The 56,212-nt window shown below is 70.3% G+C and carries 57 protein-coding genes (2 of these 57 cut by a window edge); 30 read left to right on the top strand and 27 right to left on the bottom strand.

The genetic code is table 11. The annotated features are described in order from the left end of the window. A protein-coding gene (locus DMP23_RS06405; protein WP_037809496.1) for a hypothetical protein crosses the window boundary here: on the bottom strand, positions 1-42 show its beginning. Its footprint begins 480 nt before the window's first position; the window shows 42 of its 522 coding nt (coding positions 1-42); its start codon is at positions 40-42; its stop codon lies beyond the left edge, outside the window. Positions 43-174: 132 nt separating this feature from the next. Between DMP23_RS06405 and DMP23_RS06400 the strand changes: the two genes are divergently transcribed. Both DMP23_RS06400 and DMP23_RS06395 read left to right on the top strand, forming a co-directional pair. After that, positions 175-795 carry a TetR/AcrR family transcriptional regulator gene (locus DMP23_RS06400; RefSeq protein WP_037809498.1) on the top strand — a complete coding sequence of 207 codons (621 nt, stop codon included), beginning with the start codon at positions 175-177 and terminating at the stop codon, positions 793-795. Between the two features lie 25 nt (positions 796-820). Then, positions 821-1,756, top strand: a complete 936-nt coding sequence (locus DMP23_RS06395) for an LLM class F420-dependent oxidoreductase (protein ID WP_043827651.1) — start codon at positions 821-823, stop codon at positions 1,754-1,756. A gap of 46 nt (positions 1,757-1,802) precedes the next feature. On the opposite strand, the gene lipB is transcribed toward DMP23_RS06395, so the two are convergent. The 7 genes from lipB to lpdA form a co-directional block, all read right to left on the bottom strand. Further along, positions 1,803-2,546, bottom strand: coding sequence for a lipoyl(octanoyl) transferase LipB (gene lipB, locus DMP23_RS06390; protein ID WP_037809504.1), 744 nt, complete (start codon positions 2,544-2,546; stop codon positions 1,803-1,805). Next, positions 2,543-3,172 (bottom strand): phosphatase PAP2 family protein, encoded by a 630-nt coding sequence (locus tag DMP23_RS06385; protein ID WP_337820434.1) that lies wholly within the window; start codon positions 3,170-3,172, stop codon positions 2,543-2,545. The genes lipB and DMP23_RS06385 overlap by 4 nt, the downstream gene beginning before the upstream one ends. Next, a complete protein-coding gene (locus DMP23_RS06380; protein ID WP_337820433.1) occupies positions 3,169-4,047 on the bottom strand; it encodes a TIGR01777 family oxidoreductase in 879 nt (292 codons plus the stop codon). The genes DMP23_RS06385 and DMP23_RS06380 overlap by 4 nt, the downstream gene beginning before the upstream one ends. Positions 4,048-4,062: 15 nt before the next feature. Next, positions 4,063-4,548: an ArsR/SmtB family transcription factor gene (locus tag DMP23_RS06375; protein ID WP_037809509.1), complete on the bottom strand. Its 486-nt coding sequence runs from the start codon at positions 4,546-4,548 to the stop codon at positions 4,063-4,065. A gap of 5 nt (positions 4,549-4,553) precedes the next feature. Beyond that, a complete protein-coding gene (locus DMP23_RS06370) occupies positions 4,554-5,654 on the bottom strand; it encodes a serine hydrolase (RefSeq protein ID WP_337820432.1) in 1,101 nt (366 codons plus the stop codon). 114 nt (positions 5,655-5,768) lie between these two features. Then, positions 5,769-7,556 carry a 2-oxoglutarate dehydrogenase, E2 component, dihydrolipoamide succinyltransferase gene (gene sucB / locus DMP23_RS06365; protein WP_337820431.1) on the bottom strand — a complete coding sequence of 596 codons (1,788 nt, stop codon included), beginning with the start codon at positions 7,554-7,556 and terminating at the stop codon, positions 5,769-5,771. Between the two features lie 55 nt (positions 7,557-7,611). Beyond that, positions 7,612-8,985 carry a dihydrolipoyl dehydrogenase gene (gene lpdA / locus DMP23_RS06360; protein ID WP_337820430.1) on the bottom strand — a complete coding sequence of 458 codons (1,374 nt, stop codon included), beginning with the start codon at positions 8,983-8,985 and terminating at the stop codon, positions 7,612-7,614. 193 nt (positions 8,986-9,178) lie between these two features. Here lpdA and DMP23_RS06355 point away from each other — a divergent pair, with 193 nt between their 5' ends. Further along, on the top strand, positions 9,179-9,526 hold the full coding sequence (locus DMP23_RS06355; protein WP_043827645.1) for a hypothetical protein: 348 nt from the start codon (positions 9,179-9,181) through the stop codon (positions 9,524-9,526). Positions 9,527-10,028: 502 nt separating this feature from the next. Here the strand turns inward: DMP23_RS06355 and DMP23_RS06350 are convergent. Then, positions 10,029-11,012 (bottom strand): SMI1/KNR4 family protein, encoded by a 984-nt coding sequence (locus DMP23_RS06350; protein ID WP_337820429.1) that lies wholly within the window; start codon positions 11,010-11,012, stop codon positions 10,029-10,031. A gap of 85 nt (positions 11,013-11,097) precedes the next feature. Further along, positions 11,098-12,600 carry a leucyl aminopeptidase gene (locus tag DMP23_RS06345; RefSeq protein WP_337820428.1) on the bottom strand — a complete coding sequence of 501 codons (1,503 nt, stop codon included), beginning with the start codon at positions 12,598-12,600 and terminating at the stop codon, positions 11,098-11,100. Positions 12,601-12,702: 102 nt separating this feature from the next. Between DMP23_RS06345 and DMP23_RS06340 the strand changes: the two genes are divergently transcribed. Both DMP23_RS06340 and DMP23_RS06335 read left to right on the top strand, forming a co-directional pair. Next, on the top strand, positions 12,703-13,560 hold the full coding sequence (locus tag DMP23_RS06340) for a sulfatase (protein WP_337820427.1): 858 nt from the start codon (positions 12,703-12,705) through the stop codon (positions 13,558-13,560). Further along, positions 13,553-14,179, top strand: coding sequence for a DUF402 domain-containing protein (locus DMP23_RS06335; RefSeq protein ID WP_337820426.1), 627 nt, complete (start codon positions 13,553-13,555; stop codon positions 14,177-14,179). Before DMP23_RS06340 ends, DMP23_RS06335 begins: the two co-directional genes overlap by 8 nt. Before the next feature lie 10 nt (positions 14,180-14,189). Here DMP23_RS06335 and DMP23_RS06330 read toward each other — a convergent pair whose 3' ends face one another. After that, positions 14,190-14,486, bottom strand: a complete 297-nt coding sequence (locus DMP23_RS06330) for a hypothetical protein (protein WP_337820425.1) — start codon at positions 14,484-14,486, stop codon at positions 14,190-14,192. Between the two features lie 96 nt (positions 14,487-14,582). Between DMP23_RS06330 and DMP23_RS06325 the strand changes: the two genes are divergently transcribed. Further along, positions 14,583-15,686, top strand: coding sequence for a branched-chain amino acid aminotransferase (locus tag DMP23_RS06325; RefSeq protein ID WP_037809520.1), 1,104 nt, complete (start codon positions 14,583-14,585; stop codon positions 15,684-15,686). Between the two features lie 66 nt (positions 15,687-15,752). Here the strand turns inward: DMP23_RS06325 and cobT are convergent, their stop codons facing one another. Continuing rightward, positions 15,753-16,823 carry a nicotinate-nucleotide--dimethylbenzimidazole phosphoribosyltransferase gene (cobT, locus tag DMP23_RS06320; protein ID WP_037809521.1) on the bottom strand — a complete coding sequence of 357 codons (1,071 nt, stop codon included), beginning with the start codon at positions 16,821-16,823 and terminating at the stop codon, positions 15,753-15,755. Positions 16,824-16,902: 79 nt separating this feature from the next. On the opposite strand from cobT, the gene DMP23_RS06315 reads away from it, so the two are divergent. Beyond that, positions 16,903-17,595 carry an IspD/TarI family cytidylyltransferase gene (locus DMP23_RS06315; protein ID WP_134733545.1) on the top strand — a complete coding sequence of 231 codons (693 nt, stop codon included), beginning with the start codon at positions 16,903-16,905 and terminating at the stop codon, positions 17,593-17,595. Here DMP23_RS06315 and DMP23_RS06310 read toward each other — a convergent pair whose 3' ends face one another. Then, positions 17,596-18,585, bottom strand: coding sequence for an aldo/keto reductase family protein (locus DMP23_RS06310; protein WP_037809525.1), 990 nt, complete (start codon positions 18,583-18,585; stop codon positions 17,596-17,598). A gap of 54 nt (positions 18,586-18,639) precedes the next feature. Then, positions 18,640-19,299: a DUF3043 domain-containing protein gene (locus DMP23_RS06305; RefSeq protein ID WP_337820424.1), complete on the bottom strand. Its 660-nt coding sequence runs from the start codon at positions 19,297-19,299 to the stop codon at positions 18,640-18,642. Between the two features lie 143 nt (positions 19,300-19,442). Here DMP23_RS06305 and DMP23_RS06300 point away from each other — a divergent pair, with 143 nt between their 5' ends. Then, a complete protein-coding gene (locus DMP23_RS06300; RefSeq protein ID WP_037809530.1) occupies positions 19,443-19,820 on the top strand; it encodes a HesB/IscA family protein in 378 nt (125 codons plus the stop codon). A gap of 73 nt (positions 19,821-19,893) precedes the next feature. On the opposite strand, the gene DMP23_RS06295 is transcribed toward DMP23_RS06300, so the two are convergent. Next, positions 19,894-20,079: a hypothetical protein gene (locus DMP23_RS06295; protein WP_037810040.1), complete on the bottom strand. Its 186-nt coding sequence runs from the start codon at positions 20,077-20,079 to the stop codon at positions 19,894-19,896. 155 nt (positions 20,080-20,234) lie between these two features. On the opposite strand from DMP23_RS06295, the gene DMP23_RS06290 reads away from it, so the two are divergent. Continuing rightward, positions 20,235-21,224 (top strand): carbohydrate kinase family protein, encoded by a 990-nt coding sequence (locus DMP23_RS06290; protein WP_037809531.1) that lies wholly within the window; start codon positions 20,235-20,237, stop codon positions 21,222-21,224. Positions 21,225-21,536: 312 nt separating this feature from the next. Here the strand turns inward: DMP23_RS06290 and asnB are convergent, their stop codons facing one another. Further along, the gene (gene asnB / locus DMP23_RS06285) at positions 21,537-23,471 is read right to left on the bottom strand and encodes an asparagine synthase (glutamine-hydrolyzing) (protein WP_337820423.1); all 1,935 of its coding nucleotides are present in this window, start codon (positions 23,469-23,471) and stop codon (positions 21,537-21,539) included. A gap of 212 nt (positions 23,472-23,683) precedes the next feature. On the opposite strand from asnB, the gene ctaC reads away from it, so the two are divergent. Both ctaC and DMP23_RS06275 read left to right on the top strand, forming a co-directional pair. Further along, on the top strand, positions 23,684-24,631 hold the full coding sequence (ctaC, locus tag DMP23_RS06280; protein WP_051728682.1) for an aa3-type cytochrome oxidase subunit II: 948 nt from the start codon (positions 23,684-23,686) through the stop codon (positions 24,629-24,631). A 32-nt stretch (positions 24,632-24,663) separates the two neighbouring features. After that, a complete protein-coding gene (locus DMP23_RS06275; protein ID WP_337820422.1) occupies positions 24,664-25,092 on the top strand; it encodes a cytochrome c oxidase subunit 4 in 429 nt (142 codons plus the stop codon). An 11-nt stretch (positions 25,093-25,103) separates the two neighbouring features. Here DMP23_RS06275 and DMP23_RS06270 read toward each other — a convergent pair whose 3' ends face one another. Then, positions 25,104-26,012 carry a DMT family transporter gene (locus DMP23_RS06270; RefSeq protein WP_336159222.1) on the bottom strand — a complete coding sequence of 303 codons (909 nt, stop codon included), beginning with the start codon at positions 26,010-26,012 and terminating at the stop codon, positions 25,104-25,106. Positions 26,013-26,095: 83 nt separating this feature from the next. On the opposite strand from DMP23_RS06270, the gene DMP23_RS06265 reads away from it, so the two are divergent. Next, a complete protein-coding gene (locus DMP23_RS06265) occupies positions 26,096-27,055 on the top strand; it encodes a GlxA family transcriptional regulator (RefSeq protein WP_337820421.1) in 960 nt (319 codons plus the stop codon). A gap of 159 nt (positions 27,056-27,214) precedes the next feature. On the opposite strand, the gene trpD is transcribed toward DMP23_RS06265, so the two are convergent. The 3 genes from trpD to DMP23_RS06250 all read right to left on the bottom strand — a co-directional run bounded on the left by trpD (position 27,215) and on the right by DMP23_RS06250 (position 29,164). Next, on the bottom strand, positions 27,215-28,258 hold the full coding sequence (gene trpD / locus DMP23_RS06260) for an anthranilate phosphoribosyltransferase (protein WP_205673406.1): 1,044 nt from the start codon (positions 28,256-28,258) through the stop codon (positions 27,215-27,217). Between the two features lie 5 nt (positions 28,259-28,263). After that, a complete protein-coding gene (locus DMP23_RS06255; RefSeq protein WP_009074814.1) occupies positions 28,264-28,677 on the bottom strand; it encodes a hypothetical protein in 414 nt (137 codons plus the stop codon). Positions 28,678-28,738: 61 nt separating this feature from the next. After that, positions 28,739-29,164, bottom strand: coding sequence for a ribonuclease E inhibitor RraB (locus DMP23_RS06250; RefSeq protein ID WP_037809537.1), 426 nt, complete (start codon positions 29,162-29,164; stop codon positions 28,739-28,741). A gap of 107 nt (positions 29,165-29,271) precedes the next feature. Here DMP23_RS06250 and ctaE point away from each other — a divergent pair, with 107 nt between their 5' ends. Genes ctaE through qcrB form a run of 4 tightly spaced genes read left to right on the top strand, consistent with a single transcriptional unit; the run spans position 29,272 to position 33,575 of the window. Next, the gene (gene ctaE, locus DMP23_RS06245) at positions 29,272-29,898 is read left to right on the top strand and encodes an aa3-type cytochrome oxidase subunit III (protein WP_009074819.1); all 627 of its coding nucleotides are present in this window, start codon (positions 29,272-29,274) and stop codon (positions 29,896-29,898) included. A gap of 55 nt (positions 29,899-29,953) precedes the next feature. Next, positions 29,954-30,772, top strand: a complete 819-nt coding sequence (qcrC, locus tag DMP23_RS06240; RefSeq protein WP_037809539.1) for a cytochrome bc1 complex diheme cytochrome c subunit — start codon at positions 29,954-29,956, stop codon at positions 30,770-30,772. After that, positions 30,769-31,920, top strand: coding sequence for a cytochrome bc1 complex Rieske iron-sulfur subunit (qcrA, locus tag DMP23_RS06235; protein WP_037809545.1), 1,152 nt, complete (start codon positions 30,769-30,771; stop codon positions 31,918-31,920). The genes qcrC and qcrA overlap by 4 nt, the downstream gene beginning before the upstream one ends. Then, complete coding sequence (gene qcrB, locus DMP23_RS06230) at positions 31,917-33,575, top strand: cytochrome bc1 complex cytochrome b subunit (protein WP_337820420.1); 1,659 nt, start codon at positions 31,917-31,919, stop codon at positions 33,573-33,575. Before qcrA ends, qcrB begins: the two co-directional genes overlap by 4 nt. Before the next feature lie 58 nt (positions 33,576-33,633). Here qcrB and DMP23_RS06225 read toward each other — a convergent pair whose 3' ends face one another. The 4 genes from DMP23_RS06225 to DMP23_RS06210 form a co-directional block, all read right to left on the bottom strand. After that, positions 33,634-34,086, bottom strand: coding sequence for a GNAT family N-acetyltransferase (locus DMP23_RS06225; RefSeq protein WP_037809548.1), 453 nt, complete (start codon positions 34,084-34,086; stop codon positions 33,634-33,636). 29 nt (positions 34,087-34,115) lie between these two features. Further along, positions 34,116-34,568, bottom strand: a complete 453-nt coding sequence (locus DMP23_RS06220; RefSeq protein WP_337820419.1) for a GNAT family N-acetyltransferase — start codon at positions 34,566-34,568, stop codon at positions 34,116-34,118. A 33-nt stretch (positions 34,569-34,601) separates the two neighbouring features. Then, the gene (locus tag DMP23_RS06215; RefSeq protein WP_009074830.1) at positions 34,602-34,886 is read right to left on the bottom strand and encodes an Lrp/AsnC family transcriptional regulator; all 285 of its coding nucleotides are present in this window, start codon (positions 34,884-34,886) and stop codon (positions 34,602-34,604) included. Positions 34,887-34,968: 82 nt separating this feature from the next. Beyond that, a complete protein-coding gene (locus DMP23_RS06210) occupies positions 34,969-36,687 on the bottom strand; it encodes a DEDD exonuclease domain-containing protein (protein ID WP_337820418.1) in 1,719 nt (572 codons plus the stop codon). A gap of 120 nt (positions 36,688-36,807) precedes the next feature. On the opposite strand from DMP23_RS06210, the gene DMP23_RS06205 reads away from it, so the two are divergent. From DMP23_RS06205 to DMP23_RS06185, 5 genes are all read left to right on the top strand, one after another. Beyond that, entirely contained in the window at positions 36,808-38,205 is a 1,398-nt protein-coding gene (locus DMP23_RS06205) for an NYN domain-containing protein (protein ID WP_037809553.1), read from the top strand. 867 nt (positions 38,206-39,072) lie between these two features. Further along, the gene (locus tag DMP23_RS06200; RefSeq protein ID WP_037358162.1) at positions 39,073-39,294 is read left to right on the top strand and encodes a hypothetical protein; all 222 of its coding nucleotides are present in this window, start codon (positions 39,073-39,075) and stop codon (positions 39,292-39,294) included. A 429-nt stretch (positions 39,295-39,723) separates the two neighbouring features. After that, the gene (locus DMP23_RS06195) at positions 39,724-40,785 is read left to right on the top strand and encodes a C40 family peptidase (protein WP_037809557.1); all 1,062 of its coding nucleotides are present in this window, start codon (positions 39,724-39,726) and stop codon (positions 40,783-40,785) included. Between the two features lie 91 nt (positions 40,786-40,876). Beyond that, positions 40,877-41,527 carry an alpha/beta hydrolase gene (locus tag DMP23_RS06190; RefSeq protein WP_336159219.1) on the top strand — a complete coding sequence of 217 codons (651 nt, stop codon included), beginning with the start codon at positions 40,877-40,879 and terminating at the stop codon, positions 41,525-41,527. Between the two features lie 67 nt (positions 41,528-41,594). Beyond that, positions 41,595-42,752: a glycosyltransferase family 4 protein gene (locus tag DMP23_RS06185; protein WP_200864282.1), complete on the top strand. Its 1,158-nt coding sequence runs from the start codon at positions 41,595-41,597 to the stop codon at positions 42,750-42,752. Between the two features lie 7 nt (positions 42,753-42,759). On the opposite strand, the gene DMP23_RS06180 is transcribed toward DMP23_RS06185, so the two are convergent. Next, positions 42,760-43,374 (bottom strand): uridine kinase, encoded by a 615-nt coding sequence (locus DMP23_RS06180; protein ID WP_037810047.1) that lies wholly within the window; start codon positions 43,372-43,374, stop codon positions 42,760-42,762. A gap of 53 nt (positions 43,375-43,427) precedes the next feature. Between DMP23_RS06180 and DMP23_RS06175 the strand changes: the two genes are divergently transcribed. The 7 genes from DMP23_RS06175 (at position 43,428) to DMP23_RS06140 (ending at position 51,611) form a co-directional block, all read left to right on the top strand. Beyond that, complete coding sequence (locus DMP23_RS06175) at positions 43,428-43,835, top strand: SRPBCC domain-containing protein (protein WP_078870303.1); 408 nt, start codon at positions 43,428-43,430, stop codon at positions 43,833-43,835. Positions 43,836-43,860: 25 nt separating this feature from the next. Then, a complete protein-coding gene (locus tag DMP23_RS06170; RefSeq protein WP_051728683.1) occupies positions 43,861-45,090 on the top strand; it encodes a cytochrome P450 in 1,230 nt (409 codons plus the stop codon). A gap of 45 nt (positions 45,091-45,135) precedes the next feature. Next, positions 45,136-46,422: an adenosylmethionine--8-amino-7-oxononanoate transaminase gene (locus DMP23_RS06165; protein ID WP_337820417.1), complete on the top strand. Its 1,287-nt coding sequence runs from the start codon at positions 45,136-45,138 to the stop codon at positions 46,420-46,422. A gap of 140 nt (positions 46,423-46,562) precedes the next feature. Continuing rightward, positions 46,563-48,737, top strand: a complete 2,175-nt coding sequence (locus tag DMP23_RS06160) for a bifunctional SulP family inorganic anion transporter/carbonic anhydrase (protein ID WP_337820416.1) — start codon at positions 46,563-46,565, stop codon at positions 48,735-48,737. An 84-nt stretch (positions 48,738-48,821) separates the two neighbouring features. Next, positions 48,822-49,547 (top strand): dethiobiotin synthase, encoded by a 726-nt coding sequence (bioD, locus tag DMP23_RS06155; RefSeq protein ID WP_134733525.1) that lies wholly within the window; start codon positions 48,822-48,824, stop codon positions 49,545-49,547. A gap of 152 nt (positions 49,548-49,699) precedes the next feature. Next, complete coding sequence (locus DMP23_RS06150) at positions 49,700-50,314, top strand: DUF2567 domain-containing protein (protein ID WP_337820415.1); 615 nt, start codon at positions 49,700-49,702, stop codon at positions 50,312-50,314. Between the two features lie 131 nt (positions 50,315-50,445). Beyond that, a protein-coding gene (locus DMP23_RS06140; protein ID WP_443111243.1) for an IS3 family transposase occupies positions 50,446-51,611 on the top strand; the annotation gives its coding sequence in 2 pieces (ribosomal slippage) (positions 50,446-50,712 and positions 50,715-51,611; 1,164 coding nt in all). A 444-nt stretch (positions 51,612-52,055) separates the two neighbouring features. Here DMP23_RS06140 and DMP23_RS06135 read toward each other — a convergent pair. Both DMP23_RS06135 and DMP23_RS06130 read right to left on the bottom strand, forming a co-directional pair. Then, positions 52,056-52,772, bottom strand: a complete 717-nt coding sequence (locus tag DMP23_RS06135; RefSeq protein WP_134665743.1) for an LON peptidase substrate-binding domain-containing protein — start codon at positions 52,770-52,772, stop codon at positions 52,056-52,058. A 43-nt stretch (positions 52,773-52,815) separates the two neighbouring features. Beyond that, entirely contained in the window at positions 52,816-53,469 is a 654-nt protein-coding gene (locus DMP23_RS06130; protein WP_240015912.1) for an NUDIX hydrolase, read from the bottom strand. 134 nt (positions 53,470-53,603) lie between these two features. Here DMP23_RS06130 and nadA point away from each other — a divergent pair, with 134 nt between their 5' ends. Both nadA and DMP23_RS06120 read left to right on the top strand, forming a co-directional pair. Then, entirely contained in the window at positions 53,604-54,614 is a 1,011-nt protein-coding gene (gene nadA / locus DMP23_RS06125) for a quinolinate synthase NadA (RefSeq protein WP_037809568.1), read from the top strand. After that, a protein-coding gene (locus tag DMP23_RS06120) for an L-aspartate oxidase (protein ID WP_337820414.1) crosses the window boundary here: on the top strand, positions 54,611-56,212 show its 5' portion. Its footprint extends 48 nt past the window's final position; only the first 1,602 of its 1,650 coding nucleotides appear in the window; its start codon is at positions 54,611-54,613; its stop codon lies off the right edge, out of view. The genes nadA and DMP23_RS06120 overlap by 4 nt, the downstream gene beginning before the upstream one ends.

Raw genomic sequence — 56,212 nt, 5'->3', positions numbered from 1 at the left:
ATCGAGGATCTCTCGCCGCCGGTAGAAGTCGGTCCAGCTCATGGTGTGGCTCCCCTTCCGTGACCCGGGTCATACTGCCGGTCTGCGGCATACTCCCGGTACGGACCTGACGCAGCCAACATACCACGGGTATGGTCCGTCGGGTCCCGGCGTAAGGTTGTGAGCGTGCCGACAATGAGGTCCCGACGACTCGACTACTCCGAGTCGACCCGATCCGCCCTGGTCGACAGCGCGGTCGAACTGTTCACGAAACGCGGATACGCGGGCACCTCGCTCGACGAGGTGGCCAAACGCGCCCGCGTCACGAAAGGCGCGCTGTACCACCATTTCAGCGGGAAGCAGGCGCTCTTCGAGGCCGCGTTCGAACAGGTCGAGAGCCTGGTCTACGACCGGCTGCAGAAGATCATGACCGGCGACGGCGAGCCGTGGGAGCGCGCGATGGGCGGGCTGCAGGCGTTCATCCGCAGCTGCCTCGACCCCTCCTACCAGCGGATCGCCATCCACGAGGGACCGGTCGTGATGGGCTGGGAACGCTGGCGCGAGGCCGAGGAACAGTCGAGCTTCGGGCTCGTGCGGTCCGGGCTCCAGCTGCTCGTCGACGCGGGCGAGGTGGAGCCGGTGCCGGTCGACCTCACCGCGCGGCTGCTGTTCGGCGCGCTTTCGAGCGCGGCCACCGAGATCGCGGGCGCGGCCGACCCGAAGAAGGTCGGGGCCGAGATCGAGGACGTCATCACGCGGATGCTGTCGAGGCTGCGCCGCCCCGCGGGACACGAAGAACGGCCCGCCGCGGGCTGACCGATCCGCCATTAGGCTGGTGGACATGGACTTGAGGATCTTCACCGAACCCCAGCAGGGGGCGAGCTACGACGACCTGCTGCGGGTCGCGCGGACCACCGAAGCCGCGGGCTACGACGCCTTCTTCCGCAGCGACCACTACCTCAAGATGGGCAGCGCGGACGGCCTTCCCGGGCCGACCGACGCGTGGATCACCCTCGCCGGCCTCGCCCGCGAGACCGAGCGCGTCCGGCTCGGCACGCTCGTCACCGCGGCCACCTTCCGCCACCCCGGCCCGCTCGCGATCTCGGTCGCGCAGGTGGACCAGATGTCCGGCGGGCGCGTGGAATTCGGCCTCGGCACCGGCTGGTACGACGACGAGCACACCGCCTACGGCCTCACCCTGCCGCCGCTCAAGGAGCGCTTCGACCGCTACGCCGAGCAGCTCGCGGTGATCACCGGCCTGTGGAAGACCCCGGTCGGCGAGACCTTCTCCTACTCCGGCGACTACTACACGCTCGCCGACTCGCCCGCGCTGCCGAAGCCCGCGCAGTCGCCCGCGCCGCCGGTGATCATCGGCGGGGGCGGCAAGAAGCGCACCCCGGCGCTGGCCGCGCAGTACGCCGACGAGTTCAACCTGCCGTTCGTGGACGCCGAAACCGCGCTCGCGCAGTTCCAGCGGGTGGACGCGGCGGCGGAGGCGATCGGCCGCGACCCCAAGGAGATCCTGCGTTCGGTCGCGCTCGTGCTCGCGGCGGGCCGGGACGAGGCCGAGGTCGCGCGCCGCGCGTCCGCGATCGGCCGGGAGACCGGCGAACTGCGGGCCAACGGGCTGGCCGGGACCGCGGCGGAGATCGTCGACCGGATCGGGCAGTGGCGCGAGAAGACCGGGATCACCCGGCTGTACCTGCAGGTGCTCGACCTTTCCGACCTCGACCACATCGAGTTCGTGGCCTCCGAGGTCGCACCGCAGCTGGACTGACGCGCAAAGGGGCCTCCCTCGGGAGGCCCCTTTGTCGTGGAGAAGGTCAGTTCTGCAGGGCGAAGGTGACGCCGGGGGCCTTCGGGGCCTCCGGGCGCGGCAGCCAGCGGTCGTCGCTCACCGGCAGTTCGCCTTCGAGCGCGGCCAGCACCAGCTCCTTCGCCACCGGCAGCACCTCGGCGACCGGGACGTCGCGCTGCAGTTCCCAGGACAGCGATGTGGTGCCCGCGTCGCGGATGCCGCACGGCACGATGTTGTCGAACGCGGCCAGGTCGGCGTTGCAGTTCAGCTCGAAGCCGTGCATGGTCACGCCGCGCTGGACGCGGATGCCGATCGCGGCGATCTTGCGTTCGATGCCGCGTTCGTCGGCCGGGATCCACACGCCGCTGCGGCCCTCGACGCGGCCGGTGCGCACGCCGAACCGGTCGCACACCGCGATCAGCGCCTCTTCCAGCCGACGCACGTAGTGCATGACGTCGATCGGGTCGGCGAGCTTCAGGATCGGGTAGCCGACCAGCTGGCCGGGGCCGTGCCAGGTGATCTTGCCGCCGCGGTCGACGTCGATCACCGGGGTGCCGTCGGCGGGCCGGTCCTCGGGTTCGGTGCGCTTGCCCGCGGTGTAGACCGACGGGTGCTCCAGCAGCAGCATGGTGTCCGGCCCGGTTTCGTCCGCCCGCGCGGCGAGGATCTCCCGCTGCAGGTCCCAGGCCTCGGTGTAGTCGATCGTCCCGATCTCGCGCACGACGAGGGGCTCGGTGGCGATGCGGCAGCTTGCGCTCGAAGAACTCACCCGTCGAGGCTACGCCTTTCACACACCGGAAAGGGGACCAGCCGGAGTGCGGTCGCTGACACCAGTCCCACGCCGAGCACCGCGAGCACGGCCCCGATCGTGTCGGTGACCCAGTGCACGCCGAGGACGATCCGGCAGGCCGCGGCCAGCACGGTCGCGGCGGCGGACAGCCAGATCGCCCACCGCACGGCCCGCGGCCGGAGCCAGGCGCACAGCAGGACCACGACCAGGCTGGTCGTCGCCACCGAGACGACGTGGCCGCTGGGGTAGCTCAGATCCGGGTACACGCGCGGGCGCTGCCGCTGGAACACCGGCTTGAACGCCAGGCTGGTCAGCCGGCACAGCACCAGCACTACGGCGAGCCGCACGCACAGCGAGAGCTGCGACCGGTCCCGCAGCACGACCGCCAGCAGCACCACGCCGAGCACGTACGGCAGCACGGGGCCGAGGACGTTCGTCACCACGCCCGCGATCTGACCGGCCGGGTGCGTGTCCTGTCCCCGCAAGGCCGTGGCGACCTCGACGTCGAGCTGCAGCGGCTGCCGGTCCACCAGGAAGCCGAGCCAGAGGAACGCGGCGAACAGCACCACTCCGGTGACGATCCACCGGACGCGCGGCATCGTCACGTCGCCGCGGCGAGCGCGCTGTCGACAGTGCGGTGCCGGAATTCGTACTCGCTCGCCTCGAGCTTCCGCGGCACCGCGCGCTGCCCGAACAACGCCATCTCTTCGGCGGCCTGGCCGAGGGCGATCTTCATCGCGATTTCCGGCACCCACCACGGCGCGGGCCGGTGCACCGCGTGGCCGAGGGCCTTGGTGAACTCGGCGTTGGAGACGGGGATCGGGCCGGTGAGATTGACCGGTCCGGACAGCGTCTCGTGCTCCAGGATGTGCACGAGGGCACCGATTTCGTCGTCCAGCGCGATCCACGGCATGAACTGGCGGCCGTCGCCGAGCCGTCCGCCGAGGGCGAAACGGAAGAGCGGGCGCAGCACGTCGAGCAGGCCGCCGCTGCGGGCCAGGACGAGACCGGTGCGGACCGAGACCACGCGGGCGCCGGCCGCCGCGGCGGTCGCGTCCTCCCATTCGACGCACATCTCGGCGAGAAAACCGTTGCCCGGCTTGGTGTCCTCATCGACCACAGTGGACCCGGTGCTGCCGTAGTAGCCCACGGCGGAGGCGTTCACCAGCACCCCGATACCGTGCTCCGCCACCGCTTCGGCGAGCACTTCGGTTGGCTCCACCCGGCTGTCGAGCAGCTGCTGCTTGCGCATTCCGCTCCAGCGGCCGGGCAGCAGCGGGGCACCGCACAGGTTCACCACGGCGTCGATGCCGTCGAACGCGCCGTCGTCGATCCGGCCCGACGGCGGGTCCCAGCCGCGCTCGTCTTCCGCCCGCGCGGTCCGCCGCACCAGCCGGCGCACCTCGTGCCCGGATTCGCGCAGCCGTCCGGTCAATGCGGTGCCGATAAGGCCGCCGGAGCCCGCGATGAGTACCCGCATGCCTCTGATCGTGTCCTATCGGCCCGGTTCGCGCACACCCGGGCGGAGCTGACCGGCGACGTCGGCGGCGGCGGTCAGCAGCACCAGCGCGGGGATCGCGGCGGTCGGCTTGAGCCGGTAGCTGCCGCGGCGGTCCTGCTCGACGAGCCCGGCCGCGGTGAGCGCCTTGAGATGGTGGTAGAGCCGCCCCGGCGAACTGAGTTCCGCGGCTTCCTGCAGCGCGGCCCCGGTTTGCGCGCCGTCGCGGGCGAGCAGCCGGACGAGCGCGATCCGGTCGGTGTTCGCCAGCGCGGCGAGCACCTCGGCGCGCGGCCCGTCCGGCAGCGACAGGACCGCCGGGGTCGTGAGCCGGATTTCCCAGCGCAGCTCGGGATCGGTCAATTCACCCTGATAGCCCACGATCCCCGGCGGACCGTCCTGGACGGGTTCGGCGGGCCGCCCCTCCAATGCGGCCATCCGGCGTTCGAGCGCCGCGACACGCTCGGCGAGGTCTTCGGTCATGCCGGTCAGTGTCCCAGCGCACGCTCCAAAGCCGCGAAGGTGTCCGGGCGGAACAGCGCGTCGACGCACAGCCGCATCAACGTCGGCACGTGCTCCGCGTCGGCGGGCGTCGCGTTCTGCAGCAGGATCGTGCCGGTGCTGGGATCGCGGTCCGGCCACAGCACATCGAACGCCAGCACCAGGACAGTGGACAAGCTGCCGCCCTTGTACAGCAAGGCATCCGCGCCCGGCGGCTTCTGCTCCGGGAACTGGGTGAGGATCTGCTGCGCGAGGACAGCGGCCCGGTCTTCGCTCGCGGCGATCTCCCGGTGCAGCTCGAACAACTGCGCAGCAGTGCCCTGGCCGGTTCCCGCGTCCCAGATTCTGGTGTGTTCGGGGGTCGGCGGATGAGCGAAGACCCGCGGAATCACGGAGGCGCGGAACGACTCGTCGCGGACGAACCGGTTCGTCAGCGCGTCGCCGATGGCGCGGCGGACGGCGCTCGGGGCGCCCGGCGGCGGACAGTACTCGGGCAACACCCACATCAGCGTTTCCCCGCAGAACATCCGGGTGTCGGGGCGGTGCCAGCCGCCGCGGGCGGCGGCGCGGCGCAGAGCCGCTTCACCGAGGCGGGCGTGCAGGTAATCGGCGGCAGCGTTGTCGCTGAGCAGGATCATCAGTTCGGCGATCTTGTGCAGCGGCACTCGCTGCTCCGGATCCTTCGCGACGCCGAACTCGTCGCACGGGATTCCCAGCAGCGTGAGGGCTTCGTGGTGAGTGCCCTGGCCGAGGATGCCGTCGCCGAAGAACGGATGCCGGGCGTCCCAATCGCCGACGCGCACGGGCTCGTCCGGATCGAGTCTGCCTTCGGCGACCGCCGTGGTGTAGGCGAGCAGATGCACCACCTTGACCGCGGACGCGAGCGGGCGTCGCTGGTCTGGCAGGTGCTCGAAGCGCCTGCGGTCGGAGAAAACCGCTGACACGTCGTCGCGGTGCGCCGCGAGCCGGGCGAGCCAGCCTTCAGGAGTGGATTGGTCCGGGGGATCGGCCAGCGCGAGCGAGGGCAGAACGAACGTGGCGGCCCCCGCTGCTGCGACCGACGTGAGCAAGCTTCGTCGAGTGAGCATGCCGAGCAGCCTACTCCGGTATTCCGGAATTCCGGATTAGCCGAAAGTAGGAGAAACGGCGAAGGCCCCCGCACTCGGGCGAGTGCGGGGGCCTTCGGCCGGAGAACTACCGGATCAGAGACCCAGCTCGTCCTCGAAGTTGCCCTCTTCCAGCCGCTGCTTGATCGTGGTCAGGAAGCGGCCGGCGTCCGCGCCGTCGACCAGGCGGTGGTCGTAGGTCAGCGGCAGGTACGCCATCGAGCGGACCGCGATGGTGTCGTTGCCCTCGGCGTCGCTCACCACGACCGGGCGCTTCACCACGGCGCCGGTGCCGAGCATGCCGGACTGCGGCTGCACGATGATCGGCGTGTCGAACAGGGCCCCGTTGGAGCCGATGTTCGTGACGGTGAAGGTGCCGCCGATCAGCTCGTCCGGCTTGATCTTGTTGGCCCGGGCCCGCGCCGCCAGGTCGGCGATGCGGTGCGCGAGACCGGCGAGGCTCAGCTCGCCCGCGTCGTGGATCACGACCGAGAGCAGGCCGCGCTCGGTGTCCACCGCGATGCCCAGGTGCACGGCGCCGTGGTAGGTGATCTCCTTCGTGTCCTCGTTGTAGGACGCGTTGACGTTCGGGTGCTGCTTGAGCGCCTCGACGGTCGCCTTGGCGAAGAACGGCAGGAACGTGAGGTTGACGCCCTCGCGCTCCTTGAACGCCGCCTTCGCGCGCTGGCGCAGCTTGGCGATCTTGGTGACGTCCACCTCGTGCACCTGCGTGAGCTGCGCGGAAACCTGCAGCGACTCGCGGGTCTTGGTGGCGGTGATCTGCCGGATCCGGCTCGCCTTCTGCACGGTGCCGCGCAGGGCGGCGACCTCCGGCGACACCGCGGCGGCGCGCGGCGCGGACGGAGCGGCGGCGGCCGGGGCGGCTGCCGGAGCGGAAGCAGCCGGGGCCGGAGCCGCCTTCTGCTTCGCCTCGGCCGCGGCGAGCACGTCCTGCTTGCGGATGCGGCCGCCGACTCCGCTGCCGGTCAGCGACGCGAGGTCGATGCCGTGCTCGGAGGCGAGCTTGCGCACCAGCGGCGTGACGTACGGGCCGTCGGCGGATTCCGCCGGGGCCTGGGCGGCCGGAGCGGGCTTGCTCTCCTGCGCCGGAGCCGGGGCCGGAGCGGCAGGCGCCGGAGCCGGAGCCGCCGGGGCCGGGGCGGGCTTGCTTTCCTGGACCGGGGCCGGAGCGGGCTCGGGTCCCGGAGCGGGAGCGGGCTTGCTCTCCTGCGCGGGCGCGGCGGCCGGGGCGGCGCCCGCGTCGCCGATGACCGCGAGCACTCCGCCGACCTCGACGGTCTCGTCCTCGCCCGCGCGGATCTCCAGCACGGTGCCGGCGACCGGCGACGGGACCTCGGTGTCGACCTTGTCGGTGGAGATCTCGAGCAGCGGCTCGTCGACCTCGACCGACTCGCCGACCTGCTTCAGCCAGCGGGTGACGGTGCCCTCGGTGACGCTCTCGCCCAGTTCGGGCAGCTTCACCTCGGTGCCCGAACCGCCCGCGGCCGGAGCGGTGTCCGGCTGCGACGGAGCGGACTCGGCCGGGGCGGATTCGGCCTGGGCAGGGGCTTCCTGCTGCTGCGGCGCGGGCTCCGGTTCCGGCTCGGCCTGCTGGGCCGGGGCGGAGGACTCGGGCACGCCGCCGGTGCCGTCGTCGATCACCGCCAGCTCGCCGCCGACCTCGACGGTGTCGTCTTCCTTGGCGCTGATCTTCACGACCGTGCCTGCCACCGGCGACGGTACTTCGGTGTCGACCTTGTCGGTCGAGATCTCGAGCAACGGCTCGTCGACCTCGACGGTGTCGCCCTCCTGCTTCAACCACCGGGTGACGGTTCCCTCGGTGACGCTCTCGCCGAGCTCCGGCAGCGTGACGGAGTAGGCCATTGTTCGCTGGCTCCCTTGATCGCTAAGACGTGGTCTGGATTGTGCTGGTTGCGCGTCAGCTGTGCACGTGCAGCGGCTTGCCCGCGAGGGCGAGGAACGCTTCGCCGAGTGCCTCGGTCTGCGTGGGGTGCGCGTGGATCAGCGGGGCGACGTCCTCCGGGAACGCCTCCCAGCTGTAGATCAGCTGCGCTTCGCCGATCAGCTCGCCGACCCGGTCGCCCACCATGTGCACGCCGACGACGGGGCCGTCCGGGGCCTTCACCAGCTTCACGCCGCCGGAGGTCTTGAGGATCTGGCTCTTGCCGTTGCCACCGAGGTCGTAGGTGAACGTGGTGACGTCCGAACCGTACTTCTCCTTGGCCTGGGTCTCGGTGAGCCCGACCGACGCGACCTCGGGGTGCGAGTAGGTGACGCGCGGGATGCCGCGCTCGTCGATGGCGCGCGGGTTCAGCCCGGCGATCTCCTCGGCCACGAAGATGCCCTGCTGGAAGCCGCGGTGCGCGAGCTGGAGGCCCGGCACGATGTCGCCGACCGCGTAGACGTTCGGCAGGTTGGTGCGCAGCCGGTCGTCGGTGAGCACGAAGCCGCGGTCGATCTGGACGCCCGCCTCCTCGTAGCCGTGCCCGGCCGAGTTCGGGCCGCGGCCGACGGCGACCAGCAGCAGGTCGGCCTCCAGCGTTTCGCCGGACTCCAGCGACACGCTGACGCCGTTGTCGTCCTGCTTCGCGCCGGTGAACCGGACGCCGGTCTTGAAGGCGATCTTGCGGCGGCGGAACGCGCGCTCGAGCTGCTTGGAGGCGTACTCGTCCTCGTTCGGGACCAGCCGCGGGAGCGCCTCGACCACGGTGACGTCGACCCCGAAGGAGGCCCACACGCTGGCGAACTCCACGCCGATCACGCCGCCGCCGAGCACGACGACCTTCTTCGGCACGTAGTCCAGCGTCAGCGCCTGCTCGCTCGCGATGATGCGGCCGCCGAGCTCCAGGCCGGGCAGGGTGCGCGAGTACGAACCGGTGGCGAGGATGACGTTCTTGCCGGTGTAGCGCGTGCCGTCGACCTCGACGGTGGTGCCGCCGACGAACCGGCCGGTGCCCTCGACGAGGTTCACCTTGTGCGCCTTGGCCAGGCCCTGGAGGCCCTTGTACAGCCGGGAGACGATCCCGTCCTTGTACTTGTTCACCCCCGCGATGTCGATGCCCTCGAACACGGCCTTGACGCCGAAGGTCTCGGCGTCGCGGGCCTCGTCGGCGACCTCGGCGGCGTGCAGCAGGGCCTTGGTCGGGATGCAGCCCCGGTGGAGGCAGGTCCCGCCCAGCTTGTCCTTCTCGATCAGCGTGACGGAAAGGCCCAGCTCGGCCGCGCGGAAGGCCGCGGCGTAGCCGCCCGATCCGCCTCCCAGGATCACGAGGTCGGCGGAGGTGTCGCTCACTTCAATAACTCCTCGGCAGCGATAGGGGTGGAGCTTCGGTCGCCGCGGCACCCGGTATAACCGCGCGCGCGACAACAGCCATCTTGTCACTACGCCGATCGGCGTTGCGACCTAGCCGGGCCAAGGCGGTGCTGCGACACCGGCCACACGTCCGACCGGGAATAATGGAGTTCGGACTCTCGCCGGAAGAAAGGTGGTCGAAGTGGGGATCTTCGACTCGTTGCGCCGCCGCGGCAGACGCGGCGCGGGCACGGGAGCGGGCCGCTCCGGGGGCTCGAGCGATACCCGTTACCTGGAGGAATGGGCTGCTGCGCGTCGTGGGGTGGAGGCGTATGTCGAGCCGCCGACCACGGTGACTGACACCACTGTGGTGCTTGTCGCCCATGACGGGGAATGGACCCGCCGGCGTATTGGGAGCTTCGACGCGGCGCAGCGGTTCGGGCATAAGCACACGATTCCTGTGTATGAGGCTGCGCGGGTTGGTTATCCGAAGCGGATGCGGGAGTACACGGAGAGGCAGAAGCGGCGGCCTGGTGGTTGAGGTTGGGCTGTTGTCGGTAGCGGCTCGTCGCCTGGCGGCGACATTGCCTGCCTTGGTTGCGTGGGGCACCCCGAAGCTTGATTGTGCTGACGGTTCGGGGGTGCTTGTCAAGGCGGGAAAGATGCCTTGACAAGCACCCCCGAACCGCAGGGGAGCTTCGTATCGGGGTTGGGGGAGGGGCTGGGTGCCTCGCTCGTTGGGTGCATCGGCTGCGGTAGAGGGGCTGGGTGCCTCGATAGTGGGTGCATCGGCTGCGGGTTGGGTGGGGGTCGGGCTAGCGCCCCAATGTGGCATTGGGTGCGTTAGATGCACCGAATGCCGCATTGGGTGCGTGGGATGCACCGAATGCCGCATTGGGTGCGTCGCGGTCCGTGAAGGGCTCCTTGAGGGAATCTAGGTCCGTGAAGGAGCCCTTCACGGACCGGTGGCTGGTCGTGAGGGGAACTCTGGGGGAATCTGGGTTCGTGAGGGTGGCCCTCACGGACTTTGGTGGCTGGGTGAGTCAAGCGCTCGCTTCCAGAAGCCGGTGGTGGTGTTCCAGCAGTGCGCGAAATGATGCGTGCGCGGTGCTGCCGTAGGTGAGGTCCACTTCGACTGCTCGCCAGCTGTCACCGGTGTGGGTGAGCAGGATTGTCGCGGGATCGGAGACGATCACGACGGATCCGTCGGCGCGCAAGTCGCGGGCGGGCAGTAGGCGGGGGAACACTACGTCCGCGGGTAAGCCGTCTGCGAGTGTCAGGAACTCGCGGTAATCGTCGGGCAGGCGGAGGCCGAGGCGTTGTTCGGCGGCGGCCAAGTCTGCGGGTGGCGTCGGGGCGGGGGCGGGTTGTCCGCGCAGGCGGAGGATCGCTGCGATCAGTTCTGCGAGGCTGGCCGGGCCGGTCGGGTGGCGTTCGCGCAGGGCGGCGATCAGTGCGCCTGCGCATTGGTCCGGCCATTCGGAACCGAGGGCGAGTGGGTCTGCGCCGTTGATTAGTTGGGTAGTGAGTGAGCGGGTGGCGGCGAGGGTGACGACGTCTGGGGTGGGGTGGTTTTCCACGAGGGTGGCCCATGCGTCGAGGTCGGCGGCGGCGAGTGCGTCGCGTATCGGGTCGGGGCGCTTGGGGGCGATCGCGGAGACTGCGCCTGCGACTGGTGAGCCGTCGAAGAGACCGTCCAAATCGGACACTCGGCGGGCGAGGAAAGCTTGGTGGGCTTGCTCTTCTGCGTCCAGGTCTAGCGGGACGAGGGCGTCTGCCCATTGTGGACGGTCGCCGCGGGCCTCGAAGAGCATTGCCCAGGCGCGGGCGTGCACGGCGTCGTCGGCGAGTGCGGACGTTGGGCGGCCGGTTACCGCGTGCCATTGCGTGACAAGGCGGTCGGCGGCGTCGGTCGCGCCTGCGGTTGCCAGGAGGAGCGCGGCGTGGGCGATCCTGCGGTCAGCGGCGGCCTCGTCGGCGGTGAGCACGTCGCGGACGGCGGTTTCGAGGTAGTCGTCGCGCTGCATGTCGCGAGCGTGCCACACGGCCGCGGACACGACGGAGGCCCCGCACCGGGCGTGGCTGCGGGGCCTCCGGGGTCAAAGAGGTCGATCAGCCCTGGTCGGCGATGTCCGCCAGCACCGCGGCGATGGTGCGGACCGGGATGCCGGTGCCGCCCTTGCCGGTGTAGCCCCACGGGCCGCCGGAGTTGAAGGCCGGGCCTGCGACGTCGAGGTGCGCCCACGGCAGGTCCGCGGGCACGAACTCGCGCAGGAACACGCCCGCGACGAGCATGCCTGCCCAGCGCTGGCCGGTGACGTTCGCGATGTCCGCCAGCCGCGAGTCCAGGTCGGCGCGCAGTTCGTCGGGCAGCGGCATGGCCCAGCCGCCCTCGCCGGTGGCCTGCATGATGCCCGCGACGCGGTCGCGGAACTCGTCCGAGCCCATCACGCCGGAGATCCGGTTGCCCAGCGCGACCACCTGCGCGCCGGTCAGCGTGGCGGTCTCGATCAGGTAGTCCGGGTTCTCCTCGGCCGCCCGCACGATCGCGTCGGCCAGCACGAGGCGTCCCTCGGCGTCGGTGTTGAGCACCTCGACGGTCTTGCCGCCGTACATGGTCAGCACGTCGCCGGGACGGTAGGACGTGGCCGAGGGCAGGTTCTCCGCCAGCGGGATGTGCGCGGTGACCTCGAGCGGGTACTTCAGCTTCGCGGCCAGCACGACCGACGCGAGCACGGCGGCCGCACCCGACATGTCGGAGGTCATGTGGTCCATGTTCGCGGCGGGCTTCAGCGAGATGCCGCCCGAGTCGAAGGTGATGCCCTTGCCGACCAGCGCGACCTTCTTGCGCGCCTTGGCCGGCTTCCAGCTGACCCGCAGCAGGCGCGGCTGCCGCGACGAACCGCCGCCCACGCCGAGGATGCCGCCGAAGCCCTTGCGCTTGAGGGCCTTCTCGTCGAGCACCTCGAAGTCGAGGCCGTTCTCGTCGGCGAGCTTCTTCGCGCGGTCGGCGAAGGAGGCCGGGAACAGGTCGTTCGGCGGGGTGTTGATCAGGTCGCGGGCGATGATCACCGACTCGGCGATGAACCCGGCCGCCTTCAGCGTGGCCTTGTGCTCGCGCGCGGTGCCCTCGGCCGGGCTGACCAGGTCGGCCTTCGCCAGCGGGCCCTCGCCCTTCTCCGAGCGGTACTCGGTGAAGACGTACGCGCCCAGCGCGATGCCTTCGGTGGCGGCGTGCAGGTCGAGCGCCGACAGCGTGACGAACGCGCGCTCGGTGCCGTTCAGCGCGCGGGCCGCGGCGCCGGCCGCGCGGCGCACCTGCTCGGCGGTGATTACGCCGTCCTGCGGCTTGCCGAGGCCGACCGCCAGCACGACGCTCGCGGGCAGCTTGCCCAGCGTCGGCAGCTTCACGATCTCCTCGGCCTTGCCGGTCGCGCCGAGCGTGCCCAGCACCTCGGCGAGCTTGCCGTCGAACGCCGCGTCGGCGACCTCCGCGCCGGCGGCGAGCTCGAGGCCGCCCTCGCCCTGGAGAGTGCCGATCACGACGACGTCGGCGCGGGTCTTGCCCAATGCCGCACCCGTGTTCTCGGAGAGGGCAAGCTTCGGCACGGTCACTTCTGGCTCCTCGCGACGTCGCGGTGGTGCCGGGCGATCTGCCCGGTCGATCGTGAGCCATGCTAATGACAAAGCCATCCGGACGGGGGAAGGGGGATCGCGGTGCGGCTCGCGGGAGCACTCCTGGTGACGCTGGCGGCAGGCGCCGCCGGGGCCGGGTTTTGGGTGCTCGGCGGGGTTTTGCTCGCCGCGCTGATCGCGGTCGCGGCTTCCCGGCTGCCCGCGCTCGGCGATGATCCGGCCGCCCGGATCGTCGGCGGATTATCCCGGCTGGCCCAGATCGTCGTGCTCGCGCAGGCCTTCGGCGCGTACGTGTTCCCAGTGCAGCCCGGATACGCCGCCGCTGCGCTCGTGGTGTTCGTCGCGGCGGCGGATTTCGCCGGGCTGCGGCTGCCGGATCTGCTGGTCAAGTGGGTGCTCGGCGTGCTGCTGGCCGCCGCGGCGGTGCTCGTGGCGATGTGCCTGGCGGTCGCTCCGGTTGCGCAAACGGGCGGAATCGGCACGCCGCCGGTGGCCGGGATCGTGGTCGCGGCGTTGTTCCTGCTGCCGTTCCTCGTTCCGGAACCAGGGGAGCGGAGCACCGGACGCGCGCTCGTGCTGAGTCTGGTCGCTGTGGCGGTCACGGCGGTGACGCTGCTGCAGCTGGGTCCGGTCCGGCTCGGACTGTCCGGGACCGCGATGCGGGATCTGCTCTCCGCGGCGGACGCCGGACAGCTCCAGCCGTTGCTAACGGTGATCGCAGTGCTGGCGACTCTTCCCGCGGCATTCACGACTTTCGTCGGTGCTCGACAGCGGTTTGCGCCGTCCGGCGGGGCTCCGGTCGCGATAGCCGCGGTGCTGGCAGCGGTAGCCGCGGCGTTCGTTCCGCTGTCGGCGGTACTGCTCGTGGCGGGCCTCGGCGCGGTGGCGGAACTGCTGCTGCGGGTGCGGGTTCGCCGCTACCGTGGCGTCCATGACTGAGCACCGCTGGGCGCCGGGACAGACAGTCGTCGAACGTTTCGTCCGCCCGGACGGCAGCATCGGCCAGCATCATCCGCTACGCGTGCTCTCCGACGACGGCGAGACGCTGCTCGGCTGGCTCCCGCTCGGCACGCCGATCGTCGGCAGCAGGCTCGCGGACGGCCGCTCATTGCGGGAAGCGCCGCTGGAACAACGGTTCCGCGAGCCGCGCGTATGCGTGCCGGACATCTGGCACGGCTCCTCGACGCTGCGCCTGATCCCGGAGCGGGCGTGGTCGTCGGTGTGGTGGTTTTTCGAGCCGGACGGCCGGTTCCGCGACTGGTACGTGAACCTCGAACTGCCGCGCGGGCGCACCGAAACCGGCCCGGACCGGATCGACGGCGTCCTCGACCTGGTCGTGACGCCGGGCGCGGGCTGGGAATGGAAGGACGAGGACGAAGCGGAGGCGGCCCTCGACGCGGGGCGGTTGACCACCGCCGACCTCGACCAGTTGCGCGCGGAAGGCGAACGGATGGGCGCGCTGGCCGAGCGGGGCGCGTACCCGTTCGACGGCACGCACACCGATTTCCGCCCGGACCCGGACTGGCCCGCCCCGGCGCTGCCCGCCGGGCTGTGCTGACCGCTGCCGCTTACTGGGCCAGCAGGACCAGCGCGATGAACAGCACGATGTTGACGACGAGCAGGATCACCACGGATTTGGTCGGCAGGTTCTTGGTGATCACCTTGCCGTGCAGGTTCTTCCACCAGTAGATGCCGAATCCGGCGACGACCAGTCCGAGGAAGAAGCCGAACCCGCTCGAAAGCAGGCCCCAGCCGACCATCCCGAGCAGTCCCGCGCCGAAGGTCAGCAGGGCGGCGGCGCCGAAGGTCTTGACGTCCGGCCCGGCCCCGGTTTGGCGTGCTGGTTGAGTGCTCACGCCGACCATCGTAGTGGGGTGACGCTGCGAGCGCGGGACAGTGCGGCGAGTAAAACCACAGGACTTCCGACTAACGTGCTTCCGACCAAGCGCTATCGTTTACGCATGACCACAGCGACGCAGTTCACCCACGTTCCGAACCCGAGCCCCGCGAGTCCTGAACGCGTCGCCGAGGTACTTGCCAAGCCGGGGTTCGGCACGCATTTCACCGACCACATGGTCACCGTGCGCTACAGCACCGAAAAGGGCTGGCACGACGCCAAGGTCGGGCCGTACGAACCGTTCACCCTCGACCCGGCCACGTCCGTGCTGCACTACGGGCAGGCGATCTTCGAGGGCCTCAAGGCCTACCGCCAGCCGGACGGCACGATCGCCGCGTTCCGGCCGGACGCCAACGCGCAGCGGTTCCGCGATTCCGCCGAGCGGCTCGCGATGCCGCAGCTGCCGGTGGAGACCTTCGTCGACGCGCTGCGCGAGCTGATCGCCGTCGACGAGCGCTGGGTGCCGACCCGCCAGGGCGACTCGCTGTACCTGCGCCCGTTCATGATCTCCACCTCGGCCGGTCTCGGCGTGAACAGCCCGGCCGACGAGTACGTCTTCGCGGTGATCGCCTCGCCGGCCGGCTCGTACTTCAGCGGCGGCGTCAAGCCGGTCAGCGTGTGGCTGTCCACCGAGTACGTGCGCGCGGCCCCCGGCGGCACCGGCGCGGCGAAGTGCGCGGGCAACTACGCGGCGTCCTTCGTGGCGCAAGCGCAGGCCGTCGAAAAGGGCTGCGACCAGGTGGTGTGGCTGGACGCGGTCGAGCGCCGCTGGGTCGAGGAGATGGGCGGGATGAACCTGTTCTTCGTCTTCGGCTCGGGCGACGACGTCCGCGTGGTCACCCCGGAGCTCACCGGTTCGCTGCTGCCGGGCGTCACCCGGAAGTCGTTGCTGCAGCTGGCGAAGGACGCCGGGCACAAGGTCGAGGAGCGCCGGATCTCCACCGACGAATGGGAGAAGGCGGCCGCCTCGGGCGAGCTGACCGAGGTGTTCGCGTGCGGCACGGCGGCGGTCATCACGCCGGTCGGCCACGTGAAGCACGGCGGCGGCGAGTTCTCGATCTCCGGCGGGCAGCCGGGCCCGGTCACCATGGCCCTGCGCGAGCAGCTCGTCGGCATCCAGGAAGGCACCCGCCCGGCCCCGTCCGGCTGGATGACCCCGCTCACCTGAGGTTCCAGCTGTCCGTGAAGGGCTCCTTGCGGGAATCTGATTCCCGCAAGGAGCCCTTCACGGCTTTCAGGACGTGAGCGGGCCGGAGACGCCGGATTGCTCGTGCGTCGTCATCTCGGCGAGCACGCGGCTGGCCATCATCAGCAGCGGCAACGCGGTGACCGCGCCGGTGCCTTCGCCGAGGCGGACGTCGAGGTCGAGCAGCGCCCCGAGGTCCAGGTGCTCCAGCGCGAGCGCGTGCGCGGGTTCGCCGGTGAGCTGACCGGACATCCACCAGCGGCGCGCGCCGGGCGCGAGTTCTTCGGCGACGAGCGCGGCGGAGCAGACCACGAGCCCGTCGAGCACCACCGGCGTGCGGCGAACCGCTGCCTGCGCGAGAAAGCCCGTCATCGCGGCGATATCGGCCCCCGAGGACGTCCGCAGCAGCGCGAGCGGGTCGGCCAGCACCGCGCGGGCCCGGCGCAGCGCGTCGCGGACCGCGGCGGCCTTGCGCATCCAGGTGTTGTCGTCGATGCCCGAACCCCGGCCGACCACGGCGACCGGTTCGCTGCCGGTCAGCGCCGCGACCAGCACCGACGCCGGGGTGCTGTTCCCGATCCCCAGGTCGCCCGCGATCAGCAGGTCCGCGCCGCCGTCGACCTCCGCGTCGGCGATCTTGCGGCCGGCTTCGACCGCGGCGCGCACCTCGGCGTCGGTGAGCGCGTCCTCGACGTCGATCGAGCCGGAACCGCGGCGCACCTTGAACTCGCCGATCGACCGCATCGCGGATTCCTCGGTGTCCACCGCCATGTCGACCACGCGCACGCCCGCGCCCGCCGCCGCGGCGAGCACGTTGATCGCCGCGCCGCCGGTCAGCATCGTCCCGACGAGCTGCGACGTGACCTCCCGCGGATACGCCGAGACGCCCTTCTTCGCGATGCCGTGATCGCCGGCGAACACGACGACGCGCGGGCGGGTGAACGGCCGCGGCGGCGCCTGGCCCTGGCACGAAGCGATCCAGACGCCCAGCTCTTCCAGCCTGCCGAGCGAGCCCGCCGGTTTGACGAGCTTGTCGTGCAGCGCGATCGCGCCCGACCGGGCCAGGTCGCTCGGCGGTTCGATCTCGCCGAACTCGATGCCCGTTTCGCCGGTGTCCACAGCCAGGTTTCCTTTCGCCGCTGGGCGTCCCGGCGCCCAACCTACCGCCGCGCGGGCAGGGCCCTTAGGGTCGGTCGGCGTGCGGGAATCGACGGCGGCCGGGGTCGTGCTGGCGAGTGGTGCGGGGACCCGGGTCGGGGCCGCGCTGAACAAGGTCTACCTGCCGGTCGCGGGCAGGCGGGTGGTGGCGTGGTCGCTGGACGCGTTCGCCGCCGTGGCCGGGATCGGCGTGCTGGTGCTGGTGATCCGGCCCGAGGACGCGCCGCTGGCCGAGGAGGTGCTGGCCGGGACGAGCGCTCCGGTGGAGATCGTGACCGGCGGCCCGACACGGCAGGCCTCCGAGCTGAACGCGCTGCGCCATCTCGCGCCGCGGATCGCCGACGGGACAGTGGATTCCGTGCTGCTGCACGACGGCGCCCGGCCGTTGGTGACGCCGGAGCTGATCGCCGCGGTGCTGGAACGGACCAGGGAAGACGGGGGAGCGGTGCCGGGACTGGCCGCGGACGACGTGGTCTCGATGGCCGGGCCGGACACGGTGGCCGGCCCGCTGCCCGGCGCGATCCGGGTGCAGACCCCGCAGGGCTTCCGGGCGCGACCGCTGCTCGCGGCGTACGAACAGGCCGCCGAGGAAGGGTTTCTGGGCACCGACACGGCTTCGTGCATGGAGCGGTTCTCCGCGCTGCCGGTGCGGTGGGTGCCCGGCAGCGCGGAGAACGTGAAGATCACCTATCCGCACGACCTCGCGGTGGCGGAGCGGTTCCTGCTGCGCTGATCAGGGGGAAACGGTGAGCGCCGGGTCGGTGACCACGACGTCGCCCAGCGCCTCGTCGATCGCCGTGAGCAGCTCCGGCTCGAGCTTCACGCCGGCGGCCTTGACGTTGTCGTGCACCTGCTCCGGCCGCGAGGCCCCGATGATCGCCGACGCGACGTTCGGGTTCTGCAGCACCCACGCGACGGCCAGCTGTGCCATCGACAGCCCGGCGTCGGCCGCCAGCGGCTCCAGCTTCGCGACCGCGGCGAGGGTCTTCTCGTCGAGGAAGCGCTTGACCATGTTCGCGCCGCCGTTCTCGTCGGTCGCGCGCGAACCGGCGGGAAGCGGCTGACCCACCTTGTACTTGCCGGTCAGCACGCCCTGCGCCACCGGCGACCAGACGATCTGGCTCAGGCCCTCGCGCTCGGAAGCGGGCACGACCTGCGATTCGATGACGCGCCACAGCATCGAGTACTGCGGCTGGTTCGACACGAACGGGATCTTCAGCTCGCGGGCGAGCGCCGCGCCGCGGGAGATCTGCTCGGCGTTCCACTCCGAGACCCCGATGTAGAGCGCCTTGCCCTGGCGGACCAGGTCGGCGAACGCCTGCATCGTCTCTTCCAGCGGCACCGTGCGGTCGAACCGGTGCGCCTGGTACAGGTCGACGTAGTCGGTGCCGAGCCGCTTGAGCGACGCGTTGGCCGACTCGAGGATGTGCTTGCGCGAGAGACCCTTGTCGTTCGGGCCCTTCGGACCGGTCGGCCAGAAGACCTTGGTGAAGATCTCCAGGCTCTCCCGGCGCTGCCCCTTCAGCCCGCGCCCGAGCACCGACTCCGCGGCGGTGTTGGCGTAGACGTCAGCCGTGTCGAAGGTCGTGATGCCCGCGTCGAGCGCCGCCTTGATGCAGGCTTGCGCCTGGTCCTCCTCGACCTGGGACCCGTGGGTCAGCCAGTTGCCGTAGGAGATCTCACTGATGTTGAGGCCGCTGCGGCCGAGACGTCGAAACTCCATGCCGACAGCGTAAACGTTTCGTTCGCGAGGCTAACGACCTGTGTGCCGCACGGCTCAGTTCGGGATCGGGTCCCCGGCCTTGAGCCGCGGCTTCGGCACGCGCAGCTTGCGGATCTGGCTCGCCCGGACGAACGCGTACCAGCCGACGCCGCGGGTGGCGGTCGCCGGTTCCTTCGGGAAGCGCTCGCGGACCAGCTTCGAGATCTTGCGGCCGTTCACGAAGCCCTCGATGGCCATGACCAGCAGCATCGCCATGCAGACCAGGGTGATGTACTGCTGCACCGCCGGCGCCGGGACCAGCAGCGCGAGGAACACCAGGATCGCCAGCGGCATGAACAGGCCGAGGATGTTGCGCCGGGAGTCGACCAGGTCGCGCACGTACGCCTTGACCGGGCCCTTGTCGCGCGGCGGCAGGTACTTGTCGTCTCCCGACATCATCCGCTCGCGGCGCACGCGGGCGGCTTCCTTGCGGTCTTCCTTGCTGACCGGGTTGGCCTTGCGAAGCTCCTTGTTGCGCTTCATCGCTTCGCGCATGGAGGTGGGCGGCGCCGCGACCGGCCCGCGCCTGCGTCCTTCGGCCTCGCGGCGCTTGGGCGTCGCCTTGCCCTTTCCCGGCGTGTACGACTTGCTCGTGGCCGGGGAATCGGCCACGGCGGTCTCGGCCGCGGAGTCTTCGGCGGCGGGGTCAGTGGTGCTTCGGCGCAGGAACCTCACCTCACCAGGGTATTGCAGGCGTCACGGCTTTGTTCACCAGGTCGTTCCATATGCGACGATGGAGGGGAACAGATCGGGCGAGTCCCGTGTTGTGCCTAGGACACGAGATGTACCCGCAGCGAGTTCGACCAAGAGGGAGTGCCATGACGACCGCTGAGCAGACCGGTGCGGCTGCGGCCGAGACCGCCGAGGAGACCCACGGCGTGACGTTGACCGACGCCGCGGCCGCCAAGGCGAAGGCGCTGCTCGAACAGGAGGGCCGCGACGACATGCACCTGCGCATCGCCGTGCAGCCCGGCGGCTGTGCTGGCTTGCGCTACCAGCTGTTCTTCGACGAGCGCACGCTCGACGGCGACCTGTTCCGCGACTTCGACGGCCTCCAGGTCGCCGTGGACCGGATGAGCGCGCCTTACGTGTCCGAGGCCGTGATCGACTTCGTCGACACCATCGAGAAGCAGGGCTTCACGATCGACAACCCGAACGCCACGGGTTCCTGCGCCTGCGGCGACAGCTTCCACTGAGCCCAGAGCCGGAAAACGGGCCCCGCGCGATCCGCGCTGGGGCCCGTTCTCGTTTCCGGCGTTCCCGGCCGGCTCAGACGTAGGCGTCGAGATCGGCGACCTGTGCGTGGCAGGCGTCGTCGACCGTCCACGGCCGCGCGGCCCTCGGGCGCGGCAGCCGGGCCTGGTCGGCGGGCTGTTCGGGCTGCAGCGTGGACGGCAGGTGGGCGCAGTCGGCGATCAGGTCGCCGAGGGTTTCCGGTTCGGTCGCGAGGTTCACTCCAGCCACGCTATTCAGCCGGACTTGAACGGGAAACGAGTACCGGCCGGTAGTGTCGGAACGTGGCGCGGAAACTACCCGGAAGGGTCATGACCAGCGGGTAACTTGCGTCAGGGCGCGAAAACGACAGCTCATCCACCCCGTGAGGAGAACCGGTGGCAGACAAGCCCAGGATCGCCGTGTCCGGCAGCATCGCTACGGACCATCTGATGCACTTCCCGGGGAGGTTCGCCGAGCAGCTCGTCGCCGAGCAATTGCACCGGGTGTCGCTGAGCTTCCTCGCCGACGACCTCGTCGTGCGCCGCGGCGGCATCGGCGCGAACATCGCGTTCGGCCTCGGAGTGCTCGGCGTCGAGCCGGTGCTCGTCGGCGCCGTCGGCCAGGACTGGGCGGACTACCAGTCGTGGCTGCAGCGCCACGGCGTGGACACCTCGGGCGTGCTGGTTTCCGAGGTCGCGCACACCGCGCGGTTCGTGTGCACCACGGACGAGGACATGTGCCAGATCGCGACGTTCTACGCGGGCGCGATGGCGGAGTCCCGCAACATCGAGATGGGGCCGATTTCGGATCGCGTCGGCGGGCTGGGGCTGGTGCTGATCAGCCCGGACGATCCCGAGGGGATGGTCCGGCACGCGCAGGAGTGCCGTCAGCGGGGGTACACGTTCGCGGTCGATCCCTCACAGCAGCTGGCCCGGATGGACGGGGCGCAGGTGCGGTCGTTCGTGGAGGGGGCCAAGTACCTGTTCAGCAACGACTACGAGTGGGAGTTGCTGCTGCAGAAGACCGGCTGGACCGAGGCCGACGTGCTGGAGCGGGTCGGGCTGCGGATCACCACGCTGGGGGAGAAGGGCGTGGAGATCGTCGGGCGGGACGGGACTGCGTTGCAGATCGGAGCGGTGCCGGAGCGGGGGAAGGCTGATCCCACTGGGGTCGGGGATGGGTTCCGGGCTGGGTTCCTTGCCGCGGTTGACGGCGGGTTGAGTTTGGAGCGGGCGGCGCAGTTGGGGTGTTTGATCGCTGTGCTGGTGCTGGAGACTGTGGGGACGCAGGAGTGGCGGCTGGAGCGGGGCGAGGCGTTGACTCGGCTGCGGGAGGCGTTCGGGCCTGAGGCTGCTGAGGAGATTGCGGCGGTTTTGCCTGCTTGATTCTGCGGCGGGGGCCTCGTCGCCTGGCGGCGACATTGGCGCGTGGTTGCGTGGGGCACCCCGAAGCTTGATTGTGCTGACGGTCGGTGGGTGCTTGTCAAGGCGGGAAAGATGCCTTGACAAGCACCCACCGACCGCAGATGCGCTTCGTATCGGGGTTGGGGGAGGGGCTGGGTGCCTCGCTCGTTGGGTGCACCGGCTGCGGTAGTCGGGCTGGGTGCCTCGTTCGTTGGGTGCGCCGGTGCGGTTTTAGGGTCGTGAAGGGCTCCTTGAGGGAATCTGATTCCCTCAAGGAGCCCTTCACGGAGCTCGCTAGAGCTTGACTGGGTAGGCCGGTTCCGGGATTTCCGGCTTGATGCGGTGTTCCACGAAGATGCCGTGCCACAGCATGAAGACCAGCAGGGCCCAGAGCTGGCGGCTGCGGTCCAGCTGGCCTTCCTTGTGTTCGTCCAGCAGGCGCAGCACTGCGGTTTTGTCCAGCAGCTCGTCGGTCTTCGAGTCGTTGATGATGCCGCGGGCCCAGTCGTACATCTCGTTGCGCAGCCACAGGCGGATGGGGACCGGGAAGCCCAGTTTCTTCCGGTTCAAAACGTGGCCGGGGATGATCTTCGCGAGGGCCTGGCGCAGTGCGTACTTGGTGGTGCCGTGCGCGAGTTTCTGGTCGAGCGGGATCGAGGCGGCGACCTTGAACACCTCGGCGTCCAGGAACGGCACGCGCAGTTCCAGCGAGTTCGCCATGGTCACCTTGTCCGCCTTGACCAGGATGTCGCCGCGCAGCCAGGTGTACAGGTCCACGTGCTGCATGCGGGCCACCGGGTCCCAGCCTCGGGACACGTCGTACCAGGGGGCGGTGACGTCCTTGAAGCCGACGCCTTCCTGGTACGTCCGCAGCACGGCGCGCAGCTGCTCGTCGCGGAAGTTGCGGGCGTTGCCGTAGTAGCGGTCTTCCAAGGGGAGCGCGCCGCGGCGCAGCAGGTCCTTGCCTCGGGTGCCCTCCGGGATCTTCGTGGACACCTTGCCCAGCAGTTTTCGCACGCTGCCGGGGATTTTCTCGAACGGGGCCAGCGAGATCGGCTCGCCGTAGATCGTGTAGCCGCCGAACAGTTCGTCCGCGCCTTCGCCGGACAGCACCGCCTTCACGTGCTTGCGGGCCTCGCGCGCGATGAACCACAGCGGGACCAGCGCCGGGTCCGCGACCGGGTCGTCCAGGTACCAGACGATGAGCGGCAGCGCTTCCATCATCTCGTCCGCCGACACCGTGCGGACCACGTGCTTCACGCCGATCGCGGCTGCCGATTCCGCGGCCACGTCCACCTCGGAGTAGCCCTCGCGCTCGAAGCCGGTGGTGAACGCGATGAGGTTCGGGTTGTGCTCCTTGGCGAGCGTCGCGGTCGCGGTGGAGTCGATGCCGCCGGAGAGGAACGCGCCGACCGTCACGTCCGGGTCCGAGATCATGTGCTTGCCGACCGAGTCGCGCATCACATCGGCGATGCGCTCGTACAGCGCCTCGGCCTCGGCGGGGCCGTTCACCGGCTTCGCGGCGAACTTCGGGTGGAAGTAGCGGGTGAACTCGGGCTTCCCGCCCGGCGAGAGCCGGAACGAGGTGCCGGACTCGACGCGGCGGATCGCGGTGTGCAGCGACTCCGGCTCCGGCACGTACTGCAGGACCAGGTAGTGCTGCAGGGCCTTGCGGTCCAGCTCCTGCGCGACGCCGAGCGTGTCCGACAGCTCAAGCAGGCTCTTCTTCTCGCTGGAGAACGCGGTGCCCTTCGGGCCCTCGCTGTAGTAGAGCGGCTTGATCCCGAATGGGTCGCGCGCGCCGAAAACGGTCTTTTCCGCCGAATCCCAGATCAGGAACGCGAACATGCCGCGCAGCTTTTCGACCGCTTTGTCCCCGAGGTAGTGATATGCCGCGACGATCGCCTCGCCGTCGCCTTCAGTGGCGAATTTCGCACCGAATTTTTCGGCGAGCTCCTCGCGCAGCTCGCGGTAGTTGTAGATCTCGCCGTTGAAGTTCAGCGTGTAGCGGCCGGGAGCCTCCGGCGGACCCCACACCAGCGGCTGGTGCGCGTGGTCGACGTCGATGAAGGCGAGCCGGTTGAAGCCGTACACGACCTCGGCATCGGCCCAGGTGTCCTGCTCGTCAGGGCCGCGGTGACGCTGGCAGCGCATCGCCGCGCCGACGCTCGCACGGGCCGCCGCGGCGTCGTTTTCGGTCGCGCAGATCAGTCCAAGCAGGCCGCACACGTGTACTCACACACCTCAGGGTCGGGCCGGTCCGGGGAAGGGCCCAGTATGCCGGTGCGGGGCGACTCGCCCGGAAAGCGGGTGACGCGTGGCGCAACTGGTCACCCCTTGGTCAGCGGGAGCGGCCAACTCGGCTAGGCTCCGCCTGTCACGAAGATCGGTCGAAGAAGGCCCGGTGTGAGAGGGCCTGTTGGGTGAAAGGGCAGGGCGCAGTGGGAAAACCAGAGCGCACCCCGGTGGGTAAGCGGGTCGGGCGTGTCGCCGCGCTGGCCGTGCTGGTGGCGCTGACCGCGACGGGCTGCTCGGGAGACGAGATCCTCCGCTTCGGCTGGCCCAAGGGCGTCACGCCGCAGGCCGACCAGATGCGCACCCTCTGGACGTGGACGGTCGTCGCCGCGCTCGTCGTCGGCGCGATCGTGTGGGCCCTGATCTTCTGGACCGCGATCTTCCACCGCAAGAAGAAGGGCGCGGCCGCCGAAGGTCCCGAGGACCTCCCGCGGCAGTTCCAGTACAACATCCCGCTGGAGATCTTCACGGTCGTCCTGCCGACGATCATGGTCTGCGTGCTGTTCTTCTTCACGGCGACGACCGAGAGCAAGGTCCTCGACAAGAAGCCGAACCCGGACGTCGTGGTCGACGTGATCGCCTTCCAGTGGAACTGGGAGTTCAAGTACGAGGGCGACGCCGCCAAGCGCGCCGACGGCACCCAGGTGAGCACCGTCGGCTCCTCCGGCGAGATCCCGCTGCTCGTGCTGCCGACGAACAAGACCATCGAGTACCGGCTCCGTTCGACGGACGTCATCCACTCGTTCTGGGTCCCGGAGTTCAACTTCAAGCGCGACGTGATGCCGGACCCGGAGAAGAACAACCAGGACAGCTCGTTCCAGAACTCGATCGACCGCGAAGGCTCGTTCGTCGGCCGCTGCGCCGAGCTGTGCGGGACGTACCATTCGGTGATGAACTTCGAGGTGCGCGCCTTGTCCCCGGACAAGTTCGACCAGTACCTCAAGCTGCGCACCGAGACGAACCCGAAGACCGGCAAGCCGAACACCGCGTCTGAGGCGCTGGCTTCGATGAACTGCGGCGAGCTGTGCAGCCCGTACGCGGTGACCACGAAGCCGTTCAACACCGACCGCACCGCGCGCACCGCGTCCAACTGACGGCGAACCAGAAGGAGCAGGGGACCAATCCCATGAAGGTCGAAGCCCGGATTTTCTACATGGTGGCGGGGTTTGCCGTCCTCATGACCGCCGTCTACTGGGTCATGACCGCGCTCTTCACCACCGACCAGAAGGCTGAGCCGGTCGGCATCGTCGCGCTGTTCCTGACCGGCGGCCTCGCGTTCCTCGCCGGCAGCTACATGCAGTTCGTGTCCCGCCGGATCGAAGAGCGCCCGGAGGACCGCGAGGACGCCGAGATCAGCGACGGCGCCGGCGAGCTGGGCTTCTTCAGCCCGGGCAGCTACTGGCCGGTCGCGCTGGCCGCGGCGGCCGGGCTGGCCGGCCTCGCCCTCGCGTTCTTCCACATCTGGCTGCTCGTGATGGCGATCGTGGCGCTGCTCATCGCCGTGGGCGGCCTGGTGTTCGAGTACCACACCGGTCCCGAGCACGAGCACGACTGAGTTTTTCCGCTTCACCGCGACGCCCGGCTGGGAATCCCCGGCCGGGCGTTTCGCGTATCCGGCTTCACGCGCTGCGGAGCGAGCGCCGCGGCGAGCACCGCCAGCATGCCCAGGCCCTCCGGCCAGGTGAGCCGGTGGCCGAACGCCAGCATGTCCACCACGACCGCGACCACCGGGTACAGGTAGGACAGCAGCGCGACCGTCGTGGTCGGCAGCTTGCCGATGCTGGCGTACATCAGCACGTACATCACCGCCGTGTGCACCGTGCCCAGGAGCAGCAGCCACAGCAGTCCCGGAGCCGAACTCGGCAGCGGCGTGAACATCAGCGCGGGGGCGAGCACGATCGCGCCGACCGTCAGCTGCACTGCCGCGAGCAGATGCGGCCGGATGTGCTTGAGCTGCTTCGCGATGAAGGACGCACCGGCGTAGAGCAGGGCCGCGCCGAGCGCGAGCGCGATTCCGGCGAATCGCACGGGTTGTCCGTCATCTCCTTGTGCGGAAAGGGAAATCACCACAACTCCGGCGAACGCGATGCCCGCCCGCGCGAGGTGCGAACGGCCGACCTTCTCGCCGAGGAACACCGCCGCCATTCCGACGAGGATCAGCGGCTGGGTGTGATAGACGACCGTGCTGACGCCGATGGAGGACAGCGAGTAGGACGCGAACAGCAGCACCCAGTTGCCGACCAGCAGCAGCCCGCCGGCGATCGCGAGCAGCAGGTCGCGGCGGGTCGGCCGCCAGTCGCGGAACCAGCCCCTGGCGAGGGACCACACGACCAGCAGGACGCCGCCGACGAGGCAGCGGGCGAACGCGACCGCCGGGGCGGCAGCGCCGCTTTCGAGCACGACCGCGCCGATCGTGCCGGACAACGCCATCGCCGCGGACCACTGCAGGACCGGGCGGGATTCGGGGTTCTTCATGCGACCCAGATTCGTCTGCGCGGCGACGCTCAACCAGTGTCAGAGATGACAATGACCGCAAAACTTGTGACATGCTGGGCCGCATGGACGTGGAACGGGTCGCCGTGCTGCTCGCGGACCGGGTTTCGCCGTTCGAGTTGGGCGTCGCGTGCGAGGTGTTCGGCACCGACCGCAGCGCGGACGGCATGCCCGGCTGGGACTTCGGCGTGTGCTCGCCGGGCGGCGCGGACGTGGCCAGTTGGTCCGGCTTCGGCCTGGCCGGACTGCGCGACCTCGACTTCGCGGCGTCGGCGGATTTGGTGATTGTGCCCACCCAAGCGCCGCGGACCGCGCCGCCGCCGGAGCCGCTGCTGGACGCCTTGCGCGCCGCCCGGGAACGCGGCGCGTGGGTGGCCGGGTTCTGCGCGGGAGTTTTTTCACTCGGCTACGCGGGCCTCCTGGACGGCCGTCGCTGCACCGTGCACTGGATCTACGAACCGGAATTCCGCCGCCTGTTCCCCGCCGCGGAAGTGGACCCACAAGCCCTCTACGCGGACGACCACGGCGTGTTCACCAGCGCCGGGACCGTCGCCGCGGTGGACCTCTGCCTGCACCTGGTGCGCCGCCTGCGCGGAGTCACGGCGGCGACGGCGCTGGCCCGGCGAATGGTGGCCGCTCCGCACCGCGCGGGCGGGCAGGCGCAGTTCGTGCAGGCCCCGGTGCCCGCGACGGCCGCCCCGGACGACGTGGTGGTCGCCGAAGCGCTCGAATGGGTGGAACGACGGTTGGATCAGCCGTTCACGGTCGCGGAATTGGCTCGCCGCAGCGGATTGGGGGAGCGGACGTTCCTGCGCCGGTTCTCGGCCGCGACCGGGACGACGCCGCACCGCTGGCTGACCGAACGCCGCCTCGACCGGGCGCAGGCGCTGCTGGAGGAGGGCTCGCTTTCGGTGGAGGACATCGCGGTGGCCTGCGGATACGCGTCGGCGGCGGCGTTGCGGCACCAGTTTTCGCGGTTGCGCGCTACTACGCCGAGCGCTTACCGGACCGCCTTCCGTTCGTGAGCCTTGGTCCGGCTCGTCGCGATCCTGCTGTGGCATTGGGCTCATGTGACGCACTGAACGCCGCATCGGTGCGCGCGCCCCGAACGACTCGCTGAAAACGACAAACGCCGCACCGGGCGCGGAAAAGCGCCCGATGCGGCGTTCAGCCGATGCGAACGGTCAGCGCTCAGCCGAGGAGAACGCGATCCACCGGTCCAGCAGCGCCGCTGCCGCGCCGTTGTCGATGGCCTGGCGTGCTCGGTCCAGTCCGGCCGCCAAGTCGTCCTCGAGCGAATCGGAGAAGCCCGCGAAGGCGGCCAGCGCGGCGGCGGCGTTCAGCACCACCGCGTCGCGCACCGGGCCGGTCTTGCCGCTGACCAGTTCCCGGACCACCTCCGCGTTCGCCGCGGCGTCGCCGCCGCGCAGGTCCTCCGCCGTGGCGCGCGGGATGCCGAGCGACTGCGGGTCGAAGGTGCGTTCCGTCACCGTGCCGCCGGAGACCACCAGCACCGACGTCGTCGTGGTGGTGGTGATCTCGTCCAGCCCGTCGTCGCCGCGGGCCACCAGCACCGACATCCCGCGCTGGGCGAAAATCTCCGCCAGGGCACGGGTTTTGTCCGCGTACGCGCAGCCGATCAGCGCGCTTTCCGGCTGCGCCGGGTTGGTGAGCGGGCCGAGCAGGTTGAACGTGGTCGGCACGCCCAGTTCGCGCCGCGGCGGGCCGGTGTGCCGGAACGCCGGGTGGAACGCCGGGGCGAAGCAGAACCCGATGCCGATCTCCTCGAGCGACGCGAGCACCGCTTCCGGCGGCAGGTCGATCTTCACGCCGAGGGTTTCCAGCACGTCGGCCGCGCCGGACTTCGACGACGCGCTCCGGTTGCCGTGCTTGGCCACCGGCGCGCCCGCCGCCGCCGTGACGATCGTCGCCATCGTGGAGATGTTCACCGAGTTCGACCGGTCGCCGCCGGTGCCGACGATGTCCACCGCGGGACGGCTCAGCGTGATCCGCCGGGCGTGCGCCAGCATCGCGTCGGCCATGCCGGCGATCTCCGCGGGCGTTTCGCCCTTGGCGCGCAGCGCGACCGCGAAGCCGCCGATCTGCGCCTGCCCGGCGCTGCCGGACATGATCTGGTCCATCGCCCACGCCGTGTCCTCCGCGGACAGGTCCTCGCCGGCGATGAGCCGGGTCAGCAGCGCGGGCCAGGTGTGCGGGGTGGCGCCCACCGGGCTCAGCCGCCGTTGACGGCGGGGACCCGCCCGGCGCGCAGCACGCCGGCGACGGTTTCCGCCGCGGTCAGCGGGTCGAGGGGGTGCACCAGCACGGCGTCGGCCAGCGCCCAGGTGGCGAGCCATCGGTCGTCCCGGCGGCGGACGGCCACCACGATCGGCGGGCAGTCGTCGATCTCGTGCTTAAGCTGGCGGGTCAGGCCGATGCCGCCGGTCGGCTGCGCCTCGCCGTCGAGGATCGCGAGGTCGACCGAGCCCGCGTCCATCTCGGCGAGCACGTCGGCGATGCCGGCCGCCTCGACCCACTCCACGCGGCCGAGGTCGGCCGCCGGGCGCCTGCCGACGGCGTTCATGATCGCCTCGCGGACCTCGGCCTTGTGGCTGAACACCAGGATCCGCTGGGACTGCTCGCTCATTGAGCACGCCTCCGTCTCGTCACGGGTGGAACAGCCGCGATCGTATCGGCCGAGACGCATCTCACGCGGACGCGGTGGGCGAGTCACCCGGTTGCCGCGCCTCCCAGCCCGGGGCGTCGCCGCCGAGCCGCTGCGCCAGACCGGCCATCCGGGACCGTTCCTGGGCGCAGTGCAGGGCGTCCAGGACCTGCACCCGCCGGGCGTGCGCCAGCACCCGGTCGCCGTCGCGGCTTTGTTCGCGCAGGTCGTAGCCGTCCTGCGCGAGAATCGCCGCCGCCTCGTCGATCCGGTCCGCCGGGAGGACGAGGTGATGGACGAGCACCGCGGGCGCTTCGCTTGCCCAGCCGGGTGAATCGGCGAGCACCGCGGAATCCGCGACGGCCGGATCGAACGCCGAAACGACCGTCCGCAGACCGGGCGCGTCCGGGTCGAGAACCGCTTTCCCCGGCTTTCTCACCAGGTCACGGAGCTTCTCCAGCCAACTCACGAGTAGCTCCTTCCGCCGCTGGTCCGCGTCTCGCGCGCGGGTGTGACGCGAAGCTCCCACGACCCGCCGCAGACCCGGCGGGCGGGGTGCGGTCGCGAGAGGACATAATGCGATCCGTGACAACGGCAGCTCCCACCATCAGCCAGCGGGTCCACTCGCTGAACCGGCCGAACATGGTCAGTGTCGGCACCGTCGTGTGGCTGTCCAGCGAACTGATGTTCTTCGCCGGACTGTTCGCCATGTTCTTCACCGTCAAGGCGCAGAACCCGGCCGGGGCGTCCTGGCCGCCGCCGTTGCACGGCGAGGAGTTCCACCTCAACGTCGCGTACGCGATCCCGTTCACGGTGATCCTCGTGCTGTCGTCGCTGACCTGCCAGTTCGGCGTGTTCGCCGCGGAGCGGGGCGACGTCTACGGCCTGCGGCGCTGGTACATCGTGACGCTGATCATGGGCGCGATCTTCGTGTTCGGGCAGGCGAACGAGTACCACAACCTGGTCGAGGAGGGGCTCACGATCCCGTCCGGCCCGTTCGGCACGGTGTTCTACCTCGCGACCGGTTTCCACGGCCTGCACGTGATCGGCGGGCTCATCGCCTTCGTGTTCCTGCTGGTCCGCACGAAGCTCAGCAAGTTCACTCCGGCGCAGGCCACCTCGGCGATCGTCGTGTCGTACTACTGGCACTTCGTCGACATCGTGTGGGTAGGCCTCTTCGCGGTGATCTACATCCTTCCCTGATCTCCGCACCGCCCACCACAAAACGGCCTGAACTGACAGCAAGGGTTGCCGCAAGATGACCACCAGCACCAAATCCTCGGAGCGCCGGTTCCGCGCGCGCTCGAAGATGCGCAGGCGCCTCGCGGGCGTGCTCGCACTCGGCGTCGCCCTGGTGGGGGCCGGCGCCCTGTACGCCGTGTTCGCCCCGGAACCGCAGACCGCGCAGGCGCAGGGCGACCCGGCGCTGCTGCGCCAGGGCGAGCAGGTCTACAACAACACCTGCATCGAGTGCCACGGCGCGAACCTCGAGGGCGTCAAGGACCGCGGTCCGAGCCTCATCGGCATCGGCGACGCGGCCGTCTACTTCCAGACTTCCTCCGGCCGGATGCCCGCGGCGCGCCAGGAGGCGCAGATCGCCCGCAAGCCGCCGAAGCTGACCCCGAGCGAGATCGACGCGGTCGGCGCCTACGTGCAGGCGCACGGCGGCGGCGCGCAGCGTCCGGAGGAGCGCGGCGAGGCGCTGCGCGGCAACGACCCGGCGCGCGGCGGCGAGCTGTTCCGGCTCAACTGCGCCTCGTGCCACAACTTCACCGGCCGCGGGGGCGCGCTGTCGGCGGGCAAGTACGCGCCGCCGCTCGACCCGGCCACCGAGGAGCAGATCTACGACGCGATGCTCACCGGGCCGCAGAACATGCCGAAGTTCTCCGACCGCCAGCTCAGCGCCGAGGAGAAGAAGGACATCATCGCCTACGTCAAGTCGGTGTCCGACGGCAACAACGACCCGGGCGGCAACGGTCTCGGCGGGGTCGGCCCCGCCTCCGAAGGCGTCATCGCCTTCGTCGTCGGAATCGCCGCGCTCGTCGGCATTACGCTGTGGATTGGATCGAAGGCATGAGTGCCGAAGGGCCCAAGCCGCCCTCGGAGGCGGAGCTGGCTGAGATGGACCGCGACGAGCTGCTCAAGCTCGGCGGTCAGCTGGACGGCGTCGAAATCGTCGAGTACCCGGAGCCGTGGCCGGTCGAGGGCACCCGCGCGGAGCGTCGCGCGCAGCGCCTCGTCGCGTTCTGGTTCGCCCTGTCGGCGCTCGCCGGCCTGGCGTTCGTGGTCGTGATGGCCTGGCCGAAGTGGTGGGAGTACAAGGACCCGAGCGACCCCAGCGGGCACTCGACCTACAGCCTCTACACCCCGGCTCTCGGCGTCACGCTCGGTCTCGCGGTGCTGGCGCTCGGCATCGGCGTGATCCTCTACACCAAGAAGTTCGTCCCGCACGAGGTCTCGGTGCAGCAGCGCAGCGACGGCCCGTCCGCGGAGGTCGACCGGGCCACCATCCTGGCCCACCTCGCCGACGCCGGGACCCGCAACGGCATCGCCCGCCGGTCGCTGATCAAGCGCACCGCGGGCGCGGGTGCGGGCGCGCTCGGCCTCGCGGTGGCGGCGCTGCCGATCGCGTCCTTCATCAAGAGCCCGTGGACGGACTCCGACAACCGGGACGGCCTCTGGCACACCGGCTGGCTGCCGAACTTCCCCGGCGAGAAGGTCTACCTGCGCCGCAACACCGGCAACCTCGAAGCCGACGTCAAGGAAGGCGTCGCGCTGGTCAAGGCCGAGGACCTGGACGCGGGCGCGATGGAGACGGTCTTCCCCTACCGCGAGTCGGAAAAGGGCGACGAGAAGAAGCTGTCCGAGGCGCTGATGCGGGTCGACAACCCGGTCATGCTCATCCGGCTGCGCCCGACCGACGCCGCGCGCGTGGTCAAGCGCAAGGGCCAGGAGGACTTCAACTTCGGCGACTACTACGCGTACACGAAGATCTGCAGCCACGTCGGCTGCCCGACCTCCTTGTACGAACAGCGCACGAACCGCATCCTCTGCCCGTGCCACCAGTCGCAGTTCGACGCCCTGCACTACGCGAAGCCGATCTTCGGCCCGGCGACCCGTCCGCTCGCCCAGCTTCCGATCACGGTTGACGAAGAGGGATACTTGATCGCGAAGGGCGATTTCATCGAGGCCATCGGACCGGCCTTCTGGGAGCGTAAGTCATGAGTTCACTCACCACGCCGACCAAGGGCACGAGCGCACTCCAGAAGCACCTGGGCGAGGCCGCGGACAACGCGGACCAGCGGTACAAGCTGGCCAAGGGCCTGCGGCACCAGATGAACAAGGTGTTCCCGACCCACTGGTCCTTCCTGCTGGGCGAGATCGCGCTGTACAGCTTCATCGTCATCCTGCTGTCCGGGGTGTACCTGACGCTGTTCTTCGACCCCTCCATGCAGGAGGTCACGTATCACGGCAGCTTCACGAACATGCAGGGCATGCAAATGTCCCAGGCGTTCCGCACCACGCTGGACATCTCGTTCGACGTGCGCGGCGGCCTGTTCGTGCGGCAGCTGCACCACTGGGCGGCGCTGATCTTCGTCGCGTCGATGATGGTGCACATGCTCCGGATCTTCTTCACCGGCGCGTTCCGCAAGCCCCGTGAAGCGAACTGGGTCATCGGCGGCCTGCTGCTGATCCTGGGCATGTTCGAGGGCTTCTTCGGCTACTCGCTCCCGGACGACCTGCTGTCCGGCACCGGTATCCGCGCGACCCTGTCCGGCATCGTGCTGTCGGTGCCGGTGATCGGCACCTGGATCCACTGGGCGCTGTTCGGCGGGGAGTTCCCCGGCGACCAGATCATCCCGCGGCTCTACACGCTGCACATCCTGCTGATCCCGGGCATCATGCTGGCCCTGATCGGCGCGCACCTCGCGCTGGTCTGGTACCAGAAGCACACGCAGTTCCCGGGCGTGCGGCGCAAGGAGACCAACGTCGTCGGCGTGCGGATCATGCCGTACTTCGCCCTCAAGGGCGGTGCGTTCTTCACCCTGGTCGTGGGCGTGCTGGCGCTGATGTCCGGCCTGTTCCAGATCAACCCGGTGTGGAACTTCGGGCCGTACAACCCGTCGATGGTGTCCGCGGGATCCCAGCCGGACTTCTACATGGCCTGGGCGGACGGCATCCTCCGGATCTGGCCCGCGTGGGAGCTCTACCTGGGCAACTACACGGTCCCGGCGGTGTTCTTCGCCGGCGGTATCGGGATGCCGGTGCTGTTCGCGATCCTGCTGACGTATCCGTTCCTGGAACGGAAGCTGACGAAGGACAACGCGCACCACAACCTGCTCCAGCGGCCGCGCGACGCACCGGTCCGCACCTCGCTGGGCATGATGGCGCTCGGGTTCTTCGCGATGCTCGAACTGTCCGGCTTCAACGACATCATCGCCGACCAGTTCGACATCTCGCTGAACGCGACGACGTGGGCCGGGCGCATCGGCGTGCTGATCGTGCCGCCGATCGCGTACTACGTCACCTACCGGATCTGCCTCGGCCTGCAGCGGTCCGACCGGGAAGTGCTGGAGCACGGCGTCGAGACCGGCATCATCAAGCGGCTCCCGCACGGCGAGTTCATCGAGATCCACCAGCCGCTGGCCGGCACGGACAGCCACGGCCACGCCATCCCGCTCGAGTACCAGGGCGCGGCGGTGCCGAAGAAGATGAACAAGCTCGGCACCGCGGGCACCGCTGTCCCGGGTTCGATCTGGACGCCGGACCCGGCGGAGGAGTCGAAGGCGCTCGAGCGCGCTCGCGGCAACGGCCACGGGAACGGACACGGGAAGCTCGAGGGCACCGAGGAGTCGACCGAGGTCGGTTCCGGGCACTGAGTCCCGCAGAACGCCGGAAGGCCCCTTCCTCATCGCGAGGGAGGGGCCTTCTCGTGTTTCAGAGCTGGATGCGGGCGACGATCTCGTCGTCGTCCATTTCGCCGGTCGGCCGGAAGCCCAGCTGCTGGTAGAAGGGGCCGGGGCTGTGCTTGCCCGGCATCCAGCTGACCGTGACGAATTCGGCGTCGCGGCGGCGCGCTTCGGCCAGCACCGCCTCGACGGCGAACCGTCCGTAGCCCTTTTTCTGGTGTTTGGCGGCGATGTTCAGCCGCCACAGGTAGTGGCGGTAGTAGTCGGTCGGGTTGTCCGGGTCGAACGCGGCCATGACGAAGCCGACGAGTTTCTTCCCGGCGTAGATCAGCCTCGGCCAGGCGATTTCGTGCTGGACATAGGCTTCGGCGAGCGAGCAGGCGACCGGAGCGACGTAGTCGCGTTGATGCTTCGCCACTTTGAGATCGCAGGCGTCTTCCACATTGTCGACCGTGACTTCGACCAGTCTCGGGGTCGTCATGCGAATTACGGTAGCGCTGTCGCCGGGGTTCAGAGCTGGATGCGGGCCACGACCTCGCCCTCGTGCTGCTGGCCGGTGGGCTGGAATCCCAGCCGCAGATAGAACGGCTCCGGACTGTGCTCGCCGGGCACCCACAGCACTGTCGCCGATTCTTGTCCGCGGCGGCGCGCTTCGGCCAGTACCGCTTCGACGGCGAACTTCCCGTAGCCCTTTTTCTGGTGCTCGGCCGAGATGTTCAGCCGCCAGATGCCGCAGCGGAAGTAGTCGATCGGACAGCCCGGATCGAAGGCGGCCATGACGAAGCCGACGAGATCGTCGCCGGCGTAGACCAGCCTCGGCCACGCGACGCCCGGCCGGGTGTAGGCCTCGGCCAGCGAACGGGCGACCGGGGCCACGTAGCGCTCCTGGTGCGGCGCCACCGACAGATCGCAGGCCGCGCCCACGTTGTCGCTGGTGACCTCGGCCAGCCGCAGTGTCGTCATGTCCCGGACGTTAGCCCGGGGGTACGACAATTCTCAGGCTCCTTCGACGCCGATCTCGAACGCGGAGTCGGTGTCGGCGCGGGAGTAGGACCGGAACGCGATGTGGGTGACGGTGTCGAGGACGCCGCGGACTTTGCCGATGCGGCCGGGGATCAGGTCGGCGAGGTCTTCGTGGGCCTGCACGCGCACGGTGGCGATGAGGTCGACGTCCCCGGCGCACGAGTAGACCTCGGACACCTGGTCGAGGTCCGCGATCGCCTGCGCGGCCTGCGGGATTTCCTCGGCCTCTACGTTGATCAGCACGATCGCCGTGATCACAGCGTTCCTCCCACTTCCTGGCGGTAACCGACGTGCGCGATCGTAGCCGGGAACACGCCCGCGCATGGTGCGGCGGGGCTTGTCAGCCCGCGACGTGTTCGAGCGACCGGGCGTCGGCGACCCGGGCGAGCCAGGATTGCCATCCGGCGACGGCGGCGGGCTCGGCCCACGGCCGGGTGGTGCGGACGAGCCGGGTTCCCGGCCGGGCGAGCCAGCGCAGCAGGATCCCGACCTCCTCGCCGGGAGCCCCACGCAGCGGACCGTCGCTGGGCAGCACGGTTTCCCCGGCGGCGACGAGGGATTCGACCACCGGCATCGGCGGCACCCCGCGCCGGGCGACTCCCGCGGAGGCGAGCCTGCCGTAGCGGATGACGGACAGTTCCCAGCCGCCATTGCCGTCCGGGGCCGCCGCGATGAGTTCCGCGACCGACGCGAGCGCGGCCTGCCGGTGCGCGCGGCCGACGGCGCGGACGAGCCCGGCCAGTTCGTCGCGGTGGCGCGCGGCCTGTTCGTAATGCCTTCGCTCGGCCATCTCCTCCAGCCGCGCCGCCGCCAGGTGCAGCGGACGCCCGTCGTGACCGGCGATGAGCCCGCGAGCAGCCTCGACAGCGGGGGAGTAGTCGGCGACGGTCTGCCTGCCCGCGCACGGGGCTCCGCAACGGCCGAGTTCCGCCAGGACACACGGGGTGCCGGACGCGGCGGTGGCGGAGATGCGTTGGGTGCAGGTGCGCAATCCGGAAGCGTCGGCGAGAGTCTCGGCGGCCGTGCGTGCGTCGGCTTGGCTGCGGAACGGCCCTAGCGTGCCCGCGCGCGGCAGACGGACCACGGAAAGCCGCGGGAAAGCCTCGTCGGTGAGGCTGATCCACCAGCCGTGGTGCGGGTTTTTCGAACGCCGGTTGTAGGCGGGCCGGTGCGCGGCGATCAGCCGCAGTTCGCGGATCTCGGCTTCGAGGGAATGCGCGCACTCGATGGCGTCCACCCGCTCCGCCAGCGCGACCATTTCCCGGATCCGGCCCCGGCTCTCCGAACCGGTGAAATACGTGCGCACGCGCCGTCTCAGGTCGCGCGCGGTGCCTACGTACAGGACTTCGTCCCGCGGTCCCTTGAAGAGGTACACGCCGGGCCGCGACGGGAGGTCGGCGGCGAGGTTTCGCTTGCGCCGCTGGGCTGGCGTGACGTCCGGGAGGTAGTCGATCAGCTCTTCGACGGTGTGCACGCCGAGGTTGCCGACGCGCTCCAGCAATGCGTGCAGGACGTCGGTGGTGGCGCGGGCGTCGTCGAGCGCGCGGTGCGTCGGTCGGGTGCGCGCGCCGAGCAGCATGGACAGCGACGACAACCGGTAGCTGCGCGCTTCTTCTCTCGGGATCACGCGGCGCGCCAGCTTCACCGTGCAGACGACGGTGGGACGCGGCCAGACGTAGCCGTGTCCTTCGCAAGCGGCCTTCATGAAGCTGGTGTCGAAGCCGGAGTTGTGCGCGACCAGCACGGTGCCCGCGATGAACTCCAGGAACGCGGGCAGCACGCGTTCGATCCGCGGCGCGTCGTAGACCATCGCCTGCGTGATCCCGGTCAGCTCGACGATCTGCGGCGGAATCGGCGTGCCCGGGTTGACCAGCGTCGCGAACTCGCCCAGCACCTGGCCGGCGCGGACCTTGACCGCGCCGATCTCGGTGATCCCGTCCGGCCCCGGTTTGGTGCCGGTGGTCTCGAGGTCGAACACGACGAACGTGGTGTCCCGCAGCGGGGTGCCGAGCTCGTCGAACGCCAGCTGAGCCTGGTCCGGCCTCGGTCGGGTCTCCATGATCGCGCACAGTAGGGCCGACCACCGACAATCTTCGCGCGCGCCGCCCGTGGCCCGATGGTGACCAGCGGAACGGGCCGGTGCGGCGCGGGATCCGGCGGCGGGGCCTACCCTGGACCAATGCACCCTCAGCCCGTCGAACCGGAAGAAGCCGCGGAGGCCGTCGGCCCCTCGGCGGTTCCGGCGCGGGCGGGAGAGGACGCCGAGGCCGCCGAACCGGGGACGTGTCCGGAACCGGCGACGTGGACGAGCCTGCCGGAGGCGGTGCGCGAGCGGATCGCCGAACTGGCCGCGGCCGCGGTCGCGAAACTGCCGGTCGCCGACGTGCCGCGGCAGCTGCGGCCGGTCGCGAAATTCGCCCCCGCCAAGCGCGCGAAGCTTGGCGGCACCGCGCTGCTCACGGCGTTAGGGGATTCGGCGCAGTTCCGGACCGCGGTCCTGGAATGGCTGCGCGAGCACCGGACCGACGCGCTGGACCCGAACGTTTCGGACTCCGTCTCGGCCGCTGCCGCCGCCGTGCTGCTCGGCGAATCCGGCGCGGCCGGACGCGTGCGGCTGGTCGCGAAGAACGCCGAGGAAACCGCGCTGCGCGCTGAGCGGGACGCGGCGCTGGCCCGGAACCAGCGGCTGGAAGTCGAAATCGCCGAGCTGCGCGCCGAGTTGGAAGAGGCGCGCGGAGCGGTCGAGAGCGCGCGCGGCGAACGCGAGGCCGAGGTCGAGAAGCTGCTGCGCCGGCTGCGCGAGCAGGGCGTGCTGCTGCGGCAGGCCAAGGACGCGGCCGAGGCGGCGCGCGCCGAATTGGCCGACGGGGGCGCGACGCGGGAACGCGAGATCGAGATGCTGAACGTGCAACTCGACCGGGAACGTCGCCGGGTCGCCGCGGAACGCACTCGCGCCGAACGGGCGGTCGCGGACGCGGAGATGGCCCGCCAGTCGGCGCGCGAAGCCAGGGAGGCCGACGAGGTCCGGCTGGCATTGCTGGTGGACACGATCGACGGCGCGGTGCACGGCCTGCGCCGCGAACTGGCTTTGGGCGACCGCGGCGCGCGCCCTGCCGACATGGTGAGCGGCGCGCGGTCCGGACTCGGCCCGGGCGGGCGGATCCAGGACGTCACGGCGCTCGACCGGCATCTGGCGTTGCCGAACGTCCATCTCATCGTGGACGGCTACAACGTCACCAAAACGGGTTACCCGGAGCTGGCGCTGGCCGATCAGCGGGACCGGCTGGTGCATCAGCTCTCGGCACTGGCGGCGCGCACGTCGGCGGAGGTCACGGTGGTGTTCGACGGGGCCGGCGTGCTGTCGGTGCCCGCCGCGGTGCCGCGCGGGGTGCGAGTGCTGTTTTCCGAGCGTGGCGTGCTTGCCGACGACGTGATCCGCTCGCTGGTCGCGGCCGAGCCGAAGGGCCGTCCGATGGTCGTCGCGACATCCGACCGAGCGGTCGCGGACTCGGTCCGCGCGGGCGGCGCGCACCCGGTGGCGTCGGCGGTTCTCGTCAGCCGATTGGGTCGAGTCTGACCCTGGCCGCCCTCGCGGCTCCGGAAATTGTCGGTGGTGCTTCCTACCGTTTGTTCCCGAGGCGATTCCCGGAACCGGTCCGGGGCCTCGCGGACGAACGGAGGCCCGGCAATGGGCGAGAACAAGCAGGAGCGGTTCGGAGTCGGTTCCGGCATGCGTGCGGCGGAGTCGGCTGGGGTTAGCGGGGGAGTTCGGTTCGCGGCGGGGCCGGGGGATCGGAACGCCGGGGTTGGTGGCGGGGCTCTTGAGCGCTCTCTGCCGTTGGATCACGGGGCTGCTGAGCGGTCGCGGCCGCCGGACGATGGGGCTGAGGGCTCTCGGCCGCCGGACCATCAGGCTGACGGGGCGGTTGAACGGTCCCGGCCGCTTGGTCGTGGGGCTGGCGTGGCTGCTGAGCGGTCCCGGCTGCCGGGCCATGGGGGCGGAGGTGAGTCTGACCGCTGTCGGCCGCCGGACGATCGGGAGGGTGACGCTGCCGAGCGGTCCCGGCCGCCGGGTCACGGGGTTGGCGGGGAGGCTGGCCACTCCCGGCTGCCGCACCATCGGCATGGCGAGGCGGCTGAACGGTCCCGCCCGCCGGACCGGGGCGGTCACCCGGGCGGGGAGGGTCCGGCGGTGAGTCTTGCCACTGGGGTGAGTCCGGCCACGGGCCAAGCGCGGGACCGGGACCTGGAGGCGCACCGGGAAAGCACCGTTTCGTCGGGTTCCGGCGAAAGCGCTGCTGCCGCGGCTGCGTCCGGCGAAAGCGAGTGCGCGGAACCTGTCAGCCCACGTTGCTCAGCACGACCGCACGCCGGCGCGGCACGAAGCGCGAAGCGGGCGAAACCCGTTGCCTCCCGCCAGGAAGAGCGGCGTCCGGCCGGTGCGGTGGACGTCGCGGTCGAGGACATCGACACGTTCGTCGTCGACTGCGACCGGTGTGCGGTGCGCGGGGCGGCGTGTGCCGATTGCGTGGTCAGCGTGCTGCTCGGGCCGCCGGTCGGCCTCGTCTGGGACGCGGACGAGCGGCGGGCTGTCGACGCGCTCGCCGAGGCGGGGATGGTGCCGCGGCTGCGCCTGGTTCCGGAGACCGACAGTAGGTCGGCGTGACACCAGTGGGTGACACTGGCTCGCCGAGCGGTCGCCTCGGTGCGGTGAACGGTAAGTAGTCGAAGGGGTCGTTTGTGCTGCCAGAGCGTGTGACTTAAGTCACGTGTAGCTGCCGTGCTGGTCCGATGGTGTTTCGCCGGACTACGGAGAGTTTTTACGGGGGGCCCGGTGGACGCGCCGACGGTCTTTTCGTAACCTGGCCGAGATCTCGCGCCAGTCAGCTGTCGGACGACGGCGACGCGGGATCGCCGCCGGTTCGGCTTTGTCGGGGAGTCAGGACCGGAACCAATCACCGTGCGCGGGAAAAGCTGTTGTGGCACACGACGGCCGGAACGCGGACGGGCAGCGTGCGCGAAGAGGGCCCCCGACCTCTTCCGCGCCGGGGTTCCGGCCACGGCGGCCCGACGAGCAAAGGAGACCCGCGCGGCCGTGCAGTCGCATCCAGTCAAGCGCGTGGTGTCAGGCGCCCTCGCGGCCGCCTCGGTGATCGCAGTCGTCGCCGTGGCGCAGCCAGCGGGCACCGCAGCCGCTTCCCCCCTCCCCGTCCTCCAGGCCCCGCCGGACTCCGGTTCGGACGCTCTCGCCAAGTACCGCGACCTCGCGGCGCAGGCGGAGAAGGCGAACGAGGACCTCCTGAAAGCCAAGGACGACCTCACTGCCCGCCAGGGCGACCTCGACAAGGCCAACGCGGACGTGGGCAACGCCCACAACCTCTCCGCGCAGGCCGCCGAGAACGAGAAGAAGTACAAGGTCGACGTCGACAAGTTCGCGAACGCGTCGTTCCTGTCCGGCGTGCAGATGAACAAGCTGTCCGCGCTGCTGGCGGGCACGTCGACGCAGGAGTTCCTCGACCGTTCGTCGGCGCTGGACCAGATCGCCTCGCAGAAGGCTGTCGCGCTGGAGAAGCTCCAGGGCGCGGTCGACCAGGCCAAGTCCGCCGAGAAGCTGGCCGCCGACGCCGCACAGCGGGCCACCGCGGCGCGCGACGCGGCGGCGAAGCTGACCGAGGACATCACGGCCAAGAAGAAGTCGCTCGACGACCAGGTCGCCGAGCTGAAGAAGACCTCGTCGGCGCTGAGCGCGGCCGACCGCAACGCGCAGAAGGACACCGGCGGCGACATCTCGGTGGACCTCGCGAACGCGGGCCCGGCCGCGGCGGCCGCGGTCCAGGCCGCGCTGAGCCAGCGGGGCAAGCCCTACGAGTGGGGTGCCACCGGGCCGAGCTCGTACGACTGCTCGGGCCTCATGCAGTGGGCCTACCGGCAGGCCGGCATCTCGCTGCCGCGCTCGAGCCAGCAGCAGAGCCAGACCGGCACGCCGGTCCCGCGCAGCCAGCTGCAGCCCGGCGACCTGGTGTTCTACTACACGCCGGTCTCGCACGTGGGCATGTACATCGGCAACGGGATGATGGTGCACGCGCCGACCACCGGCGACGTCGTCAAGATCTCGCCGCTGCAGAGCCAGTACGTGGGCGCCCGCCGGGTCGCCTGACCGGACGCTCTCGCTCCCACCGGGGCGGTGCCGCATTGCGCGGCGCCGCCCCGGTGTCGTTCACGGGGGCCCTTGACCGGAGGAGCAGACGATGTCGTTCGCGGGCGAGTTGGTGACCGAGACCTTCGCGTACGACGGCGGCCGCCAGGTCACGGTCTACGTCCCGGCGGATCGGCCCGAGGCGGTCGTGTTCGCCGGCGACGGCGAGCTGATCTCGCAGTGGGGCAGCGACCTCGAGGCCGCCGAGGTGCCGCCGACGATGATCGTCGGAGCCCATCGCCTGGCCGACGAGACCTCGCGGCTCCACGAGTACTCGCCGGGCTTCGATCCGGGGCGATTTGCGGCGCACGAGAGATTCTTCTGCGCGGATCTCGGCCGGTGGGTGCGATCGCGGTTCGGAGTCGCGTTGTCCGCCGAGCGCACTGCGGTATGCGGCGTCTCGGCGGGCGGAGAGCTGGCGCTGGCGATGGGACTTCGGCATCCGGACGTCTACGGCACGGTCTTGTGCGCCTCGCCCGGAGGGGGCTACCGACCGCCCGCTGACCTGCCGGGCTCGCTTCCGAGCACGTACCTCGTCGCCGGTACGCAAGAACCGTTCTTCCTGCAGAACGCGATCCGGTGGGCGGACGCGCTTCGCGCTGCCGGGGCCGACGTCGTCTTGACCGAGCGGGCCGGATCGCACGGGGATCGGTTCTGGCGGGAAGAGTTCCCGCTGATGGTCGCGTGGGCGTTCGCGAGCTGAAGAAGCCGGGCGGACTCCCGCTTCACCACGGCGGGCCTACGGAATCGCTCGTCGGTAGCCTGCGGGGGTGCTGAGGACCCTGCTCGTGACGAACGACTTCCCGCCGCGCCCCGGGGGTATCCAGAATTACCTCAATTCGCTGGCCACCCGGCTGCCCGCGGACGACCTCGTCGTTTACGCGCCCTCCTGGGAGCGCAGCAGCGGCTCGCACGTCGAGTTCGACGCGGCCGCTCCGTTCGAAGTCGTGCGGCATCCGACGTCGTTGATGCTGCCCACCCCCGACGTCCTGCGGCGTGCGAAGCAGATCATGCGTGCCCGCGACTGTGAGGCCGTCTGGTTCGGTGCGGCCGCTCCGCTCGCGCTGCTCGGGCATCCGCTGCGGCAGGCCGGTGCGCGCCGGATCGTCGCGTCCACGCACGGGCATGAGGTCGGCTGGTCGATGCTTCCTGGCTCCCGGCAAGCGCTGCGGCGCATCGGCGAGACGGTGGACGTCGTCACGTACGTCAGCAAGTACACGCGCAACCGGTTCGCTGCCGCGTTCGGGCGGCATGCTGGGCTCGAGATGCTGCCGAGCGGTGTCGACACCACGGTTTTCGCGCCGGACCCGGCTGGTCGCGAGGAAATCCGGGCTCGGCACGGGCTTGGCGATCGGCCGACCGTCGTGTGCGTTTCGCGGCTGGTTCCGCGCAAGGGCCAGGACATGCTGATCTCCGCGCTGCCCGCGATCCGTGAGCGCGTGCCTGGCGCGGCCTTACTGCTCGTCGGGGGCGGGCCGTATCGCAAGCGGCTCAACCAGCTGGCTGCCGCGCTGGGGGTGGCCGACGACGTGGTCTTCACCGGCTCGGTCCCGTGGGAGGAACTGCCCGCGCACTACAACGCGGGCGACGTCTTCGCGATGCCCGCCCGCACTCGGGGCAAGGGGCTCGACGTGGAAGGGCTCGGCATCGTCTACCTGGAGGCGTCCGCGACCGGGCTGCCGGTGGTCGCGGGCACGTCCGGCGGGGCGCCGGAGGCGGTGCTGGACGAGGTGACCGGGCACGTGGTCGACGGCCGCGACCCGGGCCAGCTCGCGGAGACTCTGGCGGCCCTGTTGTCCGACCCGGTCCGCGCCCGCAGGATGGGCGAGGCGGGCCGTTCGTGGGTCGCCGAGAGCTGGCGCTGGGACACGATGGCGCAGCGCCTCTCGACGCTCCTGGACGGCGATCCGGTGGCGGCGGTGCGCTGACCCGGGCTCAGGGTTCGTAGATAGCCGGATGGCGCGGGTCGTCCATGCGGACCACGACGTCCGCGAGGGCGCTCGGGTCGACTTCGTTTTCGTAGCGTTCGTAGGCGGGCAGCGCCCATTCGTCGGACACGCGGCGGCGCAGCGCACCCGGCGAAAGCCACAAATGCACCACGAAATCGAACGCCAATCCCGCGCCCAGCAAAAACTCTCCGTCGACCAGGACGACGCCTCGGTCCGGGACCGGGACGCGCGGCAATCTGGTCGCCCGGTCGCGTTCGGCGTCCCACAGCGCGGGCAGGACTTCGCCGCTCCCGTCGTCGGCGAGCGGGTCCAGGACTTCCCGGCGCAGACCGCCTAAATCGAGCCAATCGGTATACCGCGCGTCCGGATTCTGTTTCCCGTGCTCGAAACGGAGTGACGCTGGTCGCAAAAAACCGCGGGCGGGCACGTGCAGCGCGGCCCGGCCGAGCAGCTTCAGCGGGTCGGTCAACGCCTCCGCGAGCGGGCCGGTTCCGGCCGCTCCGTCGACGGCGACGGCGATTCGCCTGCGGTGGGTGAGCGCGTCGACGCGCTCGGTCAGCTCGGCGGCGAGGGCGTCGGGGGAGATGGGGCGGTAGCGCACGATCGCATGATCCCGCACCGGTTTCCGTCGGTCCCCGATGCCATGATGGCGGCATGGCCAACGAGGAGGGCAAGACCGGGCGGAGTGGTTGGGAGACAGCCGTTTCCCGCACGATGCCGTACCCGGGCAGCCGGGTGTGGGAGTTCCTGGTGGGGGACGGGGTGGAGATCTGGCTCGGCCCCGGCGTCGACCTGCCGCGCGAACGCGGGGCCGGCTACGAGACCGAACACGGCACGACCGGCGAAATCCGCAGCTATTCCGATGACCGGCTGCGGCTCACGTGGCGTCCGACGGACTGGGACCACGATTCCTTGCTGGAGCTCGAGGTCGCGGATCTCGGCAAACGCAGCACGCTGAAGATCCGCCAGGAACAGCTCGCGGACGTGGCGGAAAAGGCCGAGCAGCGGGCATATTGGAAACAAGTGGTCGAGCGCGTCGAGGCGGCATTGGCCGAACGCTGACCGAACTGCCCAGGGGGTTCCAGCAGTGAGCGTCGACGAACACACCGAGGAAATCCCTTACGCGGACGAGGAATTCTGGCAGCGCCCGCACGAATGGCTCGCCCAGCGGCGCGAATCCGGCGCGGTCTGCCCGATCACCGCCCGCCGCGGGATCCCGTCCTACCTGGTCGGCGGATACGAGCAGGCGCGCGAGCTGCTCAACGATCCCCGGATCAGCAAGGACAGCGCCGACGTGCACCGGGTGTACGCGGCGAAAATCGGCCAGGACGTCGAGGTGCCGGAGTTCGGCAACCTGCTCACCCGGCACATGCTCAACAGCGATCCGCCGGTCCACACCCGGCTGCGCAAGCTGGTGAACAAGGCGTTCACCGCGCGCACCGTCGCGCGGCTGCGGCCGCGGATCCAGGAGATCGCCGACACGCTGCTGGACGAGATGGCCCGGCACGAGCAGGTCGACCTGGTGCAGGCGTTCGCCGAGCCGTTGCCGATCACCGTCATCTGCGAACTGCTCGGCGTGCGCGTCGAGGACCGCGGCCAGTTCACCGCCTGGTCGCACCTGCTGCTGTCGTTCTCCGAGGACCACGAGGCACAGGCCGCGGCGGCGCGCGAAATGCACGACTACCTGCAGCAACTGGTCGAGAGCAAGCGCGCCGAACCGGCCGAAGACCTGTTGTCGGACCTCGTGCACGCCAGCGACGAAGGCGATTCGCTCGACGAGGACGAACTGATCTCGATGGCGTTCCTGCTGCTGGTCGCCGGGCACGAGACCACGGTCAACCTGATCGCCAACGCCACGTTCGCGTTGCTGCGCGCGCCGGACCAGGCGGAGAAACTGCGCGCCGACCCGAGCTTGCTGCCGGGTGCGGTCGAGGAGTTCCTCCGGTACGACGGGCCGATCAACTTCGCGACCCTGCGCTACACGGTCGACGAGATCGAGGCGGGCGGCGTCACCGTCCCGCGCGACGAGTTCGTGCAGATCTCGCTGCTGTCGGCCAACCGCGACCCGGAGAAGTTCCCCGACCCGGACACGCTCGACGTCACGCGCGCGCCCGGCGGGCATCTCGCGTTCGGGCACGGCATCCACTACTGCGTCGGCGCGCCGCTGGCCCGGCTGGAGGCGCAGATCGCGCTGGGCTCGCTGCTGGCGCGGTTCCCGGAGCTGAGCCTGGCCGTGCCCGCCGAGAACATCGTCTACCGGCCGAGTTCGCTGGTGCACGGCGTGCTGTCGCTGCCGGTGCGGCTGAACGGGGCGTAGCGGCGGTCACTGCGGAGCCGCCCGCCGCCCGGTTAGGGTCGGCGGGTGGAACCCAGTGCTGCCGACCTCCTCGCCCTCGACGCCGCGCACGTGTGGCATCCCTACGCGCCGATGCCGGGCCGCGTGCCGCCCCTGCTCGTGGAAGAGGCGAGCGGGGTGCGGCTGAAGCTCGCCGACGGACGGGAACTGGTCGACGGCATGTCGTCCTGGTGGGCGGCGGTGCACGGCTACCGGAACCCGGTGCTCGACGCGGCATTGGCCGAGCAGGCCGGGCGGATGAGCCACGTGATGTTCGGCGGGCTCACCCACGAACCGGCGATCACGCTCGCGAAGACGCTCGTCGACATGACCCCGGACGGGCTCGAGCACGTGTTCCTGTGCGATTCGGGCTCGGTTTCGGTCGAGGTCGCGGTGAAAATGTGCCTGCAGTACCAGCGTTCCCGCGGGCTGCCCGGCAAACACCGGCTGCTGACCTGGCGCGGCGGCTACCACGGCGACACGTTCACGCCGATGAGCGTCTGCGATCCCGACGGCGGCATGCATTCCCTGTGGCGCGGAGTGCTGCCGGAACAGGTTTTCGTGCCCGCGCCGCCGTCCGGGTTCGACGCGCCGGTCGATGAGTCCTATGTGGACGAACTGGCGAAGGCTCTCGAGCAGCACGCGGACGAACTGGCCGCGGTGATCGTGGAACCGGTGGTGCAGGGCGCGGGCGGCATGCGGTTTCACCATCCCGGTTACCTGCGCGCGCTGCGCGAGCTGACTCGGGAACACGACGTATTGCTGGTGTTCGACGAGATCGCGACCGGATTCGGCCGTACTGGAAGGCTTTTCGCGGCCGAGCACGCTGGCGTGACGCCCGACGTGCTGTGCGTCGGCAAGGCGCTGACCGGCGGCTACCTCACGATGGCCGCCGCGTTGTGCACGCCCGAAATCGCCGACGGCATCACGCGCGGCGAGCTTCCGGTGCTCGCGCATGGCCCGACGTTCATGGGGAATCCGCTGGCTTCCGCGGTCGCCAACGCGTCGCTCGGTTTGCTGGCCGAAGGGCAATGGCAGGCCGACGTCGAGCGGATCGAAACCGCGCTGCGCCAAGGACTCGAGCCGGCTCGGGAGCTGCCGCACGTCGTGGACGTGCGGGTGCTGGGCGCGATCGGCGTGCTGCAGCTGGACCACGAGGTGGACATGGGTGTCGCGACGGAAGTGGTGACCGCCGAAGGGGCGTGGCTGCGGCCGTTCCGGGATCTGATCTACGCAATGCCGCCGTACCTCAGCACGGACGCGGACCTGGCGGTGATCACGTCGGCGATGCGGGCCGCCGCGGCGAAGGCCTGAGGTTACTTCGGGTTTGGCGTAGCTTCCTGTAGTGGATCTTGCCGGGTCACGCAACCCGATCGTGGGTAATTCGATAAAGATCCACTCCATAGAGTGGTACATAGCGGACATTTCACAGGGATCCCGGTTTCCTGGTGATCATGAGACGACTTGCCGTGCTTCGCCACGACGTGCCCGCCTCGCTCGTGGTTTTCCTCGTCGCGGTCCCGCTTTCGCTCGGGATCGCCCTCGCGTCCGGCGCGCCGATCGTCGCCGGGCTGATCGCCGCCGTGGTGGGCGGCGTGGTCGCCGGCGCCCTCGGCGGCTCTCCGCTGCAGGTCAGCGGGCCCGCCGCCGGGCTGACCGTGCTGATGGCCGAGACGATCTCGACCTTCGGCTGGGCGGTCACCTGCCTGATCACCGTCCTCGCCGGGGCACTGCAGATCCTGTTCGGGCTGAGCCGGGTCGCGCGGGCGGCGCTGGCGATCTCGCCGGCGATCGTGCACGGGATGCTCGCCGGGATCGGTATCACGATCGTGCTCGGCCAACTGCACGTGCTGTTCGGCGGGAAGGCGCAGAGTTCGGCGCTGGAGAACATCGCCCAGCTGCCCGCGCAGATCGCCGCGCACCACGACGCCGCCGCCCTGATCGGCATCCTGACCCTCGCCATTCTGCTGGCCTGGCCCAAACTTCCCGCTGCGGTAAGGAAAATCCCCGGACCGCTGGCGGCCATCGCGGTCGCGACGGCGGTGTCCCTGGTCGCCGGGATGACGCTGCCGCGCGTCGAACTGTCCGGCGACCTGCTGCAGATCCGCTTCGCGCCGCAGCTGCCGGACGGCGGATGGGGTCAGATCGCGGTCGCGGTGATCACGATCGCGCTGATCGCCAGCGTCGAGAGCCTGCTGTCGGCGGTCGCGGTGGACAAACTGCAGAACGGTCCGCGCGCCAACCTGAACCGCGAGCTGATCGGTCAGGGCGCGGCGAACATGGTGTCCGGTTCGCTCGGCGGCCTGCCGGTGACCGGCGTGATCGTGCGCAGTTCCACCAACGTCGCGGCCGGGGCGCGTACGCGGGCGTCGGCGATCCTGCACGGCGTGTGGGTGCTGGTGTTCGTGGTCGCGCTCGCCGGGGTGCTGAAGTCCATTCCGCTGGCCGCGTTGGCCGGGCTGCTCGTGCACGTCGGCGCGAAGCTGGTGAACCCCGGTCATCTGCGGCAGGTGCTGCGCCACGGCGATCTGCCGCTCTACCTGGTGACCGTCGCCGGGGTGGTCGTGTTCGACCTGCTGACCGGCGTGCTCGCCGGGATCGTGCTGGCGGTCCTGCTGATGCTGCGCCGCACCGTGTGGTCGGGCGTGCACGCCGAACACCACGGCGGCGAATGGCGCGTGATTGTCCAAGGCGTGCTGACGTTCCTGTCCGTGCCGCGGCTGACGAAGGTGCTCGGCACGATCCCGGCGGGCTCGAAGGTGACGCTGGAGCTGGTCGCCGATTACCTCGACCACGCGGCGTTCGAGAGCCTTTCCGCCTGGCAGCAGGCGCACGAACGGACCGGCGGCACGGTGGTCGTCGACGAGATCGGGCATCCGTGGTTCGCGAAGGGCAAGGAAGGCCGTCCGACGCTCCGGCGCACCGCGGCGGCCGGTGCGATGCCCAGGTGGCTGGCGCCGTGGTCGGCTTGGCAGGCCGCGGACGTGCGGGTGCCCGGGCAGCGGACGCACCGGGGCGCGACCGAGTTCCAGCGCCGGGCCGCGCCGCTGCTCAAGGACGTCCTCAGCGGGCTCGCGCACGCGCAGGAGCCGCACACGCTGTTCATCACCTGCGGTGATTCGCGGATCGTGCCGAACCTGATCACCACGTCCGGTCCGGGCGACCTGTTCACCATCCGCAACATCGGCAACCTGGTGCCGCCCGGGCAGGCGGATCCGTCGACCAACGCGGCGATCGAATTCGCGGTCGGGGTGCTGGGAGTGCGGGAAATCGTGGTGTGCGGGCACTCCTCGTGCGGTGCGATGGGCGCGCTGGCCAGCGGTCCGCCCGCGGACACGGCGCTCGCGTCCTGGCTGGTGCACGCCGAACCGAGCCGGAAGCGGGCGGGCGCGGTGACCCTCGACGGGGAACGGCCGGAGCGCGAACCGGACCGGCTGGCGTTGCACAACGTCCTGCAGCAGCTGACGCATCTGCGGCAGTACCCGCTGGTGGCCGAGGCCGAAGCGCGCGGCGAGCTGGCGCTGACCGGGCTGTACTTCGACGTGGGCGAGGCGCAGGTGTACCTGGCCGATCCGGCGAAGGGCGAGTTCGTGGCCGCGGGAGCGCCCGCGGCGGCCCCGGCCGGCTGACCCGGGCCCTCGCGCGTGCCCCCGGGTGCGCGCGAGGGAGCCCGAGTGTTGACATCGGGGAGCACGGCAATATCTTGATGGCTCGTGACGACGCTCGTGATGACCGGAACCGGGACCGACGTCGGCAAAACGGTCGCCACCGCGGCGATCGCGGCGCTGGCCCTCGCGCAGGGACAACGCGTCGCGGTGCTGAAACCCGCGCAGACCGGCGTGCTCCCCGGCGAGGCGGGAGACCTCGCCGAGGTGGTGCGGCTGGCAGGCAAGGACCTGACGATCCGGGAGCTGCGGCGGTATCCGGATCCGTTGTCCCCGGAAGCCGCTTCCCGGCGCTCCGGGCTCCCGACTGTCGGGCCCGGGGAGATCGCCGCCGCGGCCAGCGACCTGGACGCGGCGCACGACCTGACCCTGGTCGAGGGCGCTGGCGGGCTGCTGGTCCGGTTCGACTCGCAGGGGAGCACACTGGCGGATGTCGCGTGGTCACTGGGAGCGCCGGTGGTTCTCGTCGCGCAAGCCGGGCTGGGGACGCTCAACACGACTGCGTTGACCGCCGAGGTGGCTACTCGGCGTGGGTTGAACGTCGTGGGCGTCATCATCGGGTCCTGGCCGGCGGATCCGGATCTGGCGGCCTTGGAGAATCTTCGGGATCTGCCGGTCGCTGGCGGCGCGCCCTTGCTGGGGGTTCTTCCGGCTGGGCTGGGCGCGGCGGACCGGGAGACCTTCGCCGAGCAGGCTCGGCAGGGGTTGTCGCCGTGGTTCGGCGGGGAGTTCGATCCCGAGGCGTTCACGGCTGCTGCTTCCGCCCAGAACTAGCGCCGCGCGGATTGAGCGATCTCATCGGTTCGCGGGCCGGGTGAAGGCGATTTCTTCGCGGACTCGGGGCAATCAGAAACGAGTCGCGGCGGTCGGACGCGAGGCAACCGGTTACCCTCAGTTCCGCACACGCGCAGGGAAGGGAGCCTCGGGTGGTCGATTCCGCGGGCAAGGCGGCGCATCGGTCTTCGGCACACCGGTCTTCGGCGGCGGCCGAGGGGTGGTCGGTGCCGGTGTTGTTTCCGCCGCAGCGGCCGCGGGTGGTGGTGAAGGCTGATCTGCTTCCCGCGGTGAGCGTTCTCTCGACTGCTGCGTTGCTGGGGATTCCGCTGGGGTGGTTGTGGTCTCTGCTGGCTCCGGCGGAGAAGGTGCGGGTGATCGGGATCAACGGTCAGCTGGCGCCCCTGGAGCTGGAGAGCTGGCATCGGTTCGACGATCTGGCTGTGTTCGGGTTTTTGGCGATGGCTGCTGGGTTGTTGATCGGGTTGGTGGTGTGGTTCCTGCGCGAGCGGCGGGGGCCCGTTGTTTTGGTGGCTGCTGCTGGCGGGGCGTTGGTCGCGGCTTGGCTGGGGACGCAGATGGGGCCCGCGTTCGCCAATTCGAAGTATTCGGTGGACGCGCCGCCTGCGTTGGGGGCGGTGATCGAGCAGGCGCCTCGGCTGGAGACTGGGTGGGTGGTGCTGGCTGCGCCGTTGGTGACGTGTTTGGTTTATGCGTTGATGACGGCGTGGAATGGGCGGGAGGATCTTGGGCGGCGGCTGGGATGACGTCGGCTCGTCGCCTGGCGGCGACATTGCGCTTCTAGGTGGGCCCACCACCCCTCAGCTTGATTGTGTGAGGTTCCCCCGGTGTGCCGGACACTCTGATCCTTGGCTTTGGCCTGGGGAAGGATGTTGTTGTGTCTGGTTCGTCGAGGTATCCGGATGAGTTCCGGCGGGATGCGGTCGCGTTGGCGCGGTCGGCGTCTCGTCCGTTGGCGCAGGTGGCTCGTGAGCTGGGGGTGAATCACGAGACGCTGCGGACGTGGGTGCGGGCCGCCGACCGCGCCGACCAGGCAGCGGCGTCGGGCGGGGACGCGGCCGAGCGTGAACTGCGCGCGTTGCGCAAGCGGGTGGCCGAATTGGAGAAGGAAAAGGAGATCCTGCGCAAAGCGGCCGCCTATTTCGCGCAGGAGATGGATCGTTGACCCGCAGCTACCGGTTCATCTCCGAACACCGCGACGCCTACGGCGTCGCCCGGCTGTGCCGTGTCCTCGAGATCCGCCGCCCGGGGTTCTACGAATGGCTCGCCGCCGCCCCGGCCCGCGAGCAGCGGGCGTGGGAAGAGGAGCGGCTGGCGTCTGAGATCGCGGGGATCCACGCCGCCCATCACGGCGCCTACGGCAGTCCGCGGGTCACCGCCGAGTTGCGGCGGCGCGGCGAAGCGGTCAACCACAAACGGGTCGAGCGGGTCATGCGCGAGCGCGGCATCGCGGGGATCACCCGCCGCCGGTCGCGGTCGCTGACCAGGCCGGACAAGACCGCCGCCGCGCCGGACCTGATCTGCCGCGACTTCACCGCCGGCGCCCCCGGCATCCGGCTGGTCGGGGACATCACCTACCTGCCCACCGACGAAGGCTGGCTCTACCTGGCGACCGTGCTCGACCTGCACACCCGCGAAATCGTCGGGCACGCCCTCGCCCCGCACATGCGCGCCGACCTCGTCTGCGACGCGATCACCCTCGCCGCGGACCGCGGCCTGGTCAACGCGGGCACGGTGTTCCACTCCGACCGCGGCACCCAATACGCCTCCACGGAATTCCGCGCCACGCTGGCCGCGCACGGGATCCGGGCCTCGATGGGCCGGACCGGGTCCTGCTACGACAACGCCGCCGCCGAATCCTTCTTCGCCACCCTCAAAACCGAAATCGGCACCCGCTCCTGGACCACCCGCAACCACGCACGCCAAGCCGTTTTCGCCTACCTCGCCTACTACAACCACCACCGCCTGCACTCCACCCTCGACTACCGCACACCCCACGAAACCCGTTTGAGTTATCGTCACCACCACGCCCACGCGGCATGAAACCCGGTGACCGGTACCCGGGGGAAACCTCAGTGCTGACGGTCGGTGGGTGCTTGTCAAGGCGGGAAAGATGCCTTGACAAGCACCCGCCGCCCGTGTTTTTGGCTTCGTATCGGGGTTGTGGGGGGTGTGGGTGCCTTTCTTCGTTGGGTGCGTCGGCTGCGGGTGGTACGCGGCTTGGGTGGTGGGTTGCGGAGGGGTTCGCGGGTGGCGGTTTAGCGCCCCAATGTGGCATTGGGTGCATGTGACGCACCGAATGCCGCATTGGGTGCATGTGACGCACCGAATGCCGCATTGGGGGCGGGGCGGGCCGTGAAGGGCTCCTTGAGGGAATCTAGGTCCGTGAAGGGGTCCTTCACGGCGCGCGGGAGGGCGTGAGGGGAACCCTGGGGGAATCAGGGTCAATGAGGGTGGCCCTCACGGCAGGCGCAACCCTGGGGGAGGCTAGTTCAGGTCTGCGGGTTTGGTGAAGGTCGCCAGTTCGGTCGGCGGCAGCGGTACGGCGCCCAGGGTTTCCAGGAAACCGGCTTCTCGGGTTAGCAGGCGGCAGGCGATGCGCAGGCGGCGCAGCGGGTGGGTTTCCTCCAGCAGCAGCTGCCGGTCTTCCAACGGGAGGAGGCAGTCGGCGGCTAGCTGGTAGGCGAGTTCGCCCAGGTCGGCGTCGTCGTGGGGTGGGCGCCAGTCGTCTGCGTGCCAGGCGGCTTCGCAGTATCGCTGGTGGGCGCCTCTCGCTACGTCGGCCAGTTGGCGGGCCGTTGACTCCGCGGTGGCGGGGACTGGGTCGTCGGGGAGCCAGTCGACCACGGCCATCAGGTACGGCGCGGACGCTCGGTGCAGTTCGCGCAGGCGGAAGCGGCGGGCGGCGCGGGTGACTACGTCGTAGCGGCCGTCGGGGAGGCGTTTCGCTTCGCGGAGGATCGTGCTGCAGCCCACGCTGTACACATGGTCCAAACCACTGACCTCGCGGACGAGCGGGGCGCGCAGGGCGACCACGCCGAACTCGTGTTCCGGGACGTTGCCCGTGACGAGGTCCGCGGTGAGCTGCCGGTAGCGCGGTTCGAAGATGTGCAGCGGCAGGTGCGTCCCGGGGAGCAGCACGGTCTGCAGCGGGAACAACGGCAGGGTCGCCGTTCCGCTGGGGCACTGCTCAGACTCGGTCACGGCGTCCACGGTACGGGCTGCGGAGCCCCGCCGCAGTTCGTGTTTACCGTCGCGGCGGGGGCTTCAGGACCGCGAAAGGGTCGGTGATGTGCATGTCTTTCGCGGCAAAGGAGAACAGCGCCGCAGGTCGTCCGCCGGTCCGGCCGGGGGCCGCGGTGTGGCCCGTGGGGACCAGCAAGCCACGCCGTTGGAGCACGCGTTGCAGGTTCGTCGCGGACACTTTGTAGCCGAGTGCGGCGGAGTACAGGCCCCGTAGCGCGGAGATGGTGAATTCCTCTGGGGCCAGCGCGAAACCGAGGTTGGTGTAGCTCAGTTTCGAGCGCAGGCGGTCGCGGGCGCGCAGGACGATCGCCTCGTGGTCGAAGGCGGTGCGGGGCAGGGCGTTCACGTCGTGCCACTCGGTGTCTTCGGGGACGGCCGGGTCGACGTCGGAGGGGACCAGCCCGAGAAACGCGGTGGCTACGACGCGGGGGCCGGGGACGCGGTCCGGGGCGCTGAACACGGCGAGCTGCTCGACGTGCTTCAGCTGGCGGACGTCCACCTTCTCCGCGAGCTGCCGCCGGATGGAGGTTTCGACGTCCTCGTCGGGGCGCAATCGGCCGCCGGGGAGCGACCAGCGGCCCAGGTGCGGATCGAGCGCTCGGCGCCACAGCAGCACGCGCAGTGTGTCCGAGCGCACTTGAAGGACTGCCGCCAGAACCTCGTGGGCGAGGGGGGCTCGGGTGTTAAGATGGCTTCGCACGGTTTTCGATTATAAGGCGAAAACCGGGATGGGGAGGAACCGGGGTCGATCCGGTTCCGAGGCCGGCGATTCTCGAGAGGGCCGAACACATGACCACCACGCTTGACCAGGATCTGACCCCTTACGGCGGGGTCGAGGCGGACGCCGACTGGGCCGCCCGCGTGCGGGAGCTCGCCCGCAAGCGCGACGCGGTGCTGCTCGCGCACAACTACCAGGTCCCGGAGATCCAGGACATCGCGGACTTCACCGGCGACTCTCTGGCGCTCAGCCGCATCGCGGCCAGCAGCGACGCGTCCACGATCGTCTTCTGCGGCGTGCACTTCATGGCCGAGACCGCGAAGATCCTGGCCCCGGAGAAGACGGTGCTGATCCCGGACGCGCGGGCAGGCTGCTCGCTCGCCGACTCCATCACCGGCGCTCAGCTGCGCGAATGGAAGGCCGAGCACCCGGGCGCGGTGGTCGTGTCGTACGTGAACACGACGGCCGAGGTCAAGGCCGAGACGGACATCTGCTGCACGTCGTCGAACGCGGTCGACGTGGTCGCTTCCATCCCGGCTGACCAGGAAGTTCTCTTCCTGCCGGACCAGTTCCTCGGCGCGCACGTCAAGCGCGTGACCGGGCGCGAGAACATGCACGTCTGGGCCGGCGAATGCCACGTGCACGCCGGCATCAACGGGGCCGAACTGGCCGCGCGCGCCGAGGAGAACCCGGACGCCGACCTGTTCATCCACCCCGAATGCGGCTGCGCGACCTCGGCGCTTTACCTGGCCGGAGAGGGCGCGGTGGCCCCGGAGCGGGTCAAGATCCTGTCCACCGGCGACATGGTGCACGCGGCGCGCGACACCAAGGCGACCTCGGTGCTCGTGGCCACCGAGATCGGCATGATCCACCAGCTGCGCAAGGCCGCGCCGGAGATCGACTTCCGCGCGGTGAACGACCGGGCGTCGTGCCGGTACATGAAGATGATCACCCCGGCCGCGCTGCTGCGGAGCCTCACCGAGGGCGCGGACGAGGTCCACGTCGACCCGGAGACGGCCTCGCGGGCCCGCGCCTCGGTGCAGCGGATGATCGAAATCGGGCAGCCTGGCGGTGGGGAATGAGCGGCCTAGTTAACGCCGATGAGGCGAAAACCTCACCAAATCCGCGGTGGGAGGCCCGGGCCGAAGTAGTCGTGATCGGCAGCGGGGTCGCCGGGTTGTCGGCGGCGCTGCGGGCCCGCGAACTCGGGCTGCACGTGCTGGTCGTGACTAAGGCGGCGGTCGCCGACGGCAACACCCGGTGGGCGCAGGGCGGCGTAGCCGTGGTGCTGGACGGCGAGCGCGACGAGGGCGACACGGTCGAGAAGCACACGGCGGACACGCTCACCGCCGGAGCCGGGCTCTGCGACGAGGACGCGGTGCGGTCGATCGTCGGCGGCGGTCCGGCGGCGGTCACGGAGTTGCGGCAGAACGGCGCGGTGTTCGACCACAGCGCCGGTGCACTGGCGCGGGCTCGCGAGGGCGGGCACAGCGCGTTCCGGGTCATCCACGCGGGCGGCGACGCGACCGGTGCGGAGGTCGAGCGCGCGCTCGTCGCGCAGGCCGGCGAACGGCGGATTCCGGTGCTGGAGCACCACATCGCGGCCGACGCGCTGCGCACGTCCGCGGGCGAGGTGGCCGGGGTGACGGTGCTCGACCGCAACGGCGTGCCCGGGGTGGTGCGCGCGTCCGCGGTGGTGCTGGCCAGCGGCGGGTACGGGCAGCTGTACCAGGCGACTTCCAATCCCGAGATCGCGACCGGCGACGGGCTGGCGCTCGCTTTGCGCGCCGGTGCGGCGGTGGCCGACATCGAGTTCGTGCAGTTCCACCCGACGGTGCTGTACACGCCGGGCGCGCGCGGGCGGTGTCCGCTCGTCACTGAGGCGGTGCGCGGCGAGGGTGCGACGCTCGTGGACGGAGCGGGCGCGTCGGTGATGGCCGGGGTGCATCCGCTCGGCGATCTGGCTCCGCGCGACGTCGTGGCGGCGGCGATCACCCGGCGGCAGGCGTTGGCTCCCGGCGGCATCGACGATCACGTTTTCCTTGACGCCACTGGCATTCCCGGGTTCGCGAAGCGGTTCCCGACGGTGCACGCGGCGTGTGCGGTGCTGGGGATCGACCCGGCGGTGGACGCGATTCCGGTGACCCCCGCGGCGCATTTCGCGTGCGGCGGTGTGGTGGCCACTGTGGACGGACGCTCGACGGTGCGCGGGCTGTACGCGGCGGGCGAGGTGGCTCGCACCGGGCTGCACGGGGCGAACCGGTTGGCGTCCAACAGTCTTCTCGAAGGGTTGGTCGTCGGGCAGCGGGCCGCGGAGGCGGTGGCTGCGGATCTGGCCGCTGGATTGCTGCCGGATCCTTCGCGCGGCCGGATCCCGGAACGGACCACCGCACCGGCGGCGGAACGCGATGTGCTGCAACGAGTGATGAGCCGGTACGCGGCGATCGGCCGGGACGCGGACGGGCTCGCCGCGGCGGCCTCGGCGCTCGACTTGTCGACAACGGACAGTCCGTTGTGGACGCACCGCGCGGTCGAGGACGCGGCGCTCACCGTGGCGGCGCAGGCGTTGCTCGCGGCGGCGGAGCGGCGGACGGAATCGCGGGGATGTCACGTGCGGACGGACTTCCCGGAGCGGGTCGAAGGGCTGCGGCGGAGCCAGCTGATCCGGCTGAGCCCGTCG

This window comes from Amycolatopsis sp. A1MSW2902, from assembly GCF_017312175.1.
Classification (GTDB): domain Bacteria; phylum Actinomycetota; class Actinomycetes; order Mycobacteriales; family Pseudonocardiaceae; genus Amycolatopsis; species Amycolatopsis nivea.
The sequence above is the reverse complement of the archived record's forward strand: the minus strand, read 5'-3'. Positions and strand labels throughout refer to the sequence as shown.

Coding starts and splice junctions, on each gene's coding strand:
- DMP23_RS06400 (WP_037809498.1), top strand. CDS start 175: ATGAGGTCCCGACGACTCGACTACTCCGAGTCGACCCGATCCGCCCTG.
- DMP23_RS06395 (WP_043827651.1), top strand. CDS start 821: ATGGACTTGAGGATCTTCACCGAACCCCAGCAGGGGGCGAGCTACGAC.
- DMP23_RS06380 (WP_337820433.1), bottom strand. CDS start 4,047: ATGCGGGTACTCATCGCGGGCTCCGGCGGCCTTATCGGCACCGCATTG.
- DMP23_RS06375 (WP_037809509.1), bottom strand. CDS start 4,548: ATGACCGAAGACCTCGCCGAGCGTGTCGCGGCGCTCGAACGCCGGATG.
- DMP23_RS06370 (WP_337820432.1), bottom strand. CDS start 5,654: ATGCTCACTCGACGAAGCTTGCTCACGTCGGTCGCAGCAGCGGGGGCC.
- sucB (WP_337820431.1), bottom strand. CDS start 7,556: ATGGCCTACTCCGTCACGCTGCCGGAGCTCGGCGAGAGCGTCACCGAG.
- DMP23_RS06350 (WP_337820429.1), bottom strand. CDS start 11,012: ATGCAGCGCGACGACTACCTCGAAACCGCCGTCCGCGACGTGCTCACC.
- DMP23_RS06335 (WP_337820426.1), top strand. CDS start 13,553: ATGACTGAGCACCGCTGGGCGCCGGGACAGACAGTCGTCGAACGTTTC.
- DMP23_RS06330 (WP_337820425.1), bottom strand. CDS start 14,486: ATGGTCGGCGTGAGCACTCAACCAGCACGCCAAACCGGGGCCGGGCCG.
- DMP23_RS06325 (WP_037809520.1), top strand. CDS start 14,583: ATGACCACAGCGACGCAGTTCACCCACGTTCCGAACCCGAGCCCCGCG.
- DMP23_RS06310 (WP_037809525.1), bottom strand. CDS start 18,585: ATGGAGTTTCGACGTCTCGGCCGCAGCGGCCTCAACATCAGTGAGATC.
- DMP23_RS06300 (WP_037809530.1), top strand. CDS start 19,443: ATGACGACCGCTGAGCAGACCGGTGCGGCTGCGGCCGAGACCGCCGAG.
- DMP23_RS06275 (WP_337820422.1), top strand. CDS start 24,664: ATGAAGGTCGAAGCCCGGATTTTCTACATGGTGGCGGGGTTTGCCGTC.
- DMP23_RS06270 (WP_336159222.1), bottom strand. CDS start 26,012: ATGAAGAACCCCGAATCCCGCCCGGTCCTGCAGTGGTCCGCGGCGATG.
- DMP23_RS06265 (WP_337820421.1), top strand. CDS start 26,096: ATGGACGTGGAACGGGTCGCCGTGCTGCTCGCGGACCGGGTTTCGCCG.
- DMP23_RS06255 (WP_009074814.1), bottom strand. CDS start 28,677: ATGAGCGAGCAGTCCCAGCGGATCCTGGTGTTCAGCCACAAGGCCGAG.
- ctaE (WP_009074819.1), top strand. CDS start 29,272: ATGCGATCCGTGACAACGGCAGCTCCCACCATCAGCCAGCGGGTCCAC.
- qcrC (WP_037809539.1), top strand. CDS start 29,954: ATGACCACCAGCACCAAATCCTCGGAGCGCCGGTTCCGCGCGCGCTCG.
- qcrA (WP_037809545.1), top strand. CDS start 30,769: ATGAGTGCCGAAGGGCCCAAGCCGCCCTCGGAGGCGGAGCTGGCTGAG.
- qcrB (WP_337820420.1), top strand. CDS start 31,917: ATGAGTTCACTCACCACGCCGACCAAGGGCACGAGCGCACTCCAGAAG.
- DMP23_RS06225 (WP_037809548.1), bottom strand. CDS start 34,086: ATGACGACCCCGAGACTGGTCGAAGTCACGGTCGACAATGTGGAAGAC.
- DMP23_RS06220 (WP_337820419.1), bottom strand. CDS start 34,568: ATGACGACACTGCGGCTGGCCGAGGTCACCAGCGACAACGTGGGCGCG.
- DMP23_RS06210 (WP_337820418.1), bottom strand. CDS start 36,687: ATGGAGACCCGACCGAGGCCGGACCAGGCTCAGCTGGCGTTCGACGAG.
- DMP23_RS06205 (WP_037809553.1), top strand. CDS start 36,808: ATGCACCCTCAGCCCGTCGAACCGGAAGAAGCCGCGGAGGCCGTCGGC.
- DMP23_RS06190 (WP_336159219.1), top strand. CDS start 40,877: ATGTCGTTCGCGGGCGAGTTGGTGACCGAGACCTTCGCGTACGACGGC.
- DMP23_RS06175 (WP_078870303.1), top strand. CDS start 43,428: ATGGCCAACGAGGAGGGCAAGACCGGGCGGAGTGGTTGGGAGACAGCC.
- DMP23_RS06160 (WP_337820416.1), top strand. CDS start 46,563: ATGAGACGACTTGCCGTGCTTCGCCACGACGTGCCCGCCTCGCTCGTG.
- nadA (WP_037809568.1), top strand. CDS start 53,604: ATGACCACCACGCTTGACCAGGATCTGACCCCTTACGGCGGGGTCGAG.